This window comes from Halobaculum litoreum, from assembly GCF_030127125.1.
Classification (GTDB): Archaea; Halobacteriota; Halobacteria; order Halobacteriales; family Haloferacaceae; genus Halobaculum; species Halobaculum litoreum.
This window is the reverse complement of the sequence record NZ_CP126157.1, coordinates 173015-230685: the sequence shown is the minus strand read 5'-3', so window position 1 is coordinate 230685 and position 57671 is coordinate 173015. Positions and strand designations below refer to the sequence as shown.

Genomic DNA, 57671 nt, shown 5'->3' with positions numbered 1-57671 from the left:
TTATATAGCCAAGGAAATTGAGCAGATCTCTAATAGTAACGTTCGTCGTAGTTCCCCAATTCACACAGATAATCTACGAGGTTATCCTTGATCCTACTGTTCTGGAGTTTTTTGGCGTTATATTGTATGTGACACGTACCGGAATGGTCGTGACCCTTCATAGCGAAGTTTTTTGCCAACTTCTGAATGGCTTCACTGACGATTGCCGCTGTGAGAACCTCCCTATTGTTCAGATCGATCACCACCAAATCCTCAAAATCAATCTCTGGTGCAGTTTCCTCACTGTAGATTATCTGATTTTCCAACTGCTTCTGCACCGTCTCAAGGAACGAGAACTCCTCGCTGTATCGCGCCGCCATTTCATACAGCGGACCATCGTTGATCGCGAGAATTCCGGCTTTCTCTTCGTTGTAAGCCTTAGACCATTCTTTCAATAACTCATGGTAATCCGAATATTCAGAGGCGTCGAGGAGATAGTAGTACTCTCCTTCCGGATATTCATCCTGACACATCAGAATGTGCTGCGTCTTTCCGTCACCAGGATTGCCGGTTAGAACTATTTGCTTTCCTTCATCAAGCGCAGTGCGAAGAAAGTCGTCGAGTGATGTCTGAATGTGGACTGACCGTCGCTGGTCAGATGACAAACTTTCAGCAAAACCTCCCCGAGCGAGCCTCGCGAGGAAATTCTTGCCTGTGGTCATTCGTTCCGTAGCCATAGAGCGGTTATCTGTCACTGAGTAGTGTAGAGACTATACTTAATCCTGCCTGTCGAATCTGTCGTTCAAAATGCCATTCGTTGACGACTCTGTTACGTCCTAAACGGCAGGCCCCAGTAGCACAAGACGACTGACGTATTGAATCAGAAAAAGTCGCTAATCGAGTGATTTCGGAAGTCGATCTCATGACCTATGGACAGGTCCTCAATGGGATCGAACGCCTTGATTCCGTCTAGAGTCTGATCGCGTTGGACTCGCTTACTAACCCATCTGTACTTCCAATGGTCATAGATTGATTGCTGCTCTTGAGCAGTATCGTCCATCGACCAGTAGTACTCCGGAGAATCAACGAGTCCAAAGAGATAATCTCTGAACTCCTCGGATAACGGGACTGCGTAGATCACACGAGGCGACTCATGTTTGAGCAGGTCGCCATCAAGTCCTAAATTTTCCATTCCGTGGCGAATCTGGCGCATTTTGGGGGCGACCCCTTCACCAAATCTGCCGCGGACTGCCTTTCGGTCTTCTAATAGCTCCGTCACGGTAGCGAGTTGCTCACGTGTCTTTGCTCCAAACTGGACCGAGCCGTATCCACTGGTCTCACCGATATCCTCGTACTCAATCTGCCCGTTCGGTGCTGGCACTCGGACCCGGTCATACTGCGCACTTCCTACTTTGTACAGACCTGTCGTGTCCAGGAAAACCAACTCATTCTGCTTGACCACGGGTGCGCCTTTCATCGCACTCGCGATCTTCGACTCGTACCCTGCGTACTTCTCACGGTATGTATTAATGATTTCAGGACCTGTCAATGCCATCGCGACAAGTTTGCCGCCAAGAAGGTGACTGTACGGTGGAATAGCACCACAGACCTGAATATTCATCATTCCTGCACCGACACGACGCTTTTTTGTTTCCTTGAGGGCGGTCCGGAGTGCACGTCTCCCTGCTTCAGACTCCAGAGCAGCCTCGATAAACTCCCTGTCATCCTTGATATCACTATGATTGAGGAAGAACTCCCGGTCCCTCAGTAGTTTCTGGAGGGTGTGTGCGCGTTTCTTTATGAACAACGCCGTTTCGCTCTTCAACCGGAATTTAATCACTGCACCCAGATAGGCAACTCTATCTTCTATCTCTTCCGCTCGAGGGGACCAAAACTATCCAATTTAGTCGCCTCCAAATCAATCGGAACTTCGGAGAACGTGTCTAATTCGATGTCGCTGGGGAATGCTTGCTGGAGACGTTGTTCGAACTCTTGGTGGTCATACTCCCGTCTTTCTTCATCCACATCAGCGAGAACTAGTGCCTCGAGATCTGACTTGGAAACTCCAATCGTGTCAAGAGTGGTCTTGTCATAACTATCTGGATCCGTGTCCTCAATGTCAAGATCTCGGAGGTCTGACTCCCGGAGCTCGAACTCGGAAGGATCGAAAACGTTCTCGAAGTTTTCAGAGTCTTCGTCTTCTTGGAGAATATGTGGCTTCCCCTTGAATACGTACGTTCCCATCCCCTCCAATTGTTTTAGACGAGTAAACGCAGTCTCTGTGGCTTTTTTGAAATCTCTCTCGGTCAGATCATCAAACCGCGTGAGGAAGTCGTCATGTCGGATATTCTGGATACTCTCCTCAATTGAGTTCTCCACTGCCGATCGAATGAACTGGCAGTGCTTCTTTGATCGCTCTTCCCACTCTTGTTCCGTCTCAAGGTAATTAGTGACCGGCTTTTCCACGGTCTGCTGGTCCGGTGTTCGCTCTTCTTTTGGGAGTTGATGCTCGACCATATTGACCTGCTTTTCCCGCTTGAGCCCCTCCTCAACCGAGTCGAGTCGCCAGCCGAGGTATTGATCGCGGCGCTTTAAATTCATCATTGAGCTAGCGATAGAAGCAATCCCCATTACAGGGTGAAGCTCCCTCGCGGCGTCTCTGATCAGGAAATTGATGTTCCGTCCGGGGACGGTATTGTACGGGGTCCGCCAAGTATATCGGAAATATCGCCAGATGTCGTGGAGATCGTATCCTGTATGTGGGTCCGTAACACCACTCTCAGCCACTTGAACGTACGGCTGAATGAGGTCATCTAATTCTTCAGTAATCTCGTCGCGTTCGAGGTCCTGTAGATGGTGGAGGTCTTGGTAGAACTCTTCTCCATCAACGATCAGATCAGTCACGTCAATTCGACGCCCCTTATGACGTGACGGATTCTCCATCGTCCGAATGAATTCCCGTGTAGACTTATCGAATTGAGCCCTGCGCTCTTTTTCGAGAATTCGCTGTTCGATTTGCTTATATTTGTCTGGATTGTCGCTAAACCGATCCGGATCAGGCGGGTAGACAACTACGGGGGGATAGCCTTCGATCTCGTCGGGATCTTTCTTTATGTGATATCTTACTTCGGCGATGTCATGGAGGACTCTGAGAACTCCAATGTACTTCTGAAGTTCAATATACTCCTCTCGCTGTTGTGACCCCTTCGCAGGTTCATGGTCGGGTAGCCGTCCTTCGACCTCCTCAATCTTGGTCTCTATGACCTTCTCCCGGTCATTAGGTGATTTACAGATTCGGTCAAAGAGACGGTCCAATTCGTCGAGATACCCGTCAGAGAGATTTGGCTGAAAGTACGATGGCGAGTTTTCATCGTAGACAAGGTCATTCATCATTTGTAGAGAGACCCTTTGGGTAGTGTACCCTTCCAGCTCAGAGTAAAAAGGGTAACGCTACGCCCCCTGGTGGTCGCCCAAGAACCAATTTCCATCTCTGGCGTGTCTGTGACCTCTCTCATATTTCAAGCTCAACCATTTCCAACTAGCTAACCTGTTTGCCAGATATCCTACTTATGCTGCGGTTCTCAATTTCTTCACATCTACAGTTCGTATTTTCCGATTGATCGAGGGGGAGCACGACCACACGGGGTTTCACGTCCCGAAGTCGGTCGCCTCTCGAATTGCACATCCGCTCGCGACGGCCATGTGCATCGCTCCTCGAGCGTGACCCGTGACCCGCCGACCCTCGCCGATCGTCGGTAATCGGCCGGCAGTATATAAATCAGACCGGGTTCGGTGAGGCGACAGAACTAGGATTCGCGGGTGTATGTGTAAGAACGAGATGCGTATTCACGACACCGACCAGCGCGACCGCCTGTACAGGAACCTCGTCGAAGCGACCGGCGAGAACATGAATAGCGACGCGCTCAACTGAGGCCTGATGGCCGCCGCGGACGTGATCCTCGTCACAGAACTCCTCGACTCGAGCGCGGACTTACTCTACCTCACGGTTGGCACGGCGGGCAGGCTGACAACTATCGAGCTGTTCGGTTCGGACGTGGTTGGCGGTGACACATGAGCCGTCGAAACGGACCTCAGGGACGGTCGTCTTGAGGGAGGGATGGCTGTAGCAAGCCCGGGTGGCGAAGGAGGGACCCTAAAGGACGTGCATGGGCCGTCCATCGCGCCCGTCCGATCCCCGTCCCGGTCGCCAGCGAAACAGGCCACACCCCGGGGACGTCCGCAATTCGACCGCGGTCCGTCGACGCATCACGGGTCGGTACAGTTGGTCGCGGTCGTACAGCACCCGGTACCGACGAGCGAACGCCGGATCGACACACGACGCCGTCGCACAACGACGGCCGGGGTCGCCTCACTCGAGCGTGTACGTCCGGTACCGCCGGACCGCGTACCGATACGACGCGCCGGAGACGCCGACGGTGAAGCACAGGTACACGGCGAAGGCGACGACGGCGGCGACCCTCGGAGCGACCGCGCCGGTCGTGAGCACGACCGTCGCACCCGTACCGACCAGCGTCCCGCCGAACACAACGAACAGGACGACGAGCATCGGGAGCGTCGAGGGGACGACCGTCTCCGCCCCCCAGAACTCCCGCTCCTCGTACACGGGGTAGGCGGCGCCGACGCCGACGGCGAACAGGGCGGCGGCGACACACAGCGCGCCGCCGAGAGCCGCGAGCGCGACCCCCGTGTGGGGGCGGTGCCGACCGCGACGGACGCCAGCGGCAGGAGCGTCGCGAACGGCACCCCGAGCGCGACGCCGGCGAGCACCCGACCGCGGACCACCGTGTGCGGGGTCGCGCCGCCGAGGAGCACGACCGGCAGGTGGCGGCGGTCGTCGCCGAGCGGGTTCAGGCCGAACGTCGCGCCGGCGAGGTACGTCCCGATCAGCACGCCCGCGCCCGCGACGAGCGGGCCCAGCGCCGAGGTGAACTCGACGGCGGCCGTCCCGACGGGGGCGACGAAGAACACGCCGGTGACGAGGTGGGTGAACTCCTGCGGGCGTCTGCCGGCGCGCACGAGGTGGCCCCACGCGACCCGGGCGGCCGTCGTCGCGGCGAACGGTCCGGGCGGGGCGAAGCCGCCGGCGCTCTCGACCGCCCCCGGCTGGCACCGGACGACCGGTCGGCGAACCAGAGGGCCGACGCCTGCGCGGTCGCGACGCGCACGCCGAGCGGCACCGACGCGACGCTGGCGACGAGCACGGCGACCGCGGCCGGCGTGACCGGCGCGCCGAACGGGGTCCCGAGGAACGCGAGCGACGCGTACTCGGCGAGGGGCGCGACGGTGAGGGCAGTGCCGTCGGGGACCGCCAGCTCGCCCGAGACGACCGCGCGCCCGAGGAACTGCGAGCCGGCGACGAGGCCGACGAGCCCGAGCAGGGCGCCCACCTTCACCAGCCTGCGGATGGAGGGGGCGACGCGGAACAGCCGCAACAGCGCCAGCCCGCCGGCGTACCCCCAGACGGCGACGGCACACACCATCGGGAGGGCGACCACGGCCCCGGTCGCGAGGACGTGCGGCACGCCGGCGCCGAGCGCGAACGCGGTCGCGACCGCCGCGATCGGCAGGCCGAACCACAGGGCGAGGCGGGCGGTCTCGGCGACCAGCAGGCCGACCACCGCCGCGCGGACGGGGACGGCCGTGAGGACGAACGCCTCGCCGTCGATCCGGCCGATCCGTTCGAGGGTCCGGAAGACGGCCACGAGCAGGAGGGCCACCGGGGCGAGGGTGGCCCCGGACGCCGAGGGACGGGACGGCGGCGCCGGCCGCAGCCGTCCGGCCGAACGCGTACACGTCCGGGAGTCTGAACAGCAGGTTCCCCCCGAACACGAGCACGAGGATCGCGATCCCGGCGAGGCGTCGGCTGTCGTGGGCGTACTGCCTGACGCTGCGGACGAACTCGGCGCGACCGATCCGCAGGCCGTGGCGGAGGTCGTCGCGGGCCGTCATCGCTCCCCGTCGGCGGCCGCGTCGCGGTCGCGTGCAACCTCTTCGCCTCCGTCTCCGTCCTCGCCGACGTCGTCGCGACCGCCGGTGACCGCGAGGAAGGCGTCCTCGAGCGACCCGGCGTCGCCGGTCCGGGCCCGCGAGCGGACCGCATCGGGGGAGCCCTCGGCGACGAGGCGGCCGTCGAACAGCACCCCCACCTCGTCGGCGACGGCCTCGACCACGGGGAGGATGTGGGTCGACAGGAACACCGTGGCGCCGGCGGCGGCGAACTCGACGATCGACTCGCGCAGGCGCCGGGCGGCGCGGGGGTCCAGCCCCGACGTGGGCTCGTCGAGGAACAGCACGTCGGGCTCGTGCAACACGGTCTGGATGAAGGCGGTCTTCTGGCGCATCCCCGTCGAGTACGTCTCGATCCGCCGGTCCGCGTCCTCGACCAGGTCGAACGAGGCGAGGTACTCCTCGATCCGGGCGTCCGCCGTCGTGCGGGGGATGTCGCGGAGGTCGGCGGCGTACTCCAACTGCTCGCGGGCGCTGAACTCCTCGTACAGCGGCGGCGTCTCGGGGAGGTAGCCGACGCGGTCGGCGAGGAGGCGCGGTCGGCGACGTCGACGGCGACGCCGGCGACGCGGGCGCTCCCGCCGTCCGGCCGCGACAGCCCGGTGAGGATCCGCATCGTCGTCGTCTTGCCGGCGCCGTTGGGGCCGAGGAACCCGTACACCGTCCCGGGGTCGATGGCCAGCGAGAGGCCGTCGAGGGCGACCTCCTCGCCGAAGGACTTGCGCAGGTCGGTCGTCTCGATGGCGGCCTCGCCGGAGGGCATCACGGTCGCCCCTCCGGCCACCCGGAAGGTTAACGGTTTGGTGTGACGGCGCACCCCGAGAGCGCGTACCCGCGTCCGCTCCACGGCGTCGGGATCGACTGGCGCGCGCATCGTCGACCGAACCTCACCCACGAACGCCTCGGGCGTCGGGGTTACCGGTGCACGTCCTGCACGCAGCGCGACGTAGTTGTGAAGCCCCCGTCTTGAACGGTCGCGAACGTGAGTGCCATGTCGCGCGCACACCCCGTGACGTGGACGTCCACCAGCTCGTTTCGATGCGACTCGACGACGTAGACGGTCAACTGACTCCGGTTCCAGTCGCCGACGAACTTCGTACTGTTGCCGTTCCGGACTGTGGGCACGCGGTCCGAACGTACCGGGTCGGCGGGTGTGACGTCGGTGTAGTTCGCTTCGGTCCGGAGTGCCTCCATCCCGACGAGTCGCTGCCGTCCCTCGCCCGTGGTAACCTCGAAGCGTAGCTCTCGCCGATCCTCCTGGGCGATTTGATACGCCGTGACCTGATAACTCGACTCTCGCTCGTTCTCGATGAGGATCTGGGTCTCGTCGTCGGAGAGCAGTGCCGTGCCCCCGGCGACCAGTACGAGACAGGTCAGCAAGCCGGTGAGGATCACTCGTCGGGAGGCCAGTCGCATCCTGTCGGCTACTGTTCGCGCGTTGGTATTCGATTTGACGACTTACCGACGGACCGGTTCGGGATATCAGCCCCTCCAGTGCTCGGCAGGTGTCCCTGCGACCCGGGGTAGATACGCGTGCGGAATCAGGGGATGTGTTGAAATTCCGGAGACCGAGTGGAACTGATCGCACACAGCGGAGACGTGCAGCACGCTGCGTTCGTGCTTCACTGATGAGATGCCCTATCGGTATCCATGACAGGGGTGTTTTACTCCCCCGTTCTCCCAAAGCAGGGTATGCACCCCGCCCTCCGATACGCTGTGTCGCTGACTGTCGGGCTGCTGGTTACGGCAACCGCCGTCGAAGTCGCCAGCGAAGATCACTTGCTCGCGATGTCGTTGTTCCCGCTGTACGTGACTGTGACCTCGATGGTGGTCACCCATCGTCGGGCGTTCGTTGCTCTCAACCGTGCTGCAGCCCCGGCGAGGAAGCGTGCAGCTATCGTCGGAGGCGTTGGCGCACTCACCGGCATGTTCCTCCTCCAAGCGTCGATCCCAGCCGGGATCGCCGGTTTCGGGTTGCTGTTTCTCGGGATGGCGACCGTCGTTGCTGATTTCGAGGACCTGTGAGCCGGTGGAACCGTCGGTTCGATCGCGTGCTTCAGTAGAAATCGCCACCTCCACCGTCTGGATCGCTCCGCTGTCATCGGGTTGTGTGGCGCACATTGGGATATCGACGGTCCGCTACGGTACAGGAGAGATGAGTAGCGAGAGAATCGCCGCCGAAAGAGGAGTGCTCGGAACCAAGCCGGTATCCCGGCCCGGATCCGCCGGAACCTCGACATCGACGATGGGGATCAACTCGGTTGGCAACTCGAAGCCGACGGGAGCAACCGCGTCCACGTGACCCGACAGCAATCGGGTATGTTCGCCGACTTCGATAGGACCGCGCAGCGACTGCCGTCCGTCCCGACGACACCACGGTCGCGGACCAACTTGCGGACGCGGTTGACCGTGTAGGGATGGGTGTCGCACCGGACGGCGATCTCGGAGACTGTCCCCGGCTGATCGAAGGTGGACTGCACCTCGAGTACCTCCACGGTCAGCAGCTCGGGGGAGTCGACGATAGCGGGATTGATACCGCCGCGGCCCCTCCGTAGACCCGATGCCAACCGCGGCGACGGTCCGCTGTACCGACTGTGCGTACGAGGAATCGTTCGACTCGCTGCGCCACGCCCGGACGGCGATGACGGACCACGAGCGCGAGACCGGCCACGTCGCCGACTGGGCGATCGGCCGGCTCGCCGCGGGAGTCGAGCGCGCGGGCGACGACGCCGGGGTCTGCGGCCGCGACGGCTGTGCGAACGCGGACACGCCGTTGCTCGACCGTCCCGAGTCGGGCGACGACGCCTGACCGGACCGGAGGGGGACGCCGGTCGCGGGCCGCGCCCGTTTAGCCCGTGCGGACCGAACGGTCGGTGTGCTCGGCCTGCGATACTACGTGTGTGAGGCCTGTGACGCGGTCCACGCCGACGTCGGGGAGCCGACGGCGTGCGGTCGGTGTGGCGACGGGGCGTTCGTGGACGTGTCCGCGACCGTCCGCGGGGACGACTACTTCACGCGGGGCCTGTCGCGGAACAGTTGAGAGGCGGTTTCGTCGAACGCAGTCGCGGCCGCGACCGGCGCCGTCGCTCGCGGGTCGGTTGTGCCCGCCGACGTGACACCGCATCCCCGTCCAGTCGCGGCGTCACGCCGAAGGACCGAGAGATGCCACGGCTGTCCGGGGCACGAGCCCCGCTCCCACAGCGATGGCGACTCGGGGTTCGCCGTCGAAGGGAAAAACTCTCTCGGTCACGGCGAGGCCGCCGGACTCGCCACGCCGAGTCTCGGTGTCGATGGCAGGTGGCGAACCTATATTGGTCTCGGATCTGTTGCTGAAGTGAACTGGTGCAGTTCCCCCCCATCGGCCTGCTGCTCGCACTCGCGACCGCACTGTCGACCGGCGCCGCCCTCGTCGGGTGGCGCAACCGCGACACCGACGGCGCGCCCGTGTTCATCGGGCTCATGACGCTCGTCGCGTTCTGGTCGCTCACCTACGCGTTCGAGCTGCTGTCGACCGACGTCGCGTGGAAGCTGTTCTGGAACAACGTCCAGTACCTCCCGGGCTTCCTCACCCCGCTGGCGTTCTGTGCGTTCGCGCTCGCGTACGCCGGCAAGGCCGACGCGATCACCCCCCGCCTCGCCGCCGTGCTCGCGTTCCCGCCGGTTGCGACGGGGCTCGCGATGTGGATGCCGGCGACCGAGCCGTTGGTCCGACAGGAGGCGCGATTGGTCGCGTGGGGGTCGTACACCGCCCTCGACGTCGTCCACGGCCCGCTGTTCGTGGCGGCGCTGGCGTACTCGTATCTGTTCGTCGCCGTCGGGTTGCTCCAACTCGTCTCGACGAGCCTCCGCGCCCCGCTCGTGTACAAACAGCAGTCGGCGCTGGTCGCGCTCGGCGCGGTCGTCCCCATCGGCGCCAGCGTCGCCTCCTACATCTCGGGGTACACGATAATCGACCTGACGCCGGTGGCGCTGTCGGCGTTCGGCGTCGCCGTCGCGGTCGCGTTGGCGCGGTACCAGCTGTTGACCGTCTCGCCGGTCGAGCGGGACGCGATCTTGAGCGAGGTCACCGACGCGATCCTCGTCACCGACCGGACCGACCGCCTCCTCGACCGGAACCCCGCGGCGGCGGCGGTGTTGGACGACGCCGCAGGCGTCGGGACCGACCTCGCGACCGTCGACGCCGCGCCCGTGCCGACGCTGCTGGCGGCGCCCTGTGGGACGACGACCGAGTTGACCGTCGCGGGCGACCGGACGCGGCGGTTCGACTGCCGGAAGATCGCGCTGTCGGACGACGACCCGGACGGCGGCGCGCGACTGTACGTCCTGCACGACGTCACCGAGCGGCGCGAGCACGAACGACAGCTGGAACGGAAGAACGAACGGCTCGACCGCTTCGCGGGCGTCGTCTCGCACGACCTCCGCAACCCCCTGTCGATCGCGATGGGGCACGCCGACCTCGCGGAACGCGACCCGGACCCGGAGCACTTCGAGACGATCGCCGACGCCCACGACCGGATGGACGAGATCATCGAGAGCCTCCTGACGCTGGCGCGCACGGGCAACGACGTCGCCGACCCGACGCCGGTCGACCTGGGCACGGTCGCCGAGCGCGCGTGGGACCAAGTGGAGACGGACGACGCCTCGCTGTCGGTGGACGCGGACGACCTCGTCTCCGCCGACAGCCAGCGGCTCGCGCAGGCGTTCGAGAACCTGTTCCGCAACGCCGTCGAACACGGCGGTGCCGACGTCGACGTCACGGTCGGGTCGTCGCCGTCGGGGTTCTACGTCGCCGACACCGGCCCCGGCATCCCCGAGGCGGACCGCGACACGGTGTTCGACCCCGGCGTCACCACCGACCACGGGGGCACCGGCGTCGGCCTCGCCATCGTCTCGGCGGTCGCGGCCGGCCACGGCTGGACGGTCTCGGCCGGCGAGGGTGCCGCCGGCGGCGCGCGCTTCGACTTCGCGACCGGGGAGCCGGCGTCGGCCGACGTGACGGCCGTCACCGACGCCACCGCGACCGACGGCGGCGTCAGGCGGCGATCCCCTCGCTGATCCAGTCCCACGCCTCGTCGCGGTCGTCGTGGTCGAAGAACTCCACCTCGACGTCCGTCAGCCGGTCGGCGACGTCGCTGGCCCACGCGAGGAGGCGCCCCTGCCCGACGATCGCGAACCGATAGATGTCGTCGCTGAAGCGGCGCCACAGTTTCAGGTCGTCGTCGAGCGCGTCCAGCTCCGGTCGCGGGATCCCGTCGAACTCGACGTACAGGCGGACGGAGCCGTACTCGGCGATCCGTTCGTTCATGTCGTCGCTCAGCGCCGCGAAGTCCTCCTCGGTCACGCGGTCGGCGAACCGGATCGCGAGCACGGGGCCTTCGTTGCGGTCGTCGATGTAGTGGTACATGCGACGGTGTGGTTCGTCGGCCACGGGCTTAGAACGGGCCACGCGTTCCAGCGACACGGGACCCGCGAGTCACTCCGGGCACTCCCCGGCGAGCGTCTCGAGGCGCGTCAACAGCGACCGGCGCATCGCGGGGGTCACGTCGCGGTCGGTGGTGACGCTCTCGATGAGCGTCCCGTTGAGCACCGCGAGGAACTGCTCGGCGACGTCGTCGGCGTCGACACCCTCGACGCCGCGTCGGTCGAGGATCTCCCGGACGTGTCCGGCGATCCGGTCGTGGAGTCGCTCGTCGATCTCGGTGAACGTCGCCCGGAACTCCGGGTTCGTCACCGCCTGCGCCCGCAACTCCATCACGACGTGGCGCCCGGCGAGCTCCTCGTCGGTCGGGTCGACCGGTAGCAGTTCCTCGACGACCGCGCGGAGGTTCTCGACCGGGTCGTCGGTCGTGCGGTCGTCGACGGCCGAGAGGAACCAGTCGAGCGCGTAGTCGAGCAGGTCCGCGACGATCTCGTCTTTGTCGTCGTAGTGGTAGTACAACAGCGACTTGCTCTTCTCGAACTCGTCGGCGATCGCCTGGATCGTCAGGTCCGAGTAGCCGTGGCGGTGGATCGCCGCGAACGTCGCCTCGACGATCCGGAGCTCGACCTCCGAGCGGTCGCCGCGGTCGCCCGGCGACTCACTCACGCCGGCCCTCCACGACGCGGAAGTCGCCGAACTCGGCCGTACACCAGTGACAAAACGCCAGCGACGGCTCCAGATCGCGCCCGCAGCTCGGGCACGCCACGATCCGCGTGCCGGGGCCCGCGCCGCCGGCCGCCGAGTCGCTCGCGTCCGTCGCCGTCGTCGACCCGCGCGCCAGCAGGAAGGCGTCGACCGCCGACACCCCGGTGACGACAGCGATCGCCACCGCCGCGGTCACGCTCCCGGCGCCGAGGCCGACGAACGACTCGACCGGCGCGTCCGGCGTCGCGACGACGCTCACGCCGAACGCGAGGAGGATCCACGCCGCCGCGCGCCGCCACCGTCGGAGATAGAGGTGTCCCGTCCCGGGGACGAGCACGCCGAACACGGCGGCGAGCCACGGCCGGAGGGGACGTCGGAGACTGCTCACCTATTGACTGAATAGTTAGTCAAACTAAGTCGTTCCGGCTACGGGCCGCCCGAGCCACCCGATCCGGTCGCCCGGCGTCCCGGTACGTGTCGGACGCCGGACCGAATCGCTCATATCGCGATCGCGTCGATGTCCAGTCCGACTCATGCACCCGATCGAACTCGACGGGCTCACGAAGCGGTACGGCGACGTCCGCGGCGTCGAGGACCTCTCGCTGACGGTCCGCGAGGGGGAGGTGTTCGGGTTCCTCGGCCCGAACGGGGCCGGCAAGACCACGACGATCCGGACGCTCATGGGGTTCCAGTCGCCGACCGCGGGGACGGCGACGGTGCTCGGCGCCGACGTTCGCGACGCCGCGGCGCTGCGGGCGGCCCGCGCGAACGTGGGCTACCTCCCGAGCGAGCCCGGCTTCGACGAGCGCGTCACCGGGCGGCGCCTGCTGCGCTACCACGGGGCGCTCCGCGGCGACGTCCGCAGCGAGACGCTGTTGGAGACGTTCGACCCGCCGCTCGACCGACCGGTGGGCGACTACTCCCGGGGCAACAGGCAGATGCTCGCCATCGTGCTGGCGTTCATGCACGACCCGGACCTAGTGATCATGGACGAACCCACCGCCGGGCTCGACCCGCTCAAGCAGGAGCGGTTCCTCTCGTTCGTCCGGGCGGAGCGGGCGCGGGGTAAGACGTTCTTCTTCTCCTCGCACGTGCTCGGCGAGGTCCGGAAGGTGTGCGACCGCGTCGGCATCGTCCGCGACGGGCGCCTCGCCGCCCTGGAGGACGTCGACGACTTGCTCCACCGCAGCGGCAAGGCCGTGCGCGTCGAGATTGCGGAGCCGATCGAGGCCGACGCCTTCGCCCTCGACGGCGCACACGACGTGACCGTCGACGGAGGCGGGCCGGAACCGGGGACGGCGGGCGCGGAGGAGGCGCCGGGGGCGGCGGGCGGGACGGCGACCGCCGGCGCCACGGTGTCGTTCACGTACACCGGGCGGTACGAGCCGCTGTTGCGGCACCTCCTCGGGTACGAGGTGGTCGACCTGACGGTCGAGGAGGCGCCGCTCGAGGAGGTGTTCATGCGCTTCTACGACGACGGCGTCGCGGCGTCCCCGGAACCGGCCGCCGGCACCGGCGCGCTCGGCGACGGGGACGGGGGCGGGCCCTGATGCTGGCGACCGCACGGTTCGAGGCGCGACAGCGGCTCCCGGGGTCGGTGGCGTTGTCGCTCGGCTTGGCGGCGTTCGCGGCGCTGATCGTGTTCCTCGCGCCGGGGCTGCTCGGCGAGGTCGACCTCGCGGCGTTCGTCTCCCAGTACCCGCCGGCGCTCGTCGAGCGGTTCGACCTCGCCGCCATCGGCACCATCGAGGGGTTCCTCGCGTTGGAGCTGTACCAGTTCGTCTGGCTGCTCGGGCTGGGGTCGTACGTCGCCTACACCGCCGCGGGGACCATCGCGGACGCCGTCGAGACGGGCCGGATGGACACGGTGCTGGCGGCGCCGGTGTCGCGGCAGGCGGTGGTGGTCGAGACGTTCCTCGCGCTGCTCGTGCCGGTCGGCCTCGCGAACGTCGCCGTACTGTGTGCGGTCGCCGCGGGGACGCGCGTGGTCGGCCTGTCGGTCCCGCTCGCGGACCTAGTGGCCGTCCACGCGCTGTCGGTGCCGTACCTGCTGTGTTGCGGGGCGTTCGGGCTGCTCGTCTCCGTCGTCGCCCCGCGGACGACGCTCGCCGAGGAGTCGCCGCCGGCGGCGTCGTGGCGGCGTTCCTCGTCGCGACCGTCACCGACGGCACGAGCGTCGCGTGGCTCGGGGCGGTGTCGCCGACGCGCTACTACGACCCGCTCGCGGTGCTCACGGCCGGCGAGTACGACCTCGTCGGCGCGGGCGTCCTCCTCGCCGCGACGCTGGTGCTGGTCGCGCTGGCCGCCGCGTGGTTCGGCGAGGTGGACGTCTGATGGACGCTGACGGCGCCGCTCGGACGCACGGCGGCCCATCGGCCGCCGCCGCCACGTGGGCGGTGTTCCGGTTCGAAGCCGAGCGACGGCTCCGCGCGAGCGTCCTCCTCGCGGTCGGTCTGTCCGCGTTCGGCCTGCTGTTCGTGTGGATCGTGCCCGACATCGTCGCCGGCGGGAACATCGAGGAGGTGCTGGCGTCGCTTCCGCCCGCGATAGTCGCGCTGCTGGGGTTCGACACGGCCGCCTCCGTCGAGGGGCTGCTCGCCGGGGAGTTCTACACGTTCGGCTGGGTCGTCGGGCTCGCGGGGTACGTCGGCTACAGCGGCGCGACCGCGGTGTCGGCCCCTCTCGGCGACGACCGCCTGGAGACGCTGCTGGCGGCACCGGTCGCCCGGGGGAGCGTCCTCGCGGGGACGTTCCTCGCGCTGCTGGTGCCGGTGGCGGTCGTCAACGCCGTCGTCCCCGTCGTGCTGTACGCCGGCTCCCGCGCCCTCGGCGCGCCGCTGTCGGCGGGCGGGCTCGCCGCGGTGCACGCGCTGTCGGTGCCGTTCCTCCTGACGTGGGGCGCCGTCGGCGTCCTCTCCGGCGTGGTCGTCCGGCGGGGCCGGACCGCCGGACGGGTCGTGCTCGCCCTCGTGTTCGGCGCGTGGCTGGTGGAGTCGGTCACGAGCATCTCCACGTACGCGTGGGTCGGCGCGGTGTCGCCCTCGCGGCAGTTCGACGCCGCGGCCGTCCTCGTCGACGGCCGGCTCGACGTCGCCGGCGCGGCGACGCTCGCGGTCGTCACCGTCGCCGTGCTCCTCGCCGCGCAGGCGGTGTTCGCCCGGCGGGATCTGTGACCCCGCCGCGAGACGAACCGTTCAAACGCCTCGCCCGCCCACCGCCGGTGTGTCACGCTACCGGACGCTCGGACTGTTCCTCCTGTTGGCGGCCGTCTGGGGGTCGGCGTTCATGGCGATCAAAGCCGGGCTGGCGTACTTCCCGCCCGTGCTGTTCGCTGCGGTACGCTACGACGTCGCGGGCGTGGTGATGCTCGCGTACGCGGTCTACGCGACCGACACGCCGGTCCCGCGGGGGCGGGCGGCGTGGGCGGAGGTCGCTATCGGCGCGGTCCTCCTCATCGCCGCGTACCACGCGCTGTTGTTCGTCGGCGAGGCGAACGAGTTGGTGACCAGCGCCGCCGCGGCCGTCGTCGTCAGCCTGAGCCCGGTGCTCACGACGGGGTTCGCACGCGCGTTCCTGCCGAACGAGCGCCTGACGGCGCTGGGCGTGGTCGGGCTCCTCCTCGGCCTCGTCGGCGTCGCCGTCCTCTCGGAACTGGACCCCGCGAACCTGCTGGGCGGCGCGACCGTGCCGAAACTGCTGATCCTCGGTGCCGCCGCCTCCTTCGCCCTCGGGAGCGTCCTCACCCGCCGCGTCGACTCCGACCTCCCCATCGAGACGATGGAGGCGTGGTCGATGCTGCTGGGCGCGGTGATCATGCACGCGGTGTCGGTCGGGCTCGGCGAGTCGGTCGCCGCGGTCGAACTCACCGCCGAGGCGCTCGCGGCGCTGGTGTACCTCTCGCTCGCGGCGAGCGCCCTCGGCTTCCTCGTGTACTTCGAACTGCTCGACCGGCTCGGCCCGATCGAGATCAACCTCGTCTCCTACGTCGCGCCCGTGTTCGCGGCTCTCTCGGGGTGGCTGTTCCTCCGGGAAGTGCCGTCGCCGGCGACCGGCGCGGGCTTTCTCCTCATCATCGCGGGCTTCGTCCTCCTCAAGCGGGAGGCGATCCGGACGGAGCTCCGCGGGTGGGTCGACGGCGCGACGACGGAGGCGGACTGACGGCGGTCCGGTCCGACCGGCGCCACCCACAGATCACTCGCCGTCGGGTTCCTCGTCGTCGCCGTCGGCGGGTTCGGCGTCGGGAGCGGACTCCTCGTCGTCCCCGTCGGTCGGCACGTCCGCTGTCGAAGGCTGCTCGTCGTCGTCGGCCGTCCCGTCACCCGCTGAATCCGACCCTGACTCGTCGTCGGACGAGTCGGCCGTCGACGGCGGCGGGCGCCGCGCGAGCCGGTCGAACCGCGACTGCGCCCGCGAACGCCGCTCGTCGGTCTCGGCGGCATCGTACACAGCGTCGACGATCTCGCCGTCCACTATCTCGACGTCGACCACGGCGTTCGCGTGCCGGGCGTCGGCGGGGAGGGCCGCCGGCTCCACGAGCAGTTCGTAGCTGTCGTCGCCGTCGCGCACCTCCAGCGCGGCGAGGCCGTCCTCGATCCGGTCGACGACGACGGTGTACGTGCCGTCGGGCACGTCGGGGCGGTCGCTCACGAGTACGCCTCCTCGAGCACGACGGTCCCGTCGGCGTCGCGCACGACGACGGTGTCGCCGCCGTTGTTCCAGATGGCCGACCCCGACCCCCAGTACAGTTCGCCCGCGGTGTCGGTGCCGCTCCCGGTGTACAGCGTCACCTGCTCGCCGGGGGCGAGCGTCGTGCCGTCCGGAACGGTGTACACGTGGTCGGCGGCGTCCGCGACCGTCCACCCGGACAGATCGAGCGTCGACTCGCCGACGTTCTCGAAGGTGACGTACTCGTCGTTCAGGTTGTCGTTGTCGTCGCCCGCCGCGTCCGCGTGGACGGTCGCGATCGCGAGCGACCCGTCCGCGGCCCCGCCGTCGTCGGGGGTGTCGGTGCCGCCGTCGGTCGCGGTCGCCGTGGCCGTCGGCTCCGTCGTCGCCGCGTCGGCCGCGCTCGCCCCGTCCGGCGTGATCGTGTACCGACGCTCGACCGGCGCGTCGTTCTCCGGCTCGATCGCCGACCCCTCGCGCAGGCGGTCCGGGTCGGTCGGCGCCGCACGCTGGGTCGCCACCTCGACCGTCTCGCCGTCGCTCGTGAGCACGACCGTGCCGTGGGTCGCCGTCCAGAACGTCGTGAGCGACCGCTCGGCGAACCGGTCGAGCGTCTCGGGGTGCGGGTGGCCGTAGCGGGAGTCGTACGCGCTGGAGATCACGACCGCCTCGGCCGACGCCGCGTCGAGGAGCGGCCCGCCGGTACTCCCGGCGCTCCCGTGGTGACCCGCCTTCAGGACGGTCGTCTCGAGGGTCTCGCCGTACGTCTCGACGAGGTGCTCCTCCGCCTCGCCCTCGGCGTCGCCGGTGAGCAGCACCCCCGTCGCGCCGAACACGAGCGTCAACACGATGCTGTTCTCGTTGCGGTCCTCGCCGGCGAGGTACGGGTTCGGCGGCGACAGCACGTCGACGTCGACGCCCGGCATCGGGATCTCGTCGCCCTCCTGTGTCAGGTACAGCGTCACGTTGTGCCGCTCGACGGCGTCGAGGTACTCCTCGTACGTCTGTGAGGTCGACGCGATCCCGGGGTCGTACACCGCGCCGATCCCGTCGGCCTCCGTCTCGTAGTACTCGATGATGTCGGCGTTCCCGCCGATGTGGTCGGCGTCCGCGTGGGTGGTCACGAGGTGGTCGATCCGCTCGACGTCGTGGGCTCGCAGGTACGACAGCACCACCTCGCCGTCGTCGGTGAAGTGCCCGGTGTCGATGAGCATCGTCTCCCCGCTCGGTCCGATCACGAGCGTGCTGTCGGCCTGTCCGACGTTGATGAAGTGTACCTCGAGAGTCCCCTCGACGTCGACGGCCGTCGTGTCGGCCCGTTCGGTCGGGTCGGTCGTGGCGTCGGCCGTGCCCGCCGTCGTGGCTCCCTCCCCGGCGGGTGCGGAGCCGCCGAGACAGCCCGCGAGCACGACGAGTACCACGAGGGCGAGCGTTCGGCCGCGCGTCGCGTTCATGGCGGGACGACGCGGCCGACGGGTATAGTGGTATGTCCGTCCCGCCGACAGCACGACGGCTCCGGGTGTCGGACGGGGGACTCGTTCGGTGCGTCGTCCTGACTCCAGTTAGTCTTGGGTAGAATATACACAACCGTTATGTCGGTCAGGACCGTACGGCGGGTGATGAGCGATTCGACCGACGTCGAGGAGATCCGACGGCGAAAGGCGGAGCAGCTCCGGCAACGATTGGAACGAGAGGCGGCCGGCGAGCGCGCCGGTGCGGGACGGAGCGAGCCGGTTCACGTCGAGGGGCCGGACCAGTTCGACGACCTCGTCGCCGACGCCGGGGTCGTCCTCGCAGACTTCTACGCGGATTGGTGTGGCCCGTGCAAGATGCTCGACCCGATCGTGACCGAGATCGCCGCCGAGACGGACGCGACCGTCGCGAAGGTCGACGTCGACGCGCAACAGGCGCTCGCGCGACGCTACGGCGTTCAGGGGGTTCCGACGATGGTGCTGTTCGCGGCGGGCGAGCAGGTGGAGCAGCTCGTCGGCGTCCGCGGCAAAGACGAGATCGTCTCGCTGATCGGTCGGTACGCGTAATCCAGCGCGTCGACCGGGCGAGCCCCTCGCGAACCCGCCCCGGTGTAGCCGCGTGCGACGCTTTATCCACGCCGTCCGCGTGCGGCCGGGTATGGATCCCCACGAGTTCCTCGACGGCGGGACGGTTCGGGTCGCGCCGGCGACGTACGCGGTCTGCCGCGTCGAGGCGCCGGTCGCGTCGGCGTTCGCGACCGTTCGCGACGACACGGAGACGACGGTCGTCGTCGACGAGGCCGGCGGCGTGCCCGAGGCCGCGACCGACGTCTCGCGCGGCTGGCGGCGTCTCACCTTCGAGATGGAGCTCCCCTTCGAGTTGGTCGGCTTCCTCGCGGTCGTCGCGGGCGAACTCGCGGACGCGGGGGTGTCGATCTTCGCGCTCTCCTCGTACTCCACCGACCACGTCCTCGTCGACGACGGCGACGTGGCCGCCGCACGGCGTCGGCTCGAGGCGCTCGGCTGTACCGTCACCTGAGACCCCGTCGAGTCCGAACGGGACTCGTGGAGGGGGGTTCCACGGGAGGCCCGGTCGTCCGGCATCGCCGGACGGAGGCGAAACGCGGGTCGGCAGTAGGGGGAGCCGCCTGCCGACCGCGCGTCCAGGGGGACGGGGTCGCGAGGGGTGCGCCACGCCCGTCCCCTCGCGCCCCGCGACCGGGTGTTCGCTCGGCGGTACTTATACAAGCGGCCACTACGCGCCCCGATTGCCGGGATCGATACCCGCGGCCGGGGGGATCGTCTCTCGCGACGCTCGCGAACGGTCGGCTTACCCCTTGACGGGCGGGCGACAGGTCGTTGCCGCCGCGGTCGCCGGTAAGCCGAGGTTGTCACGCGACGGCTCGTCGCGGGGTCGACGGGCCGATCCGTGGCGTCCGACTAACAATAGCGGCCCTCCGGGTCGGGAGATCCGGGATGAGTGTCTCGGATCATCGGAGTCGCCACCGAGGGCAGCGGGGGGAGAACGAACGCGAGCGAGGGCGCGAATCGGTCGCCGTCGGTCGGGTGGTGAGGTAACTCACAATGGGTCCGCTACGCGGTTCTTCGTCCGCGTTGGTCGTGATCGTCGTCGCCGCGATCGCCGTCACCGCGCCGGCCGTCGGCGCGCTCGGCACCGCCGACGTCGCCCCGCAGTCGATCGGGACGGCCGTCGGGATCGGCCCGCCGGTTCCGGTCCCCGACCCCGGGTCGGGTGACGACGCCCGACGGGGCGGCGGCGGCGTACCGACGAAGATCGACGCGTGTCGTGCGATCACCGAACCCGGTCGGTACGTCCTCGTCGCCGACCTCTCCATGCGCGGGTCCAAGCCGTGTCTCCACGTCCGCGCGAGCGACGTCACCATCGACGGCGACGGGCACACGGTCTCGGGCGACGGCTCGCCCGACTCGATGGGGCTGTTGGTGTTCGAGGGCGAGCGCGGCGGCGACGCCCCCGACGACACGCCGCTGGAGAACGTCACCGTCAGCGACCTCCGTTTCTCCGGGTTCGCGGACGCCGTCCGGGTCGGCGACGACGACGCCATGGGGACGCAGGTGACGCTCGCCGACGTCGCCGTCGCGAACAGTCAGGGCGGGATCTCGATGCTCGAGTCCGAGGACAGCACGCTCCGGAACGTCACGGTCGAGGGCGGTCGCTTCGGCGTGTACCTCCTCGAAGTGCGTGACCTGCTCGCGCGGAACCTGACCGTCCGATCCGCGGACACCGGGGTGTTCCTCTCGGATACGGTCTCCGACAGCCGGTTCGTCGACCTCACCGCCGTCGGCAACGGGGAGGGCGTCTACCTGAGCGACTCGGTCTCCGACAACGCGTTCGTCCGGGCCCGCGTCGTCGACAACGAGGGCCCGGGGATCCGGTTCGCCGACTCCGGGGACAACACCGTGCGCGACTCGGTCGTCCGCGACAACGGCGACTCTGGCGTGGTGAGCGACCCCGCGTACCGCGAGGCGTTCGTGAACGTGACCGTCGCGAACAACGCCGGTCCGGAGTTCCGTGTCGAGGAGGGCGAGGACCCCTTCAGAGTCCGCGACGTGACCGTCGGCGACCGGTTCGTCCTCGCCCCGGGCTCGGGCGAGCCGACCGCGTTCGCCGGCGGCGTCGGCGTCGTCGCCACCGGCGAGGTGCCGGGCGGGCTCGACGGCACGCTCGTCGGGGAGGCCGGACTGGCCGTGCGGAACGTCGGCGCGCCGGTCGAGGTCGGCGTCGCCCTCGACGACGCTGCCGCGACCGACGTGTCGTTGTGGGCCAACCACGACGGGTCGTGGGTCCGGATGCCCAACGCGAGGGTCGTCGACGACCGACTGGTCGGCACGGTCGCCGAAGACGGCGTCGTCGTCGCGCTGCAGGACGGCACCGACCAGACGGACGGCGGTTCGGCGACACAGATCGACTCGTGTACGGCGATCACCGAGCCGGGCCGGTACGAGCTGACGGGCGACGTCGGCTCCGACGCGGCCGACACGTGCATCGACGTTCGCGCGAGCGACGTGACGCTCGACGGCAACGGCTACACCGTCGCCGGGCCGGGGACCGGCGTCGAGGACTCGCTGGGCCTCCGCGTGCTCAGCCCGACCGACGACGAGCGATTGACGAACGTCACCGTTCGCGACGTCCGCCTGTCCGACTGGGCGGCGGGCGTCCAAGCCGGGCCGCCGGTCGACAGTCCCGGCCCCCGCGTCGAGTTCGTCGACGTGACGGTCGCCGACACGGGCGGGATCCTCCTGTACGGCACCGACGACAGCGTCCTTCGCAACGTCACGGTGACGGACGGCGACACCGGCATGTACGTCTGGGAGACGAGCAACCTCACCGTCGAGGACTCGACCGTTTCCGACAACGACGGTCGGGGGCTGTTCCTCGCGCAGGTGGTCGAGGACAGTCAGTTCCGGGGGCTCACCGTCGTCGGCAACGACGGCGGCGGCGTCTACCTCAGCACGGACGCCGAGAACAACGTCGTCCGGGACTCGACGATCCGTGACAACGGTGAGTACGGCGTGCGGTTCTCCGACGCCTTCGACAACCTCGTGACCGACACGACTATCGAGGCCACCCGCGGCCCCGCCGTCTCCGGGGACAGCTTCTCCGGCGCCGCGCTGGTCGACGTGCGGATCCTCGACCCCGCCGACGGCCGGGTCGTCGTCGTCGAGGACGAGGGGAGCCTCCGGCTGCGCGGCGTGACGGTCGACGACGCCGTGACCCTCGACACCCCCGGCACCGAGGCCGTCACGTTCGAAGGGGTGGACGACGAGGGCACCTCCGTCGGCCTCGTGCCGGTCGGCGGCGTCTCGGCGTCGCTGCCCGGCGACCCGGCGACCGACCGCGGCGTCGCCGTCCGCGGCGCGACCGGCGGGCTCACCGTCGGGTTCGACGTGCCCGGGGACGACGGCACGACCGCGCGACTGTACACGTTCGCCGACGGCGACTGGACGCAGACCGCCGCCGCCGGCCTCTCGGCGACCGTCACCGGCACGGGCACCGTGGCACCGTTCCTCGGAAGCGACACGGGCGGCGGCGACGGGTCCGGCGGCGACGACGGCACCGGCCTCGTGGGCGACGGGACGGTCCTCCGCGTGCTCTCGACGGCGGACAACCAGTTCGACTACGAGATCGTCGTCGAGGGGACCGCCGAGGGAACCGCAACCGACACCGAGTCCGCCGACTCCGGCGACGAGGTGGTGGACAACGGCGACGGAACAGTGACGATCCGCGGATCCACCGGGAGCAACGCGGGCGACGCCTTCGAGATCACCGGCGAGATCCGCAGCATCGAGGTCGACGGCGTCGACGACGGATTCAGGCTGGAGTTCGGCGGCGAGGACGTCACCGATGTGGTGGACACCGACACCGACGACGGCGACGGGGACGGAGACGGTGGCTCGGACGACGCGGAACCGTCCACCCTCCGCGTGCTCTCGACGGCGGACAACCAGTTCGACTACGAGATCGTCGTCGAGGGAACCGCCGAGGGCACCGCAACCGACACTGAATCCGCCGACTCCGGCGACGAGGTGGTGGACAACGGCGACGGAACCGTCACGATCCGCGGATCGACCGGCGACAACGCCGGCGACGCCTTCGAGGTCACCGGAGAAGTTGTCGACGTCCGCGTCGACGGCGCCGACTCGGGGTGGGAGGTCCTGCTCGACGGCGACGTAATCGCGGCCGGCGACGACGATGACGGCGATGACGGCGATGACGGCGATGACGGCGACGACAGCGACGATGGCGACGACAGCGGAGACAGTGACGACGGAAGCGCGGACGACGACACCGCCGGCACGGGCGTTACGGCCGACGACGGGCTGTTGGAAATCCTCGCGACCACGGAGGCCACCTTCGAGTACGAGATCGTCGTCGAGGGGACCGCCGAGGGGACGAGATCCGACACCGTCGCGGCCGACTCCAGCGACGAGGTGGTCGACAACGGCGACGGGACCGTCACGATCCGGGGGTCGACCGGCGACAACGCCGGCGACGCCTTCGAGTTCTCCGGCGAGATCATCGAAGTGACCGTCTCCGGCGGCGACGGCGGCGAGGAGTTCCGACTCGACGGAGAGGACGTCACGGACGAGCTGACCGACTGACCGCCCGACAGATCGACCGACGGAGACGAGCTCACGTGGGTCGTCGCGACACCGCGACTCCCGGCCCGTCGGCCCCCACGAGGCGCCGCGGGCGTCGTCCCCGCACTGCGGCGACGGCCGGAGCGAGTGCCGTCGCGTTCGGGGCACCCGACGCCGCCACCACGACGATAGCCGGTGACCGTACAGTGAAGCGTGTCCCGGTCGTGGGTCGGGAGGATGACGCCCCGCCGGGTCGCGCTCGTGGTGATCGCGCTCGCTATCGCCGTGCCGCCCGTCGCCGCACACGTCCCGAGCGATCCGGGAAACAACGACAGCCCGCGGTTCGCGGTCACGGTCACCGACGCCGCCAAGTCGTGGTCGTACTACGACGAGATCGAGGACGGACGGGCCCAGTACTACCGCGTGACGGTCGACGCGGGCGAACGGCTCGTTGTCAGCGCGTTCACGCCACGCAGCGACGAGTTCACGCCCTCACTGGTCGTGATGGCGCCCGGACTCGAGGGGCGCGACGCCCCGGCCGGTGTCACGGTGCCCGACGGGATGGGGACGATCGTCGTCGAAGGCGAGCGCCCGGCGTCGCCCGGGTACGAGCCGTTCGCGCCGTCGGCGAACTACGAAACCGCCGCGTTCGAGCGGAGCACCGACGAACGAACGACGTACCTCGTCGCGCTGTACGAACCGGAGGTCCGCAACGGCGCCGCCGGCGTCGCGATCGGCTACCGCGAGTCGTTCACGCCGACGGAGTACGCCACGGTCCCGTTCAGCCTCGTCGAGAACCGCCTGTGGGAGGGGCAGTCGCCGGCGCTCGCCGTCGGTCCGTTCGCGCTGGCGCTCGTCGCGGGCGCCGGCCTGTTTCGCCGGCAGGTGGAGTCGCGGCCATGGACGGTAGCGACGGTCCTCGTCGCTGCAGGGGGGCTGTTGCTTCTCGCGACCGGGGTGAACACGCTCGTCCAGACCGGCGTCGTGCTCGCGGCCACCGGCCCGACCGCCGGCGCGCTCGTCACCGCGGTGTACGTCGCCGTGCCGGCGACCTGTGGGGCGTGGGCGCTTCGGGTCGCCGCCCGGACGCCCCGTACTATCGCCGCACGGACGCGGGTCGGCCTCGCCGTCGCGGGACTGGCGGCACTCGTCACGTGGGCGGGCTTCCTCGTCGGCCCGGCGCTGCTCGTCGCGGTCGCGGTCGCGCCCGACCGGCTCCTCGCGTGGCAGCCGTCGGCCGAGCGGGTCGTTCCCTGAGTCGGTCCGGGGAGTCCCCCGGAAACCACCGTGTCCGCGACCGCACACCGTGCCACGTTCATCTAGAATAAACAGATCCGCAGCTGTCCGTTCCGTTCACTTCTCCCGAACGCTCACCGATCCAGCGCCAGTCCGGCCTGCTTCGCCGTGCTCAACACCAGCCCGGGGAGGTCCTCCTCGAGGCGCTTGCCCGAGAACCGTTCGTGTGGTCCCTGCACGCCGAGCGCGCCCACGACCGTCCCGTCGGCGGTGATCGGCGCGGCCACGCCCCGCATGTCCGAGATCAGCTCCCCGCGGTCGAACGCGAGGCCGCGGTCCTCGACGGATCCGAGCTCGTCGCGCAGCGAACGGCTGGCGTCGAGGGTGCGGTCCGTCGGCGTCGCGTCGGTCGCCTCGGCGTAGCGGTCGATCTCCTCGGCCGAGCGGTACGCGAGCACCACCTTCCCCGGTGCCGTCGTGTGGAGCGGGACGCGACTGCCGGGTCGCAGCCGGTAGTGGTTGCGGTCCGAGCGACGGACGTCGACGTACACGGCCTCGTCGTCCTCCGCGACGACGAGGACGGTCGACTCCCCGGTCGTCTCGGCGAGGTCGGTGACGTACTCGCGGGCGGTCCGGTACAACGGGAGGCGGTCCCGAACGGCCATCCCCGTGTCGAGGAGCGCCAGTCCGAGGCGGTACCGGCCGTCGGTCGACCGCACGACGCCGAGGCGTTCGAGCGTCCGCAAGTGGTTGTGGACGGTGCCCTTCGACACCTCCAACTCGCGAGCCAACTCCGTCACGCCGGCGTCGTCCACGTCCACTAGGGCCTCGACGACCCTCGCGGTGGTGTGGCTCGCGCCGACGGGGTACTCGCTCATGGTCCGTGTGTGGCCCGCCGGTATATAAATCGTTCACCGAAGCCGAACAGTTCGCGTCGATTGTGAACGTTCATGAAGGTCGGGCCGCACGGGGCATACCTTACGGAACCGGTCTGTTCGAGGTGTGTAGCGGGGTATCCCGCCGATCGATCGGCCACTTTCACGTTCAGCCATCCTAAACGGCTTGCTTAAGAAGGGCCGATCGTGAATATCTAATTTGGGACGTAGAAGCGATGTAGTTGCCGTAGAGTATCGACTCACCACAACAAATAAATAGGAATAGTAGACACATGGTGAGTACGACCTATGCGAAAGCCTACCAACAAAACTGGGCGGCGACGCGTGCTGAAGGGAGCAGGGCTGGCGGGCCTCGCGGGCCTGGCCGGCTGTGTCGGAACGGGCGACCCCGCGCAGTCGGACGGCGGCGGGACGAGCGAGTCCGGCGGGGATTCGAGCGGCGGCAGCACGAGCACCACGAGCGGCCCGGCGATGGCGCAGTCGGCCGAGGTGTGGGGCTGGGACGTCGCGGCGAAGTCGCTCGACCTGATCGACGAGCCCTACGAGGAGGAACACGGCGGCGACATCACGATCACGCAGATCGGTCGCGCCGACATGAAAGACAAGTTCAAGTCGACGCTCCTGTCGGGCTCGGGCGCTCCGGGTGCGGCGATGATGGAGAGCGTCGACGCCGCCTCGTGGGTCGACACCGGCGGGCTGCGCGACATCTCCGACTGGCTCGCGGAGGCCGGCATCAAAGACGAGTTCGTCTCCGGGAAGTGGGGCCCCCTCGAGAAGGACGGCGGGACGTACGCCCTCCCGTGGGACATCGGCCCGGTCGGGACGTTCTACCGCCGCGACGTGATGGCGGAGCACGACATCGACCCCACGAGCGTCGAGACGTGGGACCAGTACATCGAGGAGGGGAAGAAGCTCCCCGACGGTCAGTACCTCCTCAACCTGCCGTCCAACGACTACGACGGCCTGTGGCGGATGATGTTCCGCCAGCTGGGCGGCCAGCCGTTCACCAGCAACGGCGCGGTGAACATCAACTCCGACAAGAGCCTGCAGGTGGCGCGCATCCTCAAGCGGCTGCGCGACTCGGGCGTCGCGAACGACCTCGCCTCGTGGTCGTCGGCGTGGTTCACCGCCTTCGGCGAGGGGACCACCGCCAGCCTGACCGCCGGCGCGTGGATCGAGGGCACGCTGAAGGCCGAACTCGGCGACACGGCCGGCAAGTGGGGCGCCATCAAGCCGCCGGCCATCGAGTCGGGCGGCTCGCGCGCAACCAACTGGGGCGGCTCCAACGTCACCATCGCGAAGCAGGTCGACGACCAGACCGCGCGTCGCGCGTGGGACTACATGGCCTACACGCTGGGCAGCAAGGAGCACCAGCTCACCATGTACGAGGAGTACGGGATCTTCCCGGCGCTGGAGTCCGCCTACGAGTCCGACGCGTTCGACCAGGGCAGCGAGTTCCTCGACGGGCAAGAGGCGGGCCGCATGTTCGCCGAGGTCGCCCCGGAGATCGCGCCGTACCGCTACACGGTCGACACGCCGGAGGTCACGAAGGCGATCAACACGCACTTCCGTGACATGATGACCGGGAACAAGACCCCCAAGGAAGCGATCGACGCGGCGGCCAAGCAGGTCGCCGACCGGACTGGTCGCGACCTCGCCTGAGCACCACCCGCATGGCCGCACCAACTTCCAACGAGCCGCTGTCGGACCCGACCGTTCGGGACCGGGCTCGGTTCTTTCGACAGGCCCTGAGCCGTCGGCTTCCCGGCCTCGGGGAGAGCGGCGTCGGCTACGTGTTCCTGCTGCCGACGTTCCTGCTGTTCACGCTGTTCCTCGGCTTCCCGATCCTCTACACGTTCTACCTCTCGTTCTTCCGGTTCGAGGGGGTGAGCGACGAGACGCTGCTGTGGATCGACCTGCCCGGGTTCGAGTTCCAGTTGACCCGCATCGCGGAACTGGAGTTCGTCGGGCTGCAGAACTACACGGCGATGTTCACCGACACGCTGTTCCTGCAGGCGTCGTTCAACACGCTGTTCATCCTGCTGGTGCAGGTGCCGCTGATGGTGGGGCTGGCGCTGCTGTTCGCGGTGGCGCTCAACGCCTCGTTCGTCAAGTTCCGCGGCGTGTTCCGCACGGTGCTCGCGTTACCCGTGTCGGCGAACCTCGTCGCCTACTCGACGGTGTTCCTCCTGTTGATGCAGGAGTCCGGGCTGGTGAACTACCTGCTCACGAGCGTCGGCCTGCCGGCGATCCCGTGGCTCAGTAGCTCCTTCTGGTCGCGCATGACCATCGTCGGGGCCGTCACGTGGCGCTGGACCGGCTACAACATGATCATCCTGCTGGCGGGCCTGCAGAACATCCCCCAGCAGCTGTACGAGGCCGCCGAGATCGACGGCGCGAGCCGGATCGAGAAGTTCCGGTACGTCACCGTGCCGCAGCTGCGACCGGTGCTGCTGTTCGTGTTCGTCACCTCGACGATCGGGACGTTCAAGCTGTTCAGCGAGCCCGTGATCATCAACAGCGGCGGCGCGCCGCTGGACTCGACGATCACCATCGTGCAGTACATCTACCAGACGGCGTTCATCGACTTCCGGCTGGGCTACGCGAGCGCGCTGACGTACGTGCTCATCTTCGTGGTCAGCCTGTTGTCGGCCGCCCAACTGCGTATCGGGGGGTCCGCCGATGCGTGAGGAGACCCGCCGCGAGGCGGTGTGGCAGTTCCTCACCTACGCGTTCGTCCTGCTTGGCGCCGTCGTGACGATGGTGCCGCTGTACTGGATCGCCGTCGCGTCGACGCTGAAGGAGTCGGAGTTCCTCTCGTCGACGTCGCCGCGCCTGCTGCCGGGCGACAGCTTCCTCGCGAACTTCGAGTCGCTGCAGGCCCGCCAGAACGTCCAGTTCGTCGGCCACCCCGGCGAGATGACCCAGTACATCGACCTGGGTCCGTTCTACTTCGCGTACGACTTCTGGCACCTGTGGGACATGGGCGCGATGGAGAGCAGTATCTTCGTCGCGGTCGTGTACACGGCGCTGTCGCTGCTGCTGTGTTCGATGGCGGGGTTCGCGTTCGCGAAGTACGAGTTCCGCTTCAAGAAGCCGATCTTCTACGCCATCCTCGCGACGCTGATCTTACCCATCCAGCTGCTCGTCATCCCGCTGTTCCTCCTCATGAGCCAACTCGGGCTGACGAACAACTACTGGGCGATCATCCTCCCGTGGGCGGCGAACCCGCTGGGCATCTTCCTGATGCGCCAGAACATGCGGTCGATCCCCGACGCCCTGTTGGAGTCGGCCCGCATGGACGGCGCCACGGAGTTCCAGCTGTACTACAAGATCGCGCTGCCGACGATGAAGTCGTCGTTGGCGGCGCTGGCGATCATCCTGTTCCTGTTCCAGTGGAACCTGTTCCTGTTCCCGCTGGTCATCCTCGACCAGGGGAAGTACACGATCCCGGTCGCCATCAACCAACTCGTCGGCGCACAGCGCGTCTACTACGACCAGATCATGGTCGCCGCGGCCCTGTCGGTGATCCCGGTGTTCCTGCTGTTCCTGTTCCTCCAGAAACAGTTCGTCAGCGGGATCCTCGCGGGCGCCGTCAAGGAGTGAATTCACTATGTCAGGTATCACACTACAGACCGTTCGAAAGGAGTTCGAGACCGGCGACGAACACGTCGTCGCGGTCGACGACGTCGACTTGGAGATCCGCGACGGGGAGTTCCTCGTGCTGGTGGGCCCCTCCGGGTGCGGCAAGACGACCACCCTGCGGTGTATCGCCGGCCTCGAGGACGTGACCGACGGAACGATCGCCTTCGGCGACGACGACGTCACCGACCTGCGGGCGCGCGAGCGTGACGTGGCGATGGTGTTCCAGAACTACGCGCTGTACCCGCACATGAACGTGCGCGAGAACATCGGCATGGGGCTGAAGCTGTCCTCGTCGATGACGAGCGCCGAGATCGACGCCAAGGTGCAGGACGTCGCCGAGCTGCTGGGCATCGAGGACCTCCTCGGGCAGAAGCCCAAGGAGCTGTCCGGCGGCCAACAGCAGCGCGTCGCGCTCGGGCGGGCCATCGTCCGCGACCCCGCGGCGTTCCTCATGGACGAGCCGCTGTCGAACCTCGACGCGAAGCTGCGCGCACAGATGCGGACGGAGCTACAGACGCTCCAACACGATCTGGACGTGACGACGGTGTACGTCACCCACGACCAGACGGAGGCGATGGCGATGGGCGACCGCATCGCGATCATGAACGGCGGGGAACTCCAGCAGGTGGGGACCGCCGAGGAGGTGTACCGCAGCCCGGTCAACGAGTTCGTCGCCGACTTCATCGGCTCGCCGAGCATCAACACGTTCGACGCGACCGTCGAGGGCGCGACGCTCCACGGTCCGGGCGGCTTCGAGTACACGCTCTCGGACCCCTCGCCCGTCGAGGGCCGCGACCGCGTCCGCGTCGGCATCCGCCCGGAGGACATGACGCTCGTCGACGACGGCGTCGCCATCGACACCACCGTGCTCGAGCCGATGGGCAACGAGAACTTCCTGTACGCCACGATGGGCGACCAGGAGCTGACGCTCCGCGTCGTGCCGAGCGCGCGCCCCTCGCCGGGCGACACCGTCGAGTTCGCCTTCGACGAGGACGCGCTGTACCTGTTCGACGCGAATTCCGGCGCGGCGCTGAAGACGAAGACCGACGCCGGCGCGCCGCTGGTAGAGGAGCCCGAGGAGCCGGAGGTGGCGGAGTGACGAGGATCGTCGACTACGACCTGTACCAGGTGCCCCCGCGGTGGCTGTTCTTGCGCATCGAGACCAGCGACGGCCGCGTCGGCTGGGGCGAGCCGGTCGTCGAGGGCCGCGCGCGGACCGTCCGCACGGCCGTCGAGGAACTGCTCGACACGTACCTGCTCGGCGAGGACCCGACGCCGATCGAGGACCACTGGCAGACGATGTACCGCGGCGGCTTCTACCGCGGCGGGCCGGTGTTGATGTCGGCGATCGCCGGCATCGACCAGGCGCTGTGGGACCTCAAGGGGAAGCAGTTCGGCGCCCCGGTGTACGAACTGCTGGGCGGCCGGGCGCGCGACCGCGTCCGGGTGTACCAGTGGGTCGGCGGCGACCGCCCGGAGGGCGTCGCGCAGGCGGCCGCCGAGAAGGTCGATCAGGGCTTTTCGGCGCTGAAGATGAACGCGACGCCGGAGCTTCGCCGGATCGACTCGCCGGCGTCGATCGACGCCGCCCGCGAGCGGCTGGCGGCCGTCCGCGAGACGGTCGGCCCGGAGGTCGACATCGGCGTCGACTTCCACGGGCGCGTCTCCAAGCCGATGGCCAAGCGGCTCGCGAAGGCGCTGGAGCCGTACGAGCCGATGTTCGTCGAGGAGCCGGTGCTCCCCGAGCACAACGACGAACTCCCCGGCATCGCCGCCCACACGACCGTCCCCATCGCGACCGGCGAGCGGATGTACAGCCGGTGGGACTTCAAGGAGGTCTTCGAGAACGGCGCCGTCGACGTGATCCAGCCCGACCTGTCCCACGCCGGCGGGATCACCGAGGTGAAAAAGATCGCCGCGATGGCCGAGGCGTACGACGTGGCGATGGCCCCGCACTGCCCGCTGGGCCCGATCGCGTTGGCCTCCTGCGTGCAGGTCGACGCCTGCTCGCCGAACGTCCTCATCCAAGAGCAGAGCCTCGACATCCACTACAACGAGACGAGCGACGTGCTCGACTACCTCGCGGACCCGTCCGTGTTCGAGTTCGACGACGGCTTCGTCGAACTGCCCGACGGCCCCGGCCTCGGCATCGAGATCGACGAGGAGCACGTCCGGGACATGGAAGGCGACGTCGACTGGCACAACCCCGTGTGGCGCCACGAGGACGGGAGCGTGGCCGAATGGTGAGCGAGCGCGCCGCCGTGGAGACGGACGCCGCCGCCGTCGGCGACCGCTTCGCCGGGCAGGTGGCGGTCGTCACCGGGTCGACGCGGGGCATCGGCGCCGGCGTCGCCCGACGCCTCGCGGCCGAGGGCGCGCAGGTGATCGTCACCGGCCGCAGCGCCGACGCCGGCGAGGCGACCGTCGCGGACATCGAGGCCGCGGGCGGCGTCGCCACGTTCGTCCGCGCGGACATGCGCGACCCCGACGACATCGCGGCGCTGTTCGACGCGACCGTCGAGGCGTTCGGCGGCGTGGACGTGCTCGTCAACAACGCGGGCGTGGAGACGAACACGGCCGTCGACGAGGCGACGATGGACGACTGGGCGTTCGTCCTCGAGACGGACTTCCGGTCGTTCTGGCTGTGCGCCAAGGCGGCGGCCGAGCGCATGGACGGGGGCGCGATCGTCAACATGTCCTCGAACCACGCGTTCTGCACGATGCCCGCGATGTTCCCGTACAACGCGGTGAAGGCCGGCATCAACGGCATGACGCGCGCGATGGCGCTGGACCTGGGGCCGGACGTCCGCGTCAACACGGTCAACCCCGGCTGGGTCGCCATCGAGCGGACCACCGAGGACATGGACCCCGAGTACCGCGCCCACCTCGAGTCGATCCACCCGGTCGGCCGCCTCGGCACGCCGGCCGACGTCGCCGCCGCGGTCGCGTTCCTCGCGAGCGACGAGGCCGGCTTCGTCACCGGCGCGAACCTCCTCGTCGACGGCGGCCGCACCGCTGTCATGCAGGACGACACCCTGCCCGACTACCGCGCCCGTCGCCGCGACGGAGAGGGCCGCCGCGGGGAGGACGGGGAGTGACCGAGCGCGCGAGCGCCGGCGCCACCGCGGTGGCGTACGACCCGGCGGCCGACGCGCTCTCCGTCGTCACGGGCGGAACCACGCTCTGTTCGGGGTCGGTGTCGGCGACGACGACCGCCGGCGAGCCCCTCCCGACGACGGTGTCGCTGGCGGCCGCCGACGACGCCGTCGACGTGACCGTCACCGTCGTCAACGACGGCGACGAGCCGGTCGCGCTGGGCGACATCGCGGTGATCGACGAAGCCGACACCGCCTTCGCCGCCGGCGACCGCCTGTACGAACACGGCTACCAGTCGTGGACGCCGACGGCGACGACGCGCCTCGACGAGCCGTTCCGGCCGGAGGCGCCCGCGGCGGTGCCGCAGATGACCGACGTGGCCGCGCCCGACGACGCGCGCACGAGCCACGCGGTGACGGCGCTCTCCGGCGACGCCGGGACGGTGACGCTGGGCTTCCTCGACCACGAGACGTACTTGACGCGCTTCGACGTCGGCGTCGACCCGGTGACGCTCACCGCCGTCTGCCCCGGCGACGGGGTGTCGCTCGCGCCGGGCGAGCGCCGGCAGGCGGCGCGGCTGCGCGTGGACGCGACCCGGCCGGTCGACGCGGCGCTGGCGGCCCTCGCCGACGCCGTCGGCGAGCGGCTGGACGCCCGCGTGCCCGCGTCGGCGCCGACCGGCTGGTGTTCGTGGTACCACTACTTCACCGACGTCACGGCCGACGACGTGCGCGACAACGTCGCCGCGCTCGACGAGTGGGGCGTCCCGCTCGACGTGGTCCAGATCGACGACGGCTACGAGACGGCGTTCGGCGACTGGCGCACGCTCGCGGCCGGCTTCGACGACATGCGGGCGTTGCGCGACGACATCGCCGCGGCCGGCCACACCGCCGGCCTCTGGCTGGCGCCGTTCTACGTGCAGGCCGACTCGCGGTTGGCCGCCGAGCACCCGGAGTGGCTGCTCGCCGACGCCGACGGCGACCCGGTCGACGCCGGCGCCCGCCACGGGCCGATGTACGGCCTCGACGTCACCCACCCCGGGGCGACCGCGTGGCTCCGCGAGACGTTCCGCACCGTCGTCGACGAGTGGGGCATCGACTACCTGAAGCTCGACTTCCTGTACGCCGCCGCGTTGCCCGGGGAGCGCCACGCGGACGTCACCCGCGCGCAGGCGTATCGGCACGGGCTGGCGACGATCCGCGAGGCCGTCGGCGACACGTTCGTGCTCGGCTGCGGCGCGCCGGGGTTCCCCAGCGTCGGCCTCGTCGACGCGATGCGCGTCGGCCCCGACACGGCGCCGTACTGGCGCCGCGAGGAGGAGGCCGCCAGCGAACCCGCCCACGAGAACGCCGTCCGAAACGTCCTCAACCGGCAGTTCTGCCACCGGCGCCTGTGGCTGAACGACCCCGACTGCCAACTCGTCCGCACGACGACCGACCTCACCGACGCCGAGCGGCGGTCGTTCGCCGCGCTCGTCGCGTTGACGGGCGGGACGAACGTCCTCAGCGACAAGATCGCCGAGATCGACGACGCGGGGCGCGACCTGTTCGAGCGGACGCTCCCCCCGGTCGGGGCGGGCGAGGTCGTCGGCGTCGGCGACCGGGAGTTCCCCGAGCGGGTCGTCTGCCGCCGGCCGGCCGACGGCGCCGTCGCCGTCGCGGCGTTCAACTGGCGCGACGAGGCGGCGACCGTGCGGGTGGACCCCAGCGACCACCTCGACGCCGCGGAGACGGTCGCCGTCGACGTGTTCGGCGAGGACGGGCTCCACGACGGGGCGGTCGAGCGCGTGGTTCGGCCCCACGGCGTGGTGCTCGTCCACGCCGCGCCGGCGACCGACGCCCCCGACTGGTCGGCGCGCGCCACCTCGCGAACGCCGCGGCGCAGGTGACGGCGGTCGAACGCGCCGACGACATCCTCTCGATCACCCTCGAGTCGGACGCGCCGATGGAGTTGACGCTCGCGGTGCCGGACCGACTGACGACGAACGCCGGCGAGCGCACGAGCGACCGCACGGTCCGCGTCACCGCGACGCCCGGCGTGACGACGATCCCTTTCACCGACCAATGACCGACGACGTCACCGACGACGGACGCATCGCACACGAGCCGCACGACCCGCAGACGCCGCGCATCGGCGTCTGTTACTTCCCGGAGCACTGGCCGCGCGAGCGGTGGGAGCGCGACGTGGAGCTGATGGTCGAGGCCGGCATCGAGGTCGTCCGCATGGCCGAGTTCTCGTGGGGACGCATCGAGCCGACCCGCGGCGAGTTCGACCTCGAGTGGCTCGACGAGGCGGTCGACCTGCTCGGCGAAGCCGGCATCGACGTGGTGCTGTGTACGCCGACGGCGACGCCGCCCAAGTGGCTCGTCGACGAGCGCCCCGAGATCCTCCAGGAGGAGGCCGACGGGACCACCCGCGCGTTCGGGAGCCGCCGCCACTACTGCTTCAACTCCGACGCCTACCGCGAGGAGACCGAGCGCGTCGTCGAGCGGCTGGCCGCCCGCTACGCGGACGACCCGCACGTCGTCGGCTGGCAGACCGACAACGAGTACGGCTGTCACCGGACGATCCGGTGTTACTGCGACGACTGCGCGGCGGCGTTCCGCGAGTGGTGTCGCGACCGCTACGACGACGTCGAGACGCTCAACGAGACGTGGGGCACGACGTTCTGGAGCCAGCAACACGCCGACTTCGCGGAGATCGACCCGCCGCGGCACACGGCCGCCGAACACCACCCCTCGCGACTGCTGGACTTCGGCCGCTTCGCCAGCGACAGCGCGGTCGACTACAACCGGCTCCAGACGGACGTCCTCCGCGAGGCGAACCCCGACTGGTTCGTCACCCACAACTTCATGGGCAACTTCCCGACGCTGGACGCGTTCGACGTGACCGAGTCGCTGGAGTTCGCCACGTGGGACTCGTACCCGACCGGGTTCGCACAGGACCGCCGGCTGGGCGAGGCGACGCCCGAGCGGCTCCGCGCGGGCGACCCCGACCAGGTGAGCCTCAACCACGACCTCTACCGGACGCCCGCGGGCTTCTGGGTGATGGAGCAGCAGCCGGGCGACATCAACTGGCCGCCGTACGCCCCCCAGCCCGGCGAGGGCGCGATGCGGCTGTGGGCCCACCAGGCCGTCGCCCACGGCGCCAACACCGTCTCGTACTTCCGGTGGCGGCGCTGCCGGCAGGGTCAAGAGCAGTACCACGCGGGCCTGCTCCGCCACGACGGCACGCCCGACCGCGGGTTCGAGGACGCCAGCGCGGCCGCCGCGGAGCTGGCCGACCTCGACCTCGCGGGCGTCGACACACCCGTGGCGCTGGCGTTCAGCTACGACGACCTGTGGGCGCTCTCCGAGCAGCCCCACTCCCCGGAGTTCGACTACTGGCAGCTCGTCGGCCGCTTCTACCGGGCGTTGCGCGCCCGCGGCGTGCAGGTGGACGTCGTCCGCCCCGAGGCCGACCTCTCGTCGTACGCGGCCGTCGTCGCGCCGACGCTCCACCTCGCCGACGAGGCGCTGGCCGACCACGTCGCGTCGTACGTCCGCGAGGGGGGACAGCTCCTCCTCGGCCCGCGCACCGGGTACAAACTCCCCGGCAACCGGCTCCAGCCGGAGTTGGCTCCCGGGCCGTTCACGTCGCTCGTCGGCGGACACGTCGACCAACACGAGTCGCCGCCGGACGCCATCGAGACGGCGCTCGACTACGACGGCGACCGCTACGCCTTCGACACGTGGGGCGAGTGGCTCGTCGCCGACGAGGCGACCGTCGCGGGCCGCCACGAAACCGGGACGGCGGCGGGCCGTCCCGCGGTGTTGGACCACGCGGTCGGCGACGGCGCGGTGACGTACTGCGGCGTCCAGCCGGGCGCCGACCTCGCGGACGCGCTCGCGGTCGACCTCCTCGAGCGCGCCCACGTCGCCCACACGGAGCGGCTTCCGGCGACGGTCCGCGTCGCCGAGCGCGACGGGCTGACGTGGGTGTTGAACTTCGGCGCCGACGCGGTGGCCGTCGACGCGCCGGGCGACGCCGACTGGGTCGTCGGCGACGCGTCGGTGCCCGCGTACGGCGTCGGCGTCGTCGCCGCCCCGGCCGCGAGCCTCGGCCTCGACGCCGGCGAGTGAGGCGGCGGACGACGAGGTGCCGTCGCTCGGTGTCGCCTTCTCGCGGCCGTGAGTCGCCCGTCTTCCGTGGCGACGACGCGACGTGCCGCGAGCGACGCGCGAGGCCGTCCTCGTTCAGTCGTCCGACGGCGCGGGCGACCCGGTCTCGGGCGTCGGTTCCGACACCTGCGTGAGGATCAGCCCAAGCCCGACGACGCCGCCGGCGGCCGCGACGCCGAACGGCACCGCGAAGCCGTACGAGACGAGAAAGCCCGACATGAGGGTGCCGACGGCGACCCCGAGGCCGAACCCCATCGTCAACAGCGACAGGGTCGACCCGGAGGCGCCCTCCTTCGCCAGGTCCCCGGCGAGGGCGAGCGACGGCGCGAACACCGCCGCGACCGCGATCCCTTGGACGAACCGCGCGACGATCATCACGTACGAGTCGGTGACGAACCCCTGCACGAGCGTCGACGGGACGAGCAGGACGAACCCGCCGATGAGGAACGGCCGGCGACCGTACCGGTCGCTGAGCCGGCCCAGCGGGAGCTGGAAGAACACGTTCGCGAGCACGGTCGCGCCGAACTGCACCGAGTAGAGGAAGCTCCCCTGGTCGAGCCGGGCGTTGATCACGTTCGCCAGCGGGGCGTAGATCGCGATCGACAGCGCCATCACGATCGTCGCGACCCCCAGCGCGAACACCGGGTCGAGCCCGCCGTCCTCGCCGCGCACCCGGATCGAGATGTCCTTGCCCGCCGACTCGGAACTGCGCTCGGGGTCGCTGATGAGCACCGTGATCAGCCCGAAGCTGATCGCCGCGCCGACGACGGCCACGAGGAACGCCGCGTCGAAGCCGGTGACGTCGACGCCGGCGAGCACGTACGGCCCGCCCGCGATGACGACGCCGGCGATGATCGGCCCGACGCCGAAGCCGACCAGGCGGAACGTGTTGAACAGGCCGAAGTTGCCGCCGCGTTCGCCCTGTTCGGAGAGTTCGTTCACGAGCGCGACCGTGATCGGGATGGAGAACGCCGCGCCGATCCCTTGGAGCCCGCGCATCGCGAGCACGAGGTAGTAGTCGGTGAAGACGAGGTAGCCCGCGCTCCCGGTCGCGACGAGCGCGAGGCCGACGAGGAGGAACACCTTCCGTCGCCCGGTGCGGTCGGACACCGACCCCGTGATCGGCTGGCTCAGGCTGTTGAGAAAGCCGAACAGCGAGAGGACGATCGCGATCAGCAGTTCGACCGTGACGTCGATCCCGAACCCACCCACCGCGATCGTCGACCCGGTGACCGCCGGCATTCGCACCGCCTGACTGCCGATGTACAGCGGGAGGACGACCACGAGGAACGAGTTCGCGAGGGCGCTCACCATCCGTGCGATGGCGAGCGAGAGGATCTTGGCGTCGAGTTGGGACCGGATCGCCATTCACCACTTTCGACGGCCGCTCGCCCTATCAACTCCGGGGAGGCGGAAGTTCAGGGGTCCCGGGCGTCCGCGGTGCGGCGACTCCGACCGACGCCGGCGGGCCCCGACCCGTCCCGGTTCGGACGTCGCTCAGTACGTCGAGAGCCGTGCGTCTCTCGTCCCGGAGAGCCACCGGCGGATCCGCTCGCGGTCCCACCCCAGCGGCGACAGCACGCTCTCCGCGGCCCTGATCGCCTGCCTGCGGTACCACGCGGTGTCGTAGCCCCGCAGCGGCTCGTGGCGCAGTCGAACGCGACCGACCCCGCGCGCGTCGTCGTCGACGACGAGGTACCGCACGCGCTGGCCGGGTTCGAGGGCGCAGTCCTTCCACGCCGCCCGCTTCAGCGCGGCCACCGTCACCGTCTCGTGGCGGTACTGCTCGGCCCGCTTCGACACGCGCTGTTCGATCAGCAGGTCGGACGGGTCGACCGCCCCGTCGTCCAACCGCCCCAGCCACGTCGCGAGTTCGCCACACACCGCCTCAGCGTCGTGAGTCCGATCGAGCGTTCGAATCAGCGCGGCCTGCAAGCGCGCGACCCACGCCGGCGTGTCGTCCTGACGCGACTCGATCCCGCGCGTCTTCACCGCGTCGCCGAGCCCGTCGTCCGGGTACGGCTCGCCGCGTCGCCGTCCGAAGTAGCGCGTCAACGCGCCGCCGTCGCCGCCGCGGCGGGGACAGAACGCCACCCAGTCGAACGCGGCCTCGTACTCCAACTCGATCCGCGTCGACGCGCTCACCTCGCCGGCGATGGCGTCCAGCGGGCGGCGTTCGGCGTCGGCGACGTCCGGCGCGGGCGTCACCCAGATCGAGTCGACGATCCCGTGGAGCACGCGCCAGCCGCCCGCTTCGAGCGCGGCCTTCGCGTCCAGCAGGAGCTCCCGGGCGATGGCGTTGATCGACTCGTGGCACTCGATACGGCCGAACTTCGCGTTCGAGAACCCTTGGTAGCCGAAACACGACACGAGGATCCACTTGATCGCCGACGAGCGCGCCTCCAACGTCTCGATCTCGTCCGGGTCGTCGGACGCCCGGATCCGGCGTTTGATCTCGCTGCGCCCGTCGATGAGCGGCCCCAACACGTCGGGCAGGTAGCCGTCGCGTTCGCAGATCGAATACCCCACGTTCGGAACGCGGTCGTTGTCACAACAGCCGCACCGCACCGTCTCGGGGGAGACGTTGTACTCGCGGATGACGTTCGGGTACATCGACGCGAAGTCGAGTTCGTGTACGTCCTCGTGAACGCCCACCTCGGGGGCCAGCGTCGTGCCGCCGCGGTCGGCGGTGTCGAGCGTCGTCGCCGAGCGGAAGAACTCCGGCCGCCACGCCCGCCACGGGACGAGCACGCCCCGCGAGCGCGCCTCGCGGATCTGCATCGCCGTGAGCACGCGGCCGATCGACGCCCACCCCAACTCCTGGAGCGGCAGGCCGGCGCGGTCGACGAGGTCGAGACAGCCGTCGAGCCCCGCCTCGTCGTAGAAGAACGTGTTCGAGCGGTCGATGATCGCCCGGCCGGGGACCGCGTACCGCGCCGGCGAGTGGCCCACCTGCCCGTAACTCGTGTACGTCGAGGCCGACGCGAGCTGTGTGTACCCCGGCTCGCGGCCGAGCGCGAACGACTCGATCCCGTGGTCGGCGGCCGCCTCGAACAGCAGCGGGACGACCCGCGCGGTGTCGACGACGAGGACGTCGGGGTCGACCGCCGCGAGTCGCTCGGCGACCGCCTCGACCGCGGCCCGTGGCGTCGCTCCGGCCGGCTCGCCGTCGATCGTCAGGTCGGCCAGCGCGGCCGCGTCGGAGCCGTGGGCGGGGAGGCCGAGTCGCATCGTCCGCAGGTCGCGGACGGCGGTGTCGGGCGCGGGGTCGGTCCCGGTCTCCAGCGTGTAGCGCAACTGCCGGGTGAGGTCGACGTTGTAGCAGGTGTGCGCGTCGGCGTCGCCGAACTGGTGGACGCGACGGGCGACCGCGCGCACGTCCTCGATGCGCCGACAGTCGACGCGGAGGACCGGCCGCGCGTCCGACCGGAACGTCTGGCGCCACACGTCGACCGACAGGTCCGCGACCGCGTCGTGGCCCTCGAAGAACGCGCGCACGTCGGCGAGCGCGTCGGTAAGCGCACCGCGCTTGGGGAGCCGTGCCCGCGGCGTTGGGCCGCCGTGTTCCCCGTACAGCTCCGCGACGGGCGCGCCGACGTACATCGTCGGTCGGTAGTCGTCGACGCGGGTGCGCTCGACGCCGTCGCTCGTGAGCCGCCACTCGGTGACCGCGGTGTCGTCGTAGTCGATCGTGAGGACCATCGGCTATCGCTCGTCCGGTGCCGGTGATTCGACAGCCGCCGAGTCGTCCTCGAGCTGTGCCTCCAACAGCTCGACCCGTGCCTCGAGCTCGTCGATGCGGTCCTCCTGTTCGAGGTCGATGCTCACCAACACCGGCGCGAGGCGGTCGGGGTGGTTCAGGTTGCTCGCGGCGTCGGCGTGCTCGCGGGCGTAGGCGAACAGGCGGTCGAAGAGTGGCTGGTGGCGCCGGCGCAGCGCCCGCCGGAAGTCGCCCCACTCGTCTTCCATCCGCGAGAGGACGTCCCGGAACGTCGGGTTCGTCCGCCCCACGCTCACCACCCCTCCGGCGTCGCCGGCGCGGCGGGTGTCGACGGCCGCCGTGCCGTGTCCCCGGCGGTGTCGACCGGCGCGTCGACGGCGCGGGCGCGGTGGTCGAGGATCTCCCGCCAGAACGCGAGGGTCGTCTGCATCCACCCGTCGCCGGTGTGGTACACGAGCGTCTCGTCGTCGCCCCCCTCGGCGTCGAAGCGCGGGCCGAACCGGGTCGCCCGGCAGGTGTACGTCTCGTGAGCGGCGGCCGCCAGCGGCTCGCTCAACGCGTCGTCACGGTGGCGCGTCAGCACGACCGGCACCTCCCGCTCGCGAGCGACCCCGGCGAGCGTCGCGAGGCGCCCGACGAGCAACTCCCGTGCCTGCTCGCGTGGGACGTCGTCCTCGCGGTACAGCCGGTCCATCGCCGGCGCGACGACGAGCGCGGGCGGGTCGCCGTCGACGGCCGCGTCGGAGACGACCCGCGGAAGCCGGTCGAGCAGCGACGCGTGCTGGTAGGCGGTGAACCCCCGCGCGGTCGCGATCCGGTCGAGGTAGCGGCGGTGCGGTGCGAGCTGCAGGAGCGTCCGCGTCCGCACGTGTCCCCCGGCGTCGACCCAGAACGCGCGGCCGGACTCGTGGAGCAGCCGGTCGAGGACGACCGCACACAGCGGTTCGACCCCGAGCGACGAGTCGACGTCCAGCAGCGTCACGCCCGGGTCGAGCGTCGGGAGTTCGACGCCGTCGTGTCCGCAGTGGCCGTTCATACACGGACGAACGGGCGGGGACGGTATAGCCGCCAGCCGTCCATGCGGAGTGAAAGTGGCGCCGGCCGGCGCGACGGCACCGGAACGCGCCTGTGTGGGCGGTGTCGGCCCGCTCGGCGGCGCCCCGGCCCTCCGGCGATTTAAGTGGTCGGCGTCGAGTCGGCGGTGAAAGTGGTCGCGATACGCGGACGGCGACGCTCCCGGTCGCCGCCCCGGTCGGCCGGCACGACGGCGACCGACGGGCACCCGATACCGTCGTCCACCGTACCGGCGACGGTCCGGAGCGGCGGCCGCGAGAGCCGACGTGCCCATCGACGGGTGGAACTCGCTCCGGGCGCCCGGGTTCAGTCCTCGGTGTACGGTACCTCGATGTCCTGCTCGCCGCCGATGTACGCGGCGATCCGCCGAGTCACGAAGTCGAACAGGGCGACAAGCGGGTACAGGAGGGTCTCGACGATCGCGATCGGGCGAGCGACGACCTCGGACCACTCCTTGGCGCGACTCAGCCCGTACGACTTGGGCACGATCTCGCCGAAGATCAGGATCACGAAACTGGCGGCGAGCGTCGCGACCGTCACGCCCGTCCCGTCGGGGAGGTAGTTCGTCACCAACACCGTGGTGAGACTGGCTATCGCGACGTTGACGACGTTGTTCCCGACGAGGATCGTCACCAACAGCCGATGGGGGTCGTCCAGGAGGTCGCGGAGCGCCTCCCCGTCGGAATCGCCGCTGTTGGCCAGCTCGGTGACCCACTCCTCGGAGAGGGTGAAGATGGCCGTCTCGCTGCTCGAGAAGAACGCGCTCAGTCCCACCAACACGACGATCGCCACGACACTCAAGAGGGTCGGCGAGCGAAGTAGTTCCATCACGTCTGTTACCGAGGTACGGGGCCACAGAAGCGATCCGATCCTCGGGAGCCCGTGATCTCCGCGCTGTGCTGACGATATCGACTCCCTCACTCGCCGCCGGCGCCACGATCGCGGCATTCCTCGGACTGTTGCTCGTCGTCGCCCGCGTGCTCGGGTCGCTGACCGAGCGGCTCGGGCTCACCAGAGTCGTCGGCGAGCTCGCCACCGGGTTCGTCCTCGGACCGTCCGTGCTCGGGCGACTGTCGCCGTCGGTGACCGACTGGTTCGCACCGGCCGTGGCGTCGCCGCTCTTGGCCGAGATCTCGCTGTTGGGGCTGGTGTTGCTCCTCGCGCTGGCCGGCCTCGAGACGGACGTCGCGGTGATCCGACCGTACGCACGCGACGTCGCGGCGATCGGCTCCGTCGGGCTCGTCGTGCCGTTCGTGCTCGGGGTCGGGTTCGGGGTCGTCGTCCCGGCCGCCCTGTTGACGGAGACGGCGACGCGGCCGGTGTTCGCCCTGTTCTTGGGAACGTCGCTGTGCATCTCCGCGATCCCGGTGGTCGTGCGGATCCTCCTCGAGTTGGGCGTGTACGACAGCTCGCTCGGCCAGCGGACGGTCGCGACGGCGATGTTCACCGACGTCGTCGGGTGGATCCTGCTCGGCGTCGTCGTCGGGATCGCCCGGGCGGGTCGGCTCGACGCCGGCGCGCTCGCGACCGTGCTGCTCGTGCTCGCGGCGTTCCTCCTCGGAGCGGTGGTCGTCGGCCAGCGCGTCGTCGACGGCGTCCTCGACCGCCTGTCCGACGACGCCGTCGGCGGCCACCTCCTCGTCGTCGTCGCCGCGGCGGTCGGCGGCAGCGCCCTCGCGCACGCCGTCGGGGTCGAGCCGGCGCTCGGCGCGTTCGTCGCGGGGGTGTTGTTCGCCCGGGCGGGCGGGATCCCGGAGCGCGCACGGACCGTCTTCGAGCGGACGACGCTTCGGGTGTTCGCCCCGGTGTTCTTCGGCGTCGCGGGGCTGGAAGCGGACCTCGGCCTCCTGACGGACCCGACCGTCGCCGTCGTCGGGGCCGCGACGCTCGCCATCGCGACCGTCGGCAAAGTCGGCGGGGTGTATCTGGCGGCGGCCGCGCTCGGCTACGACCGCACGGAGGCGACCGCGATGGGGATCGGCTTGAACGCCCGCGGGGCCATCGAGATCGTCATCGCGACCGTCGGGCTCGACCTCGGGATCTTGAGTCCGCGGATGTACACGGTGGTGCTGCTCGTGGCCGTGGCCACCTCCGCGATGACGCCGCCGTTGCTTCGTCGAGTGCTCGGGGACGTCCGGGGCGGTGCGGCCGTCGGTCGACCGCCCGACCCGTCCTGACGGCCGTCCTCGGGCGGAGGCTCACCTACGCTGCCGCCGGCTTACACCGACGCCGAACGGAACCCGCGGCGGATCGTGATGGCGCTCGCGTAGTCGCTCTCCGAGAGCACGCCGACGAGCCGTCCGTCGTCCTCGACGAGCGCGCGGGTCGTGCCGCCGGCGCTGAGCTGTGCGAGGGTGTCGAACGCGTCCGCGTCGGCGTCGATGCGCGACAGCTCCTGTGCGACCTCCGACAGCGTGACCGTGGCGCGGTCGCGCCCCTCGACGCGTTTGAACGACTCCAGCGTGACGACGCCCAGCGGGGCCCCGTCGTCGTCGACGACGAGGTGGACCGGCTGGCGGTCGCTGAGGAGTTGCCGGCCGAACGCCTCGACGGTGGTGTCGCCGGAGACGGTGGGCGGGTCGCGGGTCATGATGTCGCCGACGGAGATCCCGTCGAGGAGTTCGTCGAGCAGGACCGTCCGCGACTCCGTCGTCGCGGCGCTGTAGATGAACCACGCCAGCAGGACGAGGATGATCTGGAAGGTGAAGACGCCGACGATGCCGAACAGGAACGCGAACACGACGCCGACGCGGGCGGCCAGTCTGGTGGCGGTGCCGTACGGCCGGGTCCGGGCCAACAGCGCCCGGAACACGCGGCCGCCGTCCATCGGGAACGCCGGGAGCAGATTGAACACGGTGAGGACGACGTTCGTGATCGCCAGATAGCCGAGCAGGAACCGCGGCACCGCGAGCGACGCGGGCGTGAGCACCATCCCGACGTAGCAGACGACCCCGAGGAGGACGCTCACGGCGGGGCCGGCGACGGCGATCCACAGCTCGCGGTTCCACTCCTTGGGCAACGTCTTCAGCGACGCCAGTCCGCCGAGGATCCACAGCGTGATCGACTCGATCTCGATGCCGTACCGCATCGCCGCCCACGAGTGGCCGAGCTCGTGGAGCAGCACACTGACGAACAGACCGACCGCCGCGACGACCCCGATCGTCCACGGGGTCGTCCCGGCGCGCAGCGTCGCGAGGTCGAAGCCGACGCCGCTGAAGCCGGCGAGCAGCCCCGCGTACAGTTCGATCTGTTGGCCGCTTCCGATCAGGTACGCGAGGATCGGGAGAAAGACGAGTAAGGACGTGTTGATCCGGATCGGGATGCCCCAGATCCGAGCGACGGTGTAGCCTCGCATCGGGCCCCTTTCACGGCTCCCGTACTTAAACCGCCGCTTCCCGGACCGACGCCCGGGCGGTCGATCCGACGGCCCGACGAGGTCAGTCGTCGGCCACGGCGGGGTCCGGCGTCTCGACGCGCGCGGCGGCCGGTTCGAACGCCGGGGTCCACTCGAGACCGCCGTCGTAGCGGAAGGCGCGGTTGTCCTCGGTCGGGTCGACGACCGTCAGGGAGAGCCACTCGTTGTCCAGCAGTTGGGCCAACGCCTCGTGCGCGGTCAACACGTCGGTGACCCGGTCGACGGGCGCGTGGACGACCGTCGAGAGGCGAAGCGGCTGGTGGTACGGCTCGTCGTCGGCGGCCAGCAGCGACTGGAGGGGGAGCCCGGTCATCAGGTCCCCGCCGTTGCCCTGGTAGACGCCGATGTTCCCGACGGGGTTGTGGGTCACCTTCGAGCCGCTGCCGTAGACGGCGTTGTCGACCGTCGAGAAGTAGTACTGGCTGTTGATCCACTGCGTGACGACCATCGGGCCGGTGAGGATCGCCTCGAGGGCGTCGCCGTCGGGGTCGGTCGCCCAGTCGTACGAGTGGAGGAACGAGCGCCCGTCGAGGTCGAGTCCGCTCGTCAGGGCGCGTGGTCCGACGACGAACCCGGCGTTGCCGGCCAGCCCCCACTCGGGGCGGGTCTCGGCCCAGTCGGCCGCACGGCGCTGCGTCTCCCGGACGCCGCTGTCGGCGTCCGCGTCCATCGTCTCGGCGCGCTCGGCGGTCGCGGTCTCGCGGGCGGTCTCGAGGTCCGCCCGCAGGCGCGCGAGGTCCGCCGCGTGGCTCTCGGGGACGTCCCCGAACAGCTCCACCTCGTCGGTCGTCGTGTTGTGCTCGCCGGCGACGAACAGCGTGTCCTCGGGGATGTCGAACCCGCGGTCGCGGAGCGCCGTCCTGACGTCGTCGTCGTTACAGATCGCCGCGAGGACGCGCGCGCTCGGTCCGCCGGGGTTCCCGGCGCAGGCACCACAGTCCAGACTCGCCGCGTAGGGGTTGTTGGCGGTCTCGCTGGCGTGACCGGTGAACACCACGAGGCGGCCGAACGTCTCCCACCCCATGAGCTCGAAGGCGGTGGCCGCGTACTCCACCTTCTCGTCGTCGGTCAGTCCCACCGGCAGGTCGCCGGAGTAGGTGTGCTGGTGGTGGACCACCGGGTCGCAGAACTCCTCCTCGTCGGGCACCGACGCGCGGAGGGCGTCGACCCAGTCGTGGACGCGGCCGGGGACGAGCGTGCGGGCGGCGAGCGCGAGCCCGTAGCCGCTCCCCGCGCTCTCGACGAACCCGTAGGCCGTGGCCGCGTTGGCCTCCAGCGACTCGATGACCTCGTCGGCGGCCTCGCGGACGCTCCACCACCGGTCGTGGTTCGCCTTCGTCTCGGCGTCGGTCGGGAAGTCGGGGATCCGGTGTTGCGGGTCGAGGATCGGCGGACACGCCTTGACCCACACGTCCGAGTCGTACTCCTGGTACTCCATCGGGATCCCGAAGAATCCGGCGTAGCCGTAGGTCTCGTAGTCGCCGACCGCCTCGATGTGGCGGCGAATGACCTCCGACCGGGTGTCGATACAGAACACCAGTTGGGCGTCCGGGCGACCGCCCGCGTCCGCGTCCGCCATCGACGCGGCCTCGTCGGCGACCGCGCCGACGAGTTCGTCACGGTAGGTCGCTTCCCACGCCCGGAGGAACGCCCCGGCGAGTTCGTCGGCGGGGTCGGATTCGGGGGCGTCGCGGTCGGGGGTCAGATCGACGCCCAGCGCGTCCGCCAGCGCGAGGCGCACGGCGAGGTACCCCTCCAGGGAGACGGGGTACGTCGACTGCCACGAGCCACCCTCCTCGATACGCTGTTTGATCACCCCCGTCCACCCCGGGAGGGCGGCCAGCTGTGCCTCGAACACGGCGGGCCACTGGCCCTCCGGGTACGGCTCGAGCACGGTCGTGATCGTCTCGATCGGGCTCTCGGGCAACGCCGTGACGACACCCTCGTCCGGGATGGTGCCGTCGTGGCCGGCCATCCCGCGGAACGCCGCGTAAAAGCCCGCCTCCCGGTTCGGCATCGACCAGTGGGCGCTGCCCTCGTCGAGGAACGCCGACAGCCACTTGACGAGGATCCGGTCGACGCGGTCCGCCGGGGTGTCGGGGCCGCGCTCGGCCGCGGTCCGTGCCTCGGCGATCCGCGCGAGGTGTGCCTCGGGGTCGCCCTCGAAGCCGGCCTCCGCCAGCTCCGCCTCGAGGCGTTCGGGGTCGATCTGCCCCCGGTCGAGCGCCTTCCGGAACGTCTCCGCGGAGGGGTACCCGTGGCCACCAAGCAGGCCGGCGGCCCGCGAGACGGCCTCCTCGAACGGCAAGTCCTCGAACCCCGCGAGGGGGTTGGCCGTCACGAACGAGTGGATCGGCCACGTGGAGTTGACGCTGGTCGCTGCCGCCTCGATGCTGTCGTGGATGGTGGATTCAGTACTCATTGTACTCCTCGGCGGACGTCTGGAGGGTGGCTGCCGCGGGCTGGCTGGCGTTCAACAACAGTACGTACAGCCGCCGACTGCGCTCGTGCACCCCCGTCTCGATCGCGACGTAGATGCCGACGAAGCCGACCGCGATGGCCGCGTGGAGCACGGTGAGCTCGGTCGGCGCCGTGACCACGGGGAGCCCCGCGAGGAGCCCCGCCACCGCCTCGTAGACGACCGCGTACACCACGATCGCCGGGAAGAACACCAGCGGAACCGCGCCGTAGCGGGCCGTCGCCGACAGCGACGTGGTGTGGACCGCGCTGCGGGCCGCGTGGAGCGTCGTCAACACGACGAAGAAGGTGAGCAGCAGGCCGGCGTCGACCGCGGTCCCCTTCCCGGTCAGCGCCGCGAACAACACGCCGCCGCCCAGCCCGGTCAGCAGCATCGCCGCGAAGCCGACGGCGCTGGTCACGGGGCCGACCGTGTGGGGGGTCCCCTCGGCCGGCTCGGTGCGCTCGATCCGTCCCCCGGACGAGAGGAACTGGTAGGCCTTGTAGAACCCGTGCAGGATGAGGTGGGTGATGGCGGCGCCGAAGAACCCGAGCCCGGCCTGCATGATCATGAAGCCCATCTGGCCGACCGTCGAGCAGCCGAGTTTCCCTTTGACGTCCGTCTGCACCGACTTCAGGAGCTTCCCGGCGATGGCGCTGGCCCCGCCGACGGCGACCACCGCGAGCATGAGTCCGGGGTCGACGGTGACGACGGGCGCGAACCGGACCAACAGGATGCCGCCCGCGTTCACGAAGCCGGCGTGCATCAGCGCCGAGGCCGGGGTCGGCGCGGTCATCGACGAGAGCAGCCACCCGTGGAACGGGACGAGCGCCGACTGGACCATCGCCACGAGCACCAGCGACGCGGCCGCGAGGAGCCACACCGGCCCGCCGAGCGTCCCCGCCGCCGCCGCTATCCCCGAGATCGTCGTCGCTCCGGTCGCCCACCACAGCGCCGCCAACGACACGCCGAGCAGCGCGCCGCTGGCGAGGAAGTACCGCCGGGCGACCGACGCGGCCTCTTGTGCCTGTGTCCAGCCGTCGACGATCCCGATGAGCTTCGCCATCAGCAGACCCATCGCGAGCCACAACAGCCCGAACAGGACGACGCTGTCGGCGGCGACGAGTCCCATCACGACGAGGGTGAACCCGAACACCGTGGCGAAGAAGGCGGTCTGGTGGGCGCTGCCCGCCATGTAGCGCCGGGAGTAGCTGTGGACGATGCCGCTGAAGAAGGTGACGACCACCCACATCAGGACGGTCAGCCCGTCGACCGCGACGAGGCCGGGGATCTCCCACACGCCTTCGAACCGGACTCGGGCCGCGAGGGCGACGATGCTGGCAGCGAACAGTGACCACACGAGCCACGTCAGTGCGACCGGAACGGACGACGACGTCGTCGTCGTGTCCCAGAGCCCTCCGACCGTCGGTTTCGAGTTGTGTCCCGTCATCGTATGCTTCGATCGGCGCCAAGTACCGGGCCTCCGAGATCGACTCGGATTCCGATATTGGTCGTCTCTACGCGCTTCAGAGAACTGATTGTCTATTAAACCTTCCTGTATTCCCAAATCGTTCGCAAGAAGACAATCAAAGAACGTTATGGTTTCTGCGGCGGGCGGGACGCGTCCACGGGAGTTGCTCCTCACGGTGTACGCGCCGCAGGTGTGGAGGCCCTCACGGGCGGGCGATCAGACACGGGGAGCCGCGAAGACGGGACGATCCCGGATCGTTCCGGTTCTCTTCGGTCGGTTCCCGGATCGGTACTGGCTCGACCGGCTCGCCCCTCAGGACTCGTCGTCGTCGCGGTTTCTGGTGTCGAACTTCCCGAACGGCGTCGTCTCGTGGGCCCGGACCAGTACCTCGTCGGCGACGGTGAGCCCCATGTCGATGAGTTCCTGCGCGACGGGCGTGACGTCGTTGTCGGACTCGCCGACGGCCGTGACGAGGAGGTTCTTCTCGCCGGTCACCAGCTCCTGGACGGAGACGACGCCGTCGATCTCCAAGATGTCGTGGACGAGCCCCCCGCGCTCGGAGATCACGGCGGTACAGTACAGCAGCATCCGGAGCGGATACCCCGACTTCTGGTAGTCGACGTTGGCGCTGTACCCCTTGATCACCCCGTCGGACTCCAGCCGCTGGATCCGCTTGCGGACGGTGCTGTCGGAGGTACCGGTCCGTTCGGCGATGTCCCCGGACGACATGTTCCGAGCGTCCTCCTGCAGCGCGTACAGGATCGCCCTGTCGACGTCATCGATCTCGTCGTCGGTCATACGTCCGTCACCGCGGCGAGGCACTTTATTGTTGGACGTGCACCGCTCGAAACCGGCCGCGGGACTGCGGCCCGGACGGCGAGTCGGCGACCCCGGCCCACCCGTCGGCGACGGTCAGACCGCTCCCGCCACGACCAGCGTCGCGAGGAGCGTGAGCACGGCTGCGACGGCGCCCCCGGCGACGAGCCACGTGTTCTCCATCGCCTTCCGGTGGATCGGCATGTCGGCGTACTGCTCGCGGAACGACTCGCGGTTCTCCTCGTCGTAGAAGTACTTCGTCTTCAACGCGAAGCGCTCGGTCACCGCGCAGCCGGTGCAGACGGGCGCCTGCTCGAGCCGTTCGGTCCTCGTGTGGCTCGGACACGCGATCGCGCCGCAGTTGGCGCAGTAGGTGTACGACCCGTCGCGTCCGGCGGTGTCACAGTGGACGCAGGCGCGGATCCGATCGTCGGTGGCGACGCGGGAGGGGCCCGCGGCGAAGTACTCGAACGGATAGGTGTACTCCTCGAGGTGGGTGGTGTGGCGCACCGCCGGGAGGTACACCGGGTCGACCGACCGCACGGTGACGTCCGAGCCGGACGGCTCGCACTCTTTGGTGTACGTGACGTTGTTGTCGCCGGTGTAGGTCACCGTCGTCGTGTGGTGTTCGCGGAGCCGGTCGACGGCCCACTCCGTGTACTCGCTTTGCGTCTGCCCGAACCGATGCTCCTCGACCTCGTCGAAGGCGTCGCGGATCCGTTCGTCGTCGACGTCGACGGTCGTGTCGCGGTTCCTGACGACGAGGTCGGCGACGGACGACTCGGCGACCGTGGGTCGTCCGCGGTCCGCGTGCACGACGAACCGAGTTCGGTCGTCGATCCGGTGGACGACGCCGACCGACGTCTCGAAGACGGCGTTCGTGTCCGCGGTGACCGTCACGACCGGGCGGAACGAGACCCGCGAGTGCGGTTCGGGGAGTTGACCCACGTCGAGGTTGTCGATCTCGCCGAACGCTTCCTCGACGGGGGCCCGGACGGAGGCGGCGGGGTCGTACGGTCGAAGCGCCTCGGAGCAGAGGATCTCGATGCGGCCGTTGTACAGGTCGAGGCCGATCTCGTCGGCGATCGAACGCAGGTCGGTCCCGTCGATCAGTTCGATCGGGTAGGGGTCGCCGCTCGTGTCGAGCCGTTCGACGTACTCGCGTGCGGGCTCGGTGAATCGCCCGGTGGTGACGACGATCCCCCGCTTCGCGCCCGCGAAGTCGTATGTCGCGACCGCCGAGTGCAGTTTCTGAACGACCGGGCGGCCGACGGTCTCGGTGTGCTTGCACTCGACGACGACACCGCGGCGGCTCCCGTCGACGACCTCCTCCATCAGGACGTCCCGCCCCTCGTCGGCGGTCTTCGACGCTTGGTGGACGTTCTCGTAGCCGAGGGTGCGGAACACGTCCTCCATGAGATCTTCGAACTCGAACCCGGAGAGGTCGTCTAGGACTGCCATCTGATACGTGTCCGTCGTCTTCTGGTACAGCGACTAAGCCTGTTCGGTGCGCGGGGAGCGTCGGCGCCCGGGCGGATCGTGTGTCGTCGGGGCGCGGTGCGGTACCGTCGCGGGGACGACCCGGTCCGGGCCGCTTCGAGCGGCCCCTGCTCGCCGTCGGGGCCACGCCGCGGATCTGCGGATCGACCGTCCCGGTCGATGAAAAGACTGATTGGAGCCCCTCGTCAACCGCCGCCGAATGCCCTCCATCACGCGCCGTGCCGCGTTGCGAGCGCTACCGGCGCTCGCCGTCGGCGTGAGCGGCTGCGCCGGCTTCGGCGGCGCCGACGACTTCCCGGTCGAACGGACGTGGCACGCGGAACTCCGGCGGCCGTCCTCGGTTGCCGCGGCCCGAGACGGCAGCCTCATCGTGGGATCGAACAGCGAGTTCTTCGACCACCCCTTGGTCGCGAAACTGGACGCCGAAACGGGCGAGTCGGTGTGGGAGGTGACCGCGCGGAAGGGGCGCAAGTCGCCGGTCACGGTCGCCGGGACGCGCGCGTACGCGTACTCGAAAGCCGGCTTCGCCACTGCCGTCGACGTCACCACGGGCGAGACCGTCTGGAACAGCGGGATCGGCCCGATCAACGAGGCGGACCCGGGCGTCACCGACTTCGCGCCCGTCGTCCACGGCGAGCGTGTCGTGCTCCCGATCTCGGGGACCGAAGACGACGTCCCCGACCGGCTGGAAGCGGTCGCACGCTCGGACGCCGCGCCGGTGTTCACCCACGAGTTCGACGCCTCGATCGCCGGTACCCCCGGCGTCGCCGCCGACCGCATCGTCACGCCGACGGTGGACGGACGACTGGTGGGCGTCTCCCTCGACGGGGACGTCGAGTGGCGTACCGACACCGACGGCGCCCCCTCGGCCGTCGGCGTCGCCGACGACACCGCGTACGTGGGGACGCCGGGCGAACGACTGCTCGCTGTCGACGCCACCGACGGCGCGGTTCGCTGGACGGCACCGCTTCGCAACACCGTGTTCGCACCGCCGCTGACGACGCTGGAGCGCGTCTACGTGGGCGGCGCCGACTACCACCTCCGGGCGTTGGACCGTGACACCGGCGAGCAGGTGTGGGCCGACGAGGTACCAAACGCCGTCACGCACGGCCCCTTCCGGGTCGACGACAAACTCGTGACGCTCGCCGGCGGCAGCCACCGGATCCGCGGACGGGCCGGCGCGCTCCCGCACACGCCGACGGTGTTGACGGTGCACAGCCGCGACGGGTCGCCGGTTCGGTCGGTCGACCTCGACGCCGGCGTCGACGGCGGCCGGGTCACCTGGCTGGCCGTCGCCGGCGGCGACGTGTACCTCGGGCAGGAGTACGGACTGAGCAAACTCGCGCCGGAGGTGTACGCCGATGCGTGAGGGGACCGACGACGGCGGCGGCGGACGCCACTTGTCGCGGCGGCGGCTGCTCGCGGCGGTCGGCACGGCCGGGTCGCTCGCGGTCGCTGGGTGTAGCAGCGTCGACCTCGACGCCGGTGTCGCCGCCACGCCGCTGTGGCGCCGGTCGCTCGCCGGCGGCCACGGCGCCAGCGCCCCCGTCGGCACCGACGACGCGGTGTTCGTCGGGGCGGGGGACCGATCGCTCCACGCGTTCGACGCCGAGAGCGGGGACGCGCGCTACCGCTTCGCGACCGGCGGTCCGATCGAGGCGCGACCGGCCGTCGCCGCGGACGGCTCGCGGGTGTTCGTCCACAGCACGGACGGGGACCTGTACGCCGTCGACGCCGGCGGCGACGAGGCTTGGCGCATCGAGGGGCGCCACAGCCGCGGCCACCTCCGGCGTGCCGGGTCGCTCCTGCTCGCGTTCGACCCGAGCTCGGACACGGCACGCGGGATCGATCCCGGCTCCGGGACGACGCGCTTCCGCCGGGCCGTGCGGACGTTCCGGTTCCCCGGTCTGACGCCGTCGGTGCTCGTCGTCCCGATCCAGGCGCCGGGAGCGAAGCCGAGCATCGCGGCCCTCGACACCGCCGACGGCTCGATCCGGTGGGAGGCGGAGCCCCAGTACGCCTACGTCGCGACCGACGGCGACCGAGTGGCGATCGCCGCCGACGAGGTGGTGCGTGTCCGCTCGATCGCCGACGGCACGCTCCGATGGGAGACGACGCTCGCGGATCCGGTCCGCGACTCGTTCGGCGTCGGACTCCGCTTCGACGGCGACCTGTACGCCCGCGTCGAGCGGGGGGACGACGACGCCGTCGTCGCGCTCGACGGCGCGACCGGCGAGGTTCGGTGGCGTCGCTCGCCGGGATACGAGATCGAGCGAGTGCTCCCCGGCCCGGACGGCGTGGTCGTGGCGAGTTCCGTCGACGTGCCCGACGGGGGGATCGTCGTCCGCGTGGACCGCTTCGACCACGACGGGACGCGGCGCTGGACACGGACGACGGACGTCCATATCGGGGGGACCGTCGAGACGCACCTCCGCGTCGGGGGACTCGTCGTCGTCGGGAGCGACCACCGGATCCGGGCGCTCGACGCGGCCGACGGGCGACCGCGGTGGTCCTTCGAGCACGACTACAGTCGACTGGGGACGTGGACCGACGGCGAGCGGCTGTTCGTCTCCTTTCGCGACGACGGCGGCGTCGCTCGGCTGCCGACGGTCTGATCGGGACCCCCGAGTCTCTCGCGGGGACGCCGGGTCGCCTCGGCAAACAGTGAGGCGGCAGCGGGTGCGGTCCTCCTACTCCGTGTCGGGCCCCAGCGTCGCGAGCAACTCCCGCACGTGCTCGTCGTCCAACCGGTCGTCCACCGACGTCACCTCGCCGCGGCGTTCCCCGAGGTGGGTCACCCGCGCGCCGACGGCCGTCGGGTCGATGCCCTCCTGTCGTGCGAGCACCCACCGATACGTTGCCAACTGGGTGTGGTAGCGCTCGTCGGTCCGCTCACCCCCGCGATTGAACGCGATCTTCAGCTCCTCGATCGACCACTCGTCGCCGGTCCGCAACACGAAGTCGGCCTGTCCGCGGACCTCGAGGTCGACGCCGTCGACGCGGACGACGGTCTCCACCGGCTCCTCGACGTGGACCGCGTCGGCGCGGGCGACCCGGCGGAACACCCCCGCGTCGGCGAACTGTGGCATGACCGTCGAGGTGACGTACGAGACGATCCGTTCGCGCTCCGCCGCCGGGATCGGCTCGAACTCCCGTTCGTAGCGACGACAGGCCCACGCCACGCTGTCGTCGACCGCCGGGGAGCCGTCCCGCAGTGCGCCCGCCCACAGCCCCTTGCGGACGACGCTCGCGACGGCGTCGTGGGCGATCCGGCCCACGCGTCCGGGTGCCACGGTCTCGAAGGGGAGCGGGAGATCCGGGTCGATGCGCCGCGTCCCGGTGTCCACCTGACCGTGTCGGAGGTGGTCGAGGACGTGCCGGTCGTGGTCATCCGCGAGCGGTCGGAACGTGCTCGGGTTGAGGAACCGGGGGAGCCACACGCGCTCGTCGGCCGCCCGGAGGCTCCTCGGCTGTGTGCCGTGTGGGGCGGCGGTCGACGACTCCCAGGGCGGGTGGTCGGCGACCGGTCCGAGACCGGGCAGGTCGTCCACGGCCACGGCGACGGGGCCGCCGTCGACATCGACGCTCGTCGTCTCCCGTTCGGCCAGCGCGTCCACGTCCAGCGCGGCGGCGAGTGCGTGCGCCCACGACCGCGTCGGGTCGCGATCCGCGGTGCCGTCGACGGGCACGACGAGGTGGTCGCGTGCCCGCGTCGCGGCGACGTACCCGAGGCGCCACTCCTCGGCGCGCTTCGCCGCCGCGACCGCGGCGAACTCGGGCGGCCCGGCGAACGTCGTGCCGGTCGCGTCGTCCGCCCGCAGGCGACCGGTCGCCCACCGAAGCCCGTTCGTCCGGGTGTTCCGCGGCGACTCGCTCGACCCGATCAGGCCCCCGTCGTAGGCACCCAACGAGTGGGTCGCCGCGCTCCCGGGGTCGCCGAGCGCGGGCGGCCGCACCGCGAGCGTGTCGCCGTGTGCGATCACCGTCTGCTTGTGGAGGCCCACGGCGCGGGTGTCGCGCCCGTGGTCCGCGAGCGCGACGACGGGCGCTTCGTCGCCCTTCGCGTCGTGGACGGTTCGAAAGACGACGTCGTGTGCGTCCGACTCGACGTCGAGGCGTCGCGCGTCGCCCGGGTCGTCGGCCATCGACCGGAGGCCGGCGACGACCGAGCGGAGCGGCACGTTCGGAGCGTCGAGCGACGCGGCCACGTCGACGAGTTCGTCGCGGAGGCGACACCGCAGCGACGGGGTGGCGTCGGGCTGGACGTCGAGCGGGTCGTGGTGCGGGTCCAACAGTCGACAGACCCGGCGGGCGAGTTCGCCCGCGGAACACCGGCGCCGCTCGGCACGGTCGTCGGCGAGGTCGGCCACCGCCGCGAGCAGGTCGTTCGGCTCATCCGGCGCCGTCGCCGCCGCGACGAGGTCCCAGTCGTATTCGGAGACCGTGTCCGCGAGCGTTCCGCGCGCTGTCGCGGAGTCCCGCTCGGGGGCGAACGCCGAGGCGGTCAGCAGGTGTTCGGTTCGACTCGGGTCGGTCGGATCCACGAGCCACCGGAGGAGCGCGACGGCCGCGCGGACGTACGGGGCGGCGAACACGTCGCGCTCGGCGCCGACGGACAACCCCTGCCCCTCGAACGTCGCCCGAGCGAGGTCCATGTACGTCCGGCTCCGGAACAGCACTTGCACCGGCGTCGCGTCGTCGGGGTCGCCGAACTGCCCGCCGGCGACCGCGCCGCGGACGTAGTCCGCGAGCGCGTCCGCGCAGCCGGAGTCGCCCTCGTTGGCGTGCCACTCGGCGGCCTTCGGTGCGGTGCCCCGCGGGTCGAACGTCGGCACGTGGAGCGCGGGCGGGTCGGCCGTCGACCGGTCGGGGTCGAGGTGCTCGTAGTCGCTCTCGACCGTGGGCGCGACGCCGCGGCGTTCGTCGGTCAACGCCGGGCCGAAGGTAGCGTTGACCGTCCGTGTGAGCGCGGGCCGCTGGCGGTAGGTGGTCGTCGCGGTGACGACCTCGTGGGTGTCCCACTCGCGACCGAGGTACGACCCGTCGGCGACGGCCTCGCCGAACAGCGTCGGGCTGGCGTTGCGCCACGTGTAGATGCTCTGGAACGGATCCCCGTAGAGGACGACGCGCGTGTCCGCGCCGACGAGCGGCGCGAGGGCGGCGTGTTGGCCCGCGGAGACGTCCTGTGCCTCGTCGACGACGAGGAGGTCGACCCGCGAGCGCCACCGCCGTCGAAGGCGCTCGCGGCGGGCCGCGACGAGCGCGTGATCGGCGTCGCCGTGCCGGTGGGCACACTCGGGGTCGTCGAAGTAGCGCGCCACCCAGTAGGCACGGTCGTCGTGGGTCACCGTGTCGGTTTCGCGGCTGTGGCGGTCGTAGGCGGCGGCGTACGAACGGTACACGCGGACGAGGTCGCCGATCCGGGCACCCCACTCGCGGTAGAGCCGTCGGTCGGCCGCACACAGCGACTCCTCCTCGCAGTGGAGGTCTTCAGCCGAGAGGCCCGCCGTGGCGTCGTCGAACCGCCGCAGGTCTCGCTCGACGTCCGCGAGCGACTCGGCGGGGCCGTCCGGGTAACACGCGCGCCGGCCCGCCCGGAGTCGCTTCCCGACCTCGTCGGCGCCCCACCGGCGATCGCGTGCCGCCTTGTGGAGGTTCTCGAGGACCGTCGCGAGCTCGCTGGGGCCGCCGTCGTCGCCGGGATAGGCCGCGTCGAGTCGGGCGACCGCGTCGGCCACCTCCGGGTCGTCGCCGACGGTTTCGAACGCGCTCGCGTGGAGCCGACTCGCGACGTGGTCGTCGGCGACCGTCACCGCCGGGTCGAACCCGAGTTCGACGGCGACGTCGTCGAACACCCGCTGGAGGAGCGCGTCGATCGTCCCGATCGTCCCCGAGCGTCGCACCGCAGTGACGAGCGCCTCGGCGTCCGCCTCGTCGAGTGAGGCTGCCGCCGTCGTCGCGTCGGTCGCCACGACCCACCGGATCCACTCGACGATCTCGGGGACGAGATCGTTGGCGGCCTCGCGATTGAACGCGGCGACGACCAGCCCGGCCAGCGGTCGCGGGTCGCCCGCGGCGGCACGCTCGATCGCGTGTCCGGCACACAGGCGACTGGCCGCGTACGTCTTCCCCGACCCCGGAACGGACGCCTGGACGAACAACCCCGCGTCCGCCGACAGCGCGGCGTCGACGAGGCGGGCCTGCTCGTCGTTCAGTTCGTCACGGTCGGTCGGGGGGTCGGTGGTCGCCGCCGGCATGGCTCACCGCTTGTCGAGGCAGCGGGGTAAGGGTCCGCCAAGCGGAGCGGAAGTGGTCACGCACATCGGCGCCGGCGTCGGTAGCTCCCGTCGGCGGTCTGCGTACCGCATCGGCGACACCGGCTACCGCGGTCGAGCATAGAGTTTTGTTCCACAACGCGGTACGACGACGGTAGTGACGCCGACTGACGCCAGCGGCAGACGGACGGACGGCGAGCCGCCGCGCCCGACCCCGGGAACCGATCCTCGGTCGGCTGCGGGCGCTCGGAGGCAGCGATGACCGGGCTCAAGGACCTCACCCTGCGCGAGGGGTCGCAGGTTCCAGGGTTGGACATCAGCGACGAAGAGGGCCGAGCGGTCATCGACGCGCTGGCGACGCTGGGCGTCGAGCGGATCGAACTATCGTTCCCGCGGGCGACGCCCCGCGAGTCGTGGTACCGGGCGGCCGAGGACCGCGGACTGCGGACGGCCGCGCTCGCACGCTCGGTGCCCGCGGACGTCGAAGCCGCCCTCGCGGTCGACCCCGACGAGGTCGAGG

50 protein-coding genes and 2 pseudogenes (2 of these 52 running past the window's edge) are annotated in these 57671 nt (G+C 69.8%); 27 read left to right on the top strand and 25 right to left on the bottom strand.

Annotation, left to right across the window (positions count from 1 at the left end; translation table 11 throughout):
- The 4 genes from P0R35_RS16070 to P0R35_RS16055 form a co-directional block, all read right to left on the bottom strand.
- Positions 1-64 carry the beginning of a hypothetical protein gene (locus P0R35_RS16070; RefSeq protein WP_284014778.1) on the bottom strand. Its footprint begins 821 nt before the window's first position, so only the first 64 of its 885 coding nucleotides appear in the window; it begins with the start codon at positions 62-64; its stop codon lies beyond the left edge, outside the window.
- Positions 30-701 carry a hypothetical protein gene (locus P0R35_RS16065; RefSeq protein ID WP_284014777.1) on the bottom strand — a complete coding sequence of 224 codons (672 nt, stop codon included), beginning with the start codon at positions 699-701 and terminating at the stop codon, positions 30-32. Before P0R35_RS16065 ends, P0R35_RS16070 begins: the two co-directional genes overlap by 35 nt.
- Positions 702-859: 158 nt before the next feature.
- Positions 860-1819 carry a Druantia anti-phage system protein DruA gene (locus P0R35_RS16060; RefSeq protein WP_284014776.1) on the bottom strand — a complete coding sequence of 320 codons (960 nt, stop codon included), beginning with the start codon at positions 1817-1819 and terminating at the stop codon, positions 860-862.
- Between the two features lie 26 nt (positions 1820-1845).
- The gene (locus P0R35_RS16055; RefSeq protein ID WP_284014775.1) at positions 1846-3369 is read right to left on the bottom strand and encodes a Druantia anti-phage system protein DruA; all 1524 of its coding nucleotides are present in this window, start codon (positions 3367-3369) and stop codon (positions 1846-1848) included.
- Positions 3370-3916: 547 nt separating this feature from the next.
- Between P0R35_RS16055 and P0R35_RS16050 the strand changes: the two genes are divergently transcribed.
- Complete coding sequence (locus P0R35_RS16050; RefSeq protein ID WP_284014774.1) at positions 3917-4054, top strand: hypothetical protein; 138 nt, start codon at positions 3917-3919, stop codon at positions 4052-4054.
- A 294-nt stretch (positions 4055-4348) separates the two neighbouring features.
- Here the strand turns inward: P0R35_RS16050 and P0R35_RS16770 are convergent, their stop codons facing one another.
- The 4 genes and pseudogenes from P0R35_RS16770 to P0R35_RS16035 form a co-directional block, all read right to left on the bottom strand.
- Complete coding sequence (locus P0R35_RS16770; protein WP_432765060.1) at positions 4349-4603, bottom strand: hypothetical protein; 255 nt, start codon at positions 4601-4603, stop codon at positions 4349-4351.
- A gap of 280 nt (positions 4604-4883) precedes the next feature.
- A complete protein-coding gene (locus P0R35_RS16765; RefSeq protein ID WP_432765059.1) occupies positions 4884-5717 on the bottom strand; it encodes a hypothetical protein in 834 nt (277 codons plus the stop codon).
- Positions 5718-5945: 228 nt separating this feature from the next.
- A pseudogene (locus P0R35_RS16040) lies at positions 5946-6769 on the bottom strand (ABC transporter ATP-binding protein).
- A 152-nt stretch (positions 6770-6921) separates the two neighbouring features.
- The gene (locus P0R35_RS16035) at positions 6922-7401 is read right to left on the bottom strand and encodes a hypothetical protein (RefSeq protein WP_284014773.1); all 480 of its coding nucleotides are present in this window, start codon (positions 7399-7401) and stop codon (positions 6922-6924) included.
- A gap of 297 nt (positions 7402-7698) precedes the next feature.
- On the opposite strand from P0R35_RS16035, the gene P0R35_RS16030 reads away from it, so the two are divergent.
- The 5 genes and pseudogenes from P0R35_RS16030 (at position 7699) to P0R35_RS16010 (ending at position 11061) form a co-directional block, all read left to right on the top strand.
- Complete coding sequence (locus tag P0R35_RS16030; RefSeq protein ID WP_284014772.1) at positions 7699-8031, top strand: DUF8153 family protein; 333 nt, start codon at positions 7699-7701, stop codon at positions 8029-8031.
- A gap of 130 nt (positions 8032-8161) precedes the next feature.
- Positions 8162-8343, top strand: a pseudogene (locus tag P0R35_RS16025) (AbrB/MazE/SpoVT family DNA-binding domain-containing protein); the annotation flags it as partial.
- 223 nt (positions 8344-8566) lie between these two features.
- Positions 8567-8815, top strand: coding sequence for a DUF7542 family protein (locus P0R35_RS16020; protein WP_284014771.1), 249 nt, complete (start codon positions 8567-8569; stop codon positions 8813-8815).
- 66 nt (positions 8816-8881) lie between these two features.
- On the top strand, positions 8882-9046 hold the full coding sequence (locus P0R35_RS16015) for a hypothetical protein (RefSeq protein WP_284014770.1): 165 nt from the start codon (positions 8882-8884) through the stop codon (positions 9044-9046).
- Positions 9047-9348: 302 nt separating this feature from the next.
- Positions 9349-11061 carry a sensor histidine kinase gene (locus P0R35_RS16010; protein WP_284014769.1) on the top strand — a complete coding sequence of 571 codons (1713 nt, stop codon included), beginning with the start codon at positions 9349-9351 and terminating at the stop codon, positions 11059-11061.
- On the opposite strand, the gene P0R35_RS16005 is transcribed toward P0R35_RS16010, so the two are convergent.
- The 3 genes from P0R35_RS16005 to P0R35_RS15995 form a co-directional block, all read right to left on the bottom strand.
- Positions 11039-11410: a SpoIIAA family protein gene (locus P0R35_RS16005; protein WP_284014768.1), complete on the bottom strand. Its 372-nt coding sequence runs from the start codon at positions 11408-11410 to the stop codon at positions 11039-11041. The two genes, P0R35_RS16010 and P0R35_RS16005, sit on opposite strands and share 23 nt — an antisense overlap.
- A gap of 69 nt (positions 11411-11479) precedes the next feature.
- A complete protein-coding gene (locus P0R35_RS16000; RefSeq protein WP_284014767.1) occupies positions 11480-12091 on the bottom strand; it encodes a TetR/AcrR family transcriptional regulator in 612 nt (203 codons plus the stop codon).
- Positions 12084-12518 carry a DUF7575 domain-containing protein gene (locus tag P0R35_RS15995; RefSeq protein WP_284014766.1) on the bottom strand — a complete coding sequence of 145 codons (435 nt, stop codon included), beginning with the start codon at positions 12516-12518 and terminating at the stop codon, positions 12084-12086. The genes P0R35_RS16000 and P0R35_RS15995 overlap by 8 nt, the downstream gene beginning before the upstream one ends.
- Before the next feature lie 145 nt (positions 12519-12663).
- Between P0R35_RS15995 and P0R35_RS15990 the strand changes: the two genes are divergently transcribed.
- Genes P0R35_RS15990 through P0R35_RS15975 form a run of 4 tightly spaced genes read left to right on the top strand, consistent with a single transcriptional unit; the run spans position 12664 to position 16288 of the window.
- Entirely contained in the window at positions 12664-13680 is a 1017-nt protein-coding gene (locus tag P0R35_RS15990) for an ABC transporter ATP-binding protein (RefSeq protein ID WP_284014765.1), read from the top strand.
- Positions 13680-14474: an ABC transporter permease subunit gene (locus P0R35_RS15985; protein WP_284014764.1), complete on the top strand. Its 795-nt coding sequence runs from the start codon at positions 13680-13682 to the stop codon at positions 14472-14474. The genes P0R35_RS15990 and P0R35_RS15985 overlap by 1 nt, the downstream gene beginning before the upstream one ends.
- Entirely contained in the window at positions 14464-15303 is an 840-nt protein-coding gene (locus tag P0R35_RS15980; RefSeq protein ID WP_284014763.1) for an ABC transporter permease, read from the top strand. The genes P0R35_RS15985 and P0R35_RS15980 overlap by 11 nt, the downstream gene beginning before the upstream one ends.
- Positions 15304-15352: 49 nt before the next feature.
- Positions 15353-16288 carry a DMT family transporter gene (locus P0R35_RS15975; protein WP_284014762.1) on the top strand — a complete coding sequence of 312 codons (936 nt, stop codon included), beginning with the start codon at positions 15353-15355 and terminating at the stop codon, positions 16286-16288.
- Between the two features lie 33 nt (positions 16289-16321).
- Here P0R35_RS15975 and P0R35_RS15970 read toward each other — a convergent pair whose 3' ends face one another.
- Both P0R35_RS15970 and P0R35_RS15965 read right to left on the bottom strand, forming a co-directional pair.
- Positions 16322-16777, bottom strand: coding sequence for a DUF3006 domain-containing protein (locus P0R35_RS15970; protein ID WP_284014761.1), 456 nt, complete (start codon positions 16775-16777; stop codon positions 16322-16324).
- On the bottom strand, positions 16774-18249 hold the full coding sequence (locus P0R35_RS15965) for a lamin tail domain-containing protein (protein WP_284014760.1): 1476 nt from the start codon (positions 18247-18249) through the stop codon (positions 16774-16776). Before P0R35_RS15965 ends, P0R35_RS15970 begins: the two co-directional genes overlap by 4 nt.
- 165 nt (positions 18250-18414) lie before the next feature.
- On the opposite strand from P0R35_RS15965, the gene trxA reads away from it, so the two are divergent.
- From trxA to P0R35_RS15945, 4 genes are all read left to right on the top strand, one after another.
- Positions 18415-18834 carry a thioredoxin gene (gene trxA / locus P0R35_RS15960; RefSeq protein WP_284014759.1) on the top strand — a complete coding sequence of 140 codons (420 nt, stop codon included), beginning with the start codon at positions 18415-18417 and terminating at the stop codon, positions 18832-18834.
- Positions 18835-18925: 91 nt separating this feature from the next.
- Complete coding sequence (locus tag P0R35_RS15955; protein ID WP_284014758.1) at positions 18926-19306, top strand: ACT domain-containing protein; 381 nt, start codon at positions 18926-18928, stop codon at positions 19304-19306.
- Positions 19307-19851: 545 nt separating this feature from the next.
- Positions 19852-23409, top strand: coding sequence for a right-handed parallel beta-helix repeat-containing protein (locus P0R35_RS15950; RefSeq protein ID WP_284014757.1), 3558 nt, complete (start codon positions 19852-19854; stop codon positions 23407-23409).
- 216 nt (positions 23410-23625) lie between these two features.
- Complete coding sequence (locus P0R35_RS15945; RefSeq protein ID WP_284014756.1) at positions 23626-24645, top strand: hypothetical protein; 1020 nt, start codon at positions 23626-23628, stop codon at positions 24643-24645.
- A 113-nt stretch (positions 24646-24758) separates the two neighbouring features.
- Here the strand turns inward: P0R35_RS15945 and P0R35_RS15940 are convergent, their stop codons facing one another.
- Complete coding sequence (locus P0R35_RS15940) at positions 24759-25502, bottom strand: IclR family transcriptional regulator (RefSeq protein WP_284014755.1); 744 nt, start codon at positions 25500-25502, stop codon at positions 24759-24761.
- Between the two features lie 342 nt (positions 25503-25844).
- Here P0R35_RS15940 and P0R35_RS15935 point away from each other — a divergent pair, with 342 nt between their 5' ends.
- The 9 genes from P0R35_RS15935 to P0R35_RS15895 are packed head-to-tail and all read left to right on the top strand — an operon-like array spanning position 25845 to position 36382.
- Complete coding sequence (locus P0R35_RS15935; RefSeq protein ID WP_321170467.1) at positions 25845-27182, top strand: extracellular solute-binding protein; 1338 nt, start codon at positions 25845-25847, stop codon at positions 27180-27182.
- 11 nt (positions 27183-27193) lie between these two features.
- On the top strand, positions 27194-28210 hold the full coding sequence (locus P0R35_RS15930) for a carbohydrate ABC transporter permease (protein WP_284014754.1): 1017 nt from the start codon (positions 27194-27196) through the stop codon (positions 28208-28210).
- Positions 28203-29126, top strand: coding sequence for a carbohydrate ABC transporter permease (locus P0R35_RS15925; protein ID WP_284014753.1), 924 nt, complete (start codon positions 28203-28205; stop codon positions 29124-29126). Before P0R35_RS15930 ends, P0R35_RS15925 begins: the two co-directional genes overlap by 8 nt.
- A 7-nt stretch (positions 29127-29133) precedes the next feature.
- On the top strand, positions 29134-30264 hold the full coding sequence (locus tag P0R35_RS15920) for an ABC transporter ATP-binding protein (protein ID WP_284014752.1): 1131 nt from the start codon (positions 29134-29136) through the stop codon (positions 30262-30264).
- Positions 30261-31412: a galactonate dehydratase gene (gene dgoD / locus P0R35_RS15915; protein WP_284014751.1), complete on the top strand. Its 1152-nt coding sequence runs from the start codon at positions 30261-30263 to the stop codon at positions 31410-31412. Before P0R35_RS15920 ends, dgoD begins: the two co-directional genes overlap by 4 nt.
- Positions 31406-32263 (top strand): SDR family NAD(P)-dependent oxidoreductase, encoded by an 858-nt coding sequence (locus tag P0R35_RS15910; protein ID WP_284014750.1) that lies wholly within the window; start codon positions 31406-31408, stop codon positions 32261-32263. The genes dgoD and P0R35_RS15910 overlap by 7 nt, the downstream gene beginning before the upstream one ends.
- Entirely contained in the window at positions 32260-34149 is a 1890-nt protein-coding gene (locus tag P0R35_RS15905; RefSeq protein ID WP_284014749.1) for an alpha-galactosidase, read from the top strand. The genes P0R35_RS15910 and P0R35_RS15905 overlap by 4 nt, the downstream gene beginning before the upstream one ends.
- Complete coding sequence (locus tag P0R35_RS15900; protein ID WP_284014748.1) at positions 34146-34328, top strand: hypothetical protein; 183 nt, start codon at positions 34146-34148, stop codon at positions 34326-34328. Before P0R35_RS15905 ends, P0R35_RS15900 begins: the two co-directional genes overlap by 4 nt.
- A complete protein-coding gene (locus tag P0R35_RS15895) occupies positions 34325-36382 on the top strand; it encodes a beta-galactosidase (RefSeq protein ID WP_284014747.1) in 2058 nt (685 codons plus the stop codon). Before P0R35_RS15900 ends, P0R35_RS15895 begins: the two co-directional genes overlap by 4 nt.
- Positions 36383-36496: 114 nt before the next feature.
- Here the strand turns inward: P0R35_RS15895 and P0R35_RS15890 are convergent, their stop codons facing one another.
- The 5 genes from P0R35_RS15890 to P0R35_RS15870 form a co-directional block, all read right to left on the bottom strand.
- Positions 36497-37783, bottom strand: coding sequence for an MFS transporter (locus tag P0R35_RS15890; RefSeq protein ID WP_284014891.1), 1287 nt, complete (start codon positions 37781-37783; stop codon positions 36497-36499).
- A gap of 135 nt (positions 37784-37918) precedes the next feature.
- Entirely contained in the window at positions 37919-40123 is a 2205-nt protein-coding gene (locus P0R35_RS15885; protein ID WP_284014746.1) for a type B DNA-directed DNA polymerase, read from the bottom strand.
- A 3-nt stretch (positions 40124-40126) separates the two neighbouring features.
- The gene (locus tag P0R35_RS15880; RefSeq protein ID WP_284014890.1) at positions 40127-40432 is read right to left on the bottom strand and encodes a DUF8156 family protein; all 306 of its coding nucleotides are present in this window, start codon (positions 40430-40432) and stop codon (positions 40127-40129) included.
- A gap of 2 nt (positions 40433-40434) precedes the next feature.
- Positions 40435-41178 (bottom strand): P-loop NTPase family protein, encoded by a 744-nt coding sequence (locus P0R35_RS15875; RefSeq protein ID WP_284014745.1) that lies wholly within the window; start codon positions 41176-41178, stop codon positions 40435-40437.
- Positions 41179-41522: 344 nt separating this feature from the next.
- Positions 41523-42044 (bottom strand): CNNM domain-containing protein, encoded by a 522-nt coding sequence (locus tag P0R35_RS15870; RefSeq protein ID WP_284014744.1) that lies wholly within the window; start codon positions 42042-42044, stop codon positions 41523-41525.
- 68 nt (positions 42045-42112) lie between these two features.
- On the opposite strand from P0R35_RS15870, the gene P0R35_RS15865 reads away from it, so the two are divergent.
- Positions 42113-43393, top strand: coding sequence for a cation:proton antiporter (locus P0R35_RS15865; protein ID WP_284014743.1), 1281 nt, complete (start codon positions 42113-42115; stop codon positions 43391-43393).
- A gap of 41 nt (positions 43394-43434) precedes the next feature.
- Here P0R35_RS15865 and P0R35_RS15860 read toward each other — a convergent pair whose 3' ends face one another.
- The 5 genes from P0R35_RS15860 to P0R35_RS15840 form a co-directional block, all read right to left on the bottom strand.
- A complete protein-coding gene (locus P0R35_RS15860; protein WP_284014742.1) occupies positions 43435-44571 on the bottom strand; it encodes a site-2 protease family protein in 1137 nt (378 codons plus the stop codon).
- Between the two features lie 82 nt (positions 44572-44653).
- Positions 44654-47053 (bottom strand): DUF2309 domain-containing protein, encoded by a 2400-nt coding sequence (locus P0R35_RS15855; protein WP_284014741.1) that lies wholly within the window; start codon positions 47051-47053, stop codon positions 44654-44656.
- Positions 47043-48539: a proton-conducting transporter transmembrane domain-containing protein gene (locus P0R35_RS15850; RefSeq protein WP_284014740.1), complete on the bottom strand. Its 1497-nt coding sequence runs from the start codon at positions 48537-48539 to the stop codon at positions 47043-47045. Before P0R35_RS15850 ends, P0R35_RS15855 begins: the two co-directional genes overlap by 11 nt.
- Before the next feature lie 333 nt (positions 48540-48872).
- Positions 48873-49358, bottom strand: a complete 486-nt coding sequence (locus P0R35_RS15845) for an Lrp/AsnC family transcriptional regulator (protein ID WP_284014739.1) — start codon at positions 49356-49358, stop codon at positions 48873-48875.
- 114 nt (positions 49359-49472) lie between these two features.
- The gene (locus P0R35_RS15840) at positions 49473-50837 is read right to left on the bottom strand and encodes a restriction endonuclease (protein WP_284014738.1); all 1365 of its coding nucleotides are present in this window, start codon (positions 50835-50837) and stop codon (positions 49473-49475) included.
- 238 nt (positions 50838-51075) lie between these two features.
- Here P0R35_RS15840 and P0R35_RS15835 point away from each other — a divergent pair, with 238 nt between their 5' ends.
- Together P0R35_RS15835 and P0R35_RS15830 are read left to right on the top strand one after the other, a co-directional pair.
- Entirely contained in the window at positions 51076-52245 is a 1170-nt protein-coding gene (locus P0R35_RS15835) for an outer membrane protein assembly factor BamB family protein (protein ID WP_284014737.1), read from the top strand.
- Entirely contained in the window at positions 52238-53491 is a 1254-nt protein-coding gene (locus P0R35_RS15830; protein WP_284014736.1) for an outer membrane protein assembly factor BamB family protein, read from the top strand. The genes P0R35_RS15835 and P0R35_RS15830 overlap by 8 nt, the downstream gene beginning before the upstream one ends.
- A 75-nt stretch (positions 53492-53566) precedes the next feature.
- Here the strand turns inward: P0R35_RS15830 and P0R35_RS15825 are convergent, their stop codons facing one another.
- Entirely contained in the window at positions 53567-57133 is a 3567-nt protein-coding gene (locus P0R35_RS15825; protein ID WP_284014735.1) for a UvrD-helicase domain-containing protein, read from the bottom strand.
- Between the two features lie 276 nt (positions 57134-57409).
- On the opposite strand from P0R35_RS15825, the gene P0R35_RS15820 reads away from it, so the two are divergent.
- Positions 57410-57671, top strand: the start of a protein-coding gene (locus P0R35_RS15820; protein ID WP_284014734.1) for a LeuA family protein. It continues 848 nt past the right edge of the window; the window shows 262 of its 1110 coding nt (coding positions 1-262); it begins with the start codon at positions 57410-57412; its stop codon lies beyond the right edge, outside the window.

Excerpts from the sequence above, each read along its gene's own strand:
- P0R35_RS16065 (WP_284014777.1), bottom strand. The coding sequence starts at position 701 with ATGACCACAGGCAAGAATTTCCTCGCGAGGCTCGCTCGGGGAGGTTTT.
- P0R35_RS16055 (WP_284014775.1), bottom strand. The coding sequence starts at position 3,369 with ATGAATGACCTTGTCTACGATGAAAACTCGCCATCGTACTTTCAGCCA.
- P0R35_RS16050 (WP_284014774.1), top strand. The coding sequence starts at position 3,917 with ATGGCCGCCGCGGACGTGATCCTCGTCACAGAACTCCTCGACTCGAGC.
- P0R35_RS16030 (WP_284014772.1), top strand. The coding sequence starts at position 7,699 with ATGCACCCCGCCCTCCGATACGCTGTGTCGCTGACTGTCGGGCTGCTG.
- P0R35_RS16020 (WP_284014771.1), top strand. The coding sequence starts at position 8,567 with ATGCCAACCGCGGCGACGGTCCGCTGTACCGACTGTGCGTACGAGGAA.
- P0R35_RS16005 (WP_284014768.1), bottom strand. The coding sequence starts at position 11,410 with ATGTACCACTACATCGACGACCGCAACGAAGGCCCCGTGCTCGCGATC.
- P0R35_RS15990 (WP_284014765.1), top strand. The coding sequence starts at position 12,664 with ATGCACCCGATCGAACTCGACGGGCTCACGAAGCGGTACGGCGACGTC.
- P0R35_RS15985 (WP_284014764.1), top strand. The coding sequence starts at position 13,680 with ATGCTGGCGACCGCACGGTTCGAGGCGCGACAGCGGCTCCCGGGGTCG.
- P0R35_RS15980 (WP_284014763.1), top strand. The coding sequence starts at position 14,464 with ATGGACGCTGACGGCGCCGCTCGGACGCACGGCGGCCCATCGGCCGCC.
- P0R35_RS15965 (WP_284014760.1), bottom strand. The coding sequence starts at position 18,249 with ATGAACGCGACGCGCGGCCGAACGCTCGCCCTCGTGGTACTCGTCGTG.
- trxA (WP_284014759.1), top strand. The coding sequence starts at position 18,415 with ATGAGCGATTCGACCGACGTCGAGGAGATCCGACGGCGAAAGGCGGAG.
- P0R35_RS15955 (WP_284014758.1), top strand. The coding sequence starts at position 18,926 with ATGGATCCCCACGAGTTCCTCGACGGCGGGACGGTTCGGGTCGCGCCG.
- P0R35_RS15950 (WP_284014757.1), top strand. The coding sequence starts at position 19,852 with ATGGGTCCGCTACGCGGTTCTTCGTCCGCGTTGGTCGTGATCGTCGTC.
- P0R35_RS15945 (WP_284014756.1), top strand. The coding sequence starts at position 23,626 with ATGACGCCCCGCCGGGTCGCGCTCGTGGTGATCGCGCTCGCTATCGCC.
- P0R35_RS15940 (WP_284014755.1), bottom strand. The coding sequence starts at position 25,502 with ATGAGCGAGTACCCCGTCGGCGCGAGCCACACCACCGCGAGGGTCGTC.
- P0R35_RS15930 (WP_284014754.1), top strand. The coding sequence starts at position 27,194 with ATGGCCGCACCAACTTCCAACGAGCCGCTGTCGGACCCGACCGTTCGG.
- P0R35_RS15925 (WP_284014753.1), top strand. The coding sequence starts at position 28,203 with ATGCGTGAGGAGACCCGCCGCGAGGCGGTGTGGCAGTTCCTCACCTAC.
- P0R35_RS15920 (WP_284014752.1), top strand. The coding sequence starts at position 29,134 with ATGTCAGGTATCACACTACAGACCGTTCGAAAGGAGTTCGAGACCGGC.
- P0R35_RS15910 (WP_284014750.1), top strand. The coding sequence starts at position 31,406 with ATGGTGAGCGAGCGCGCCGCCGTGGAGACGGACGCCGCCGCCGTCGGC.
- P0R35_RS15895 (WP_284014747.1), top strand. The coding sequence starts at position 34,325 with ATGACCGACGACGTCACCGACGACGGACGCATCGCACACGAGCCGCAC.
- P0R35_RS15885 (WP_284014746.1), bottom strand. The coding sequence starts at position 40,123 with ATGGTCCTCACGATCGACTACGACGACACCGCGGTCACCGAGTGGCGG.
- P0R35_RS15875 (WP_284014745.1), bottom strand. The coding sequence starts at position 41,178 with ATGAACGGCCACTGCGGACACGACGGCGTCGAACTCCCGACGCTCGAC.
- P0R35_RS15870 (WP_284014744.1), bottom strand. The coding sequence starts at position 42,044 with ATGGAACTACTTCGCTCGCCGACCCTCTTGAGTGTCGTGGCGATCGTC.
- P0R35_RS15860 (WP_284014742.1), bottom strand. The coding sequence starts at position 44,571 with ATGCGAGGCTACACCGTCGCTCGGATCTGGGGCATCCCGATCCGGATC.
- P0R35_RS15855 (WP_284014741.1), bottom strand. The coding sequence starts at position 47,053 with ATGAGTACTGAATCCACCATCCACGACAGCATCGAGGCGGCAGCGACC.
- P0R35_RS15850 (WP_284014740.1), bottom strand. The coding sequence starts at position 48,539 with ATGACGGGACACAACTCGAAACCGACGGTCGGAGGGCTCTGGGACACG.
- P0R35_RS15845 (WP_284014739.1), bottom strand. The coding sequence starts at position 49,358 with ATGACCGACGACGAGATCGATGACGTCGACAGGGCGATCCTGTACGCG.
- P0R35_RS15840 (WP_284014738.1), bottom strand. The coding sequence starts at position 50,837 with ATGGCAGTCCTAGACGACCTCTCCGGGTTCGAGTTCGAAGATCTCATG.
- P0R35_RS15835 (WP_284014737.1), top strand. The coding sequence starts at position 51,076 with ATGCCCTCCATCACGCGCCGTGCCGCGTTGCGAGCGCTACCGGCGCTC.
- P0R35_RS15830 (WP_284014736.1), top strand. The coding sequence starts at position 52,238 with ATGCGTGAGGGGACCGACGACGGCGGCGGCGGACGCCACTTGTCGCGG.
- P0R35_RS15825 (WP_284014735.1), bottom strand. The coding sequence starts at position 57,133 with ATGCCGGCGGCGACCACCGACCCCCCGACCGACCGTGACGAACTGAAC.